We start from the raw sequence: 57,671 nt of genomic DNA, 5'->3' as shown, positions 1-57,671 counted from the left end.
TTCGCTCGTTGGAAAGCTTGTATTGGATGGGGGTAAAGCGATTAGAGGGTGATAAAAATTTTAATATATTGGGGCAGTGGGAGGTCTATACTTTACCCCGGCATTACTCCTTACGGGAGGCTATGGCCTCTTTATTGCAATGGTACAAGGAACAGGATACTGAAATGTTAAAGGCGCAAACAACGATCATCATTGTGCCCGGTTACCGGTTTCGGGTGATATCCTCCATGTTTACTAATTTTCATCAGCCGCAGAGTACGTTATTGCTTTTAGTTGCCGCAGCCATCGGTGAGGATTGGAAAAAAGTATATCGGTATGCCTTGGAGCATGATTTCCGTTTCTTGAGTTACGGAGATAGTAGCTTTTTAAAGATAAAAGAGTAAATTTGTGTGATGTCTCATATATTATCCGATGAAAGAGTTATGCCTGCCTTCGTTCGATTATAAAGTGAAAAAGCAGCAAGGACAAACGCTGATTTTCGATGTCGTTCGCAAACGGTACGTCGTTTTGACTCCCGAAGAATGGGTGAGACAGCATTTTATTCATTTTCTGGTAACTTACCGGGGATTTCCCGTGCGATTGATTGCCGTGGAAAAAGAGGTGGAGGTGTGTGGGTTAAAACAGCGTTTCGATCTGGTTTGCTACGATCGACAAGGAAAACCTTATCTGATCGTGGAGTGTAAGGCCCCGACAGTACCTCTTTCACAAGTGGTTTTCGATCAGGCTTTTCGTTATAATCTTTCTGTTGCGGCTCGTTTTGTGGCTATTACAAACGGGTGTGAGCTTTATTGTGGAGAAATGACCGAGGAGAGAGAGTTTCGGTTATTGACCGATATCCCTTATTTTAATTCTTGATTTTTGTGTTTGCGAATACGTGTTTGAGCTTTTTCGTGTAATATTTTGACCTGCTGTAACATGATTGTAGTAACTTTTTTTTATTTTTACAGAGAAAGTTTATAAGTATTCACTAAATAACAGCGTTATGATTCCAGAATTTGCTTTGAATCCCGATCCGTTGGTGCAGTTTTTAGGAAAAATCCCCAAAGAGTTCACAAAGGCCGATATTATTCGTTACATCATAGAGAATGATATTAAAATGGTTAATCTAAGGTATCCAGGAGCTGATGGTCGTTTAAAAACATTGAATTTTATAATAAATAGTCTGGAACATTTGGACAGTATTTTGAGTTGTGGCGAACGGGTGGACGGTTCCAGTCTTTTCCCCTATATAGAAGCCGGTGCGAGTGATTTGTACGTAGTGCCTCGTTATCGGACCGCTTTCCATAATCCGTTTAGTGAGGTTCCTGCTATCGATATCCTTTGTAGTTTTTACACGAAAGACGGGAAACCGTTGGAGATGTCGCCGGAATATACTTTGAAAAAGGCACATGAGGCTCTTAAGGAGGTTACTGGAATGGAGTTTGAGGTGATGGGTGAATTGGAATATTATGTGGTGAGCAATAAAGAGGAACTTTTTTTGGCTTCGGAGCAGAAAGGATACCATGAATCGACTCCTTTCAATAAGGGGCAGGAGTTGCGAATGCTGGCAATGAAATATATAGCGGAAACCGGAGGTTTGATAAAATATGGACACTCGGAAGTAGGAAACTTCACGAAGGATGATTTGATGTACGAGCAGAACGAAATAGAATTTCTGCCGACGACATTGGAGGATGCTGCGGATCAATTGATGATAGCCAAATGGATATTAAGAACATTGGCTTATCAATATGGCGTGGATTTGACGTTTGCCCCGAAGATTACGGTCGGAAAGGCGGGAAGCGGATTACACGTTCATACTCGTTTGATGAAGAGGGGAAAGAATCAGATGATTGAAGACGGCGTGTTGACCGATAATGCTTTAAAGGCCATTGCCGGCTATTTGGATTTGGCTCCTTCGTTGACGGCATTCGGAAACACGAATCCGACCTCTTATTTCCGGTTGGTGCCTCATCAGGAGGCTCCGACTAATATTTGTTGGGGAGACCGGAATCGTTCCGTGTTGGTTCGCGTGCCGTTGGGATGGACAACCGGGGCGAATGAAATGGTGAAAGATGCCAATCCCCTGGAAAAGGTATCTCACGTGGATCATAGTGTAAAGCAGACGGTTGAATTTCGTTGTCCGGACGGTTCGGCCGATATCTATCTGCTGTTGGCCGGTTTAGCCGTGGCCGCCCGTCATGGTTTTGAAATGGAGAATGGCTTGGCCTATGCAAAAGAGCGTTACGTGGATGTGAATATATTCGATGAGGCGAATAAGGCCGTGGTCGACCGATTGAGTCAATTGCCGGCCTCTTGTGCCGAGTCTGCTGATTTTTTACAACAACAACGGGCTATATTTGAAAAATATGGTGTGTTTGCCCCTCGTTTGATTGATGGAACCATCGAGATGCTGAGAAAATACAATGATCGTACGCTGCGTCGGGATATAGGAGAGCATTCCGAAAAAATAATGGAATTGGTCAATCGTTATTTCTATTGCGGTTAAACAATGGACAATTGTAAATTTTAGATTGAGGAATTGGGATGGATATGCTTTAATCGTTCGTCTCTTCATTTATATTTGATTCTGTGATTCAGAGATTAAACTTGATGCTTTGAATCATGGAATCGTTTCGTTATTTTAATCGTCAATTTGCAATTAAAACTTTATCTTCGCGTAAAGGTTAATATTAAAGTTATGCAGCAAGATATAGAACATCCGGAGAACGATGCCTGTTATGAGGGACTGGCCGTGAACAAGGGGATAGAACAGCCCGATCCGGTGAATCCGGCTATCCTTGAAAGGTTAAAGCAGATCAGAAAAAAAACATTGACTACGGACGATTACGTGTCCGGTATTTTTCGGGGTGATATTAATATTTTAAGTCAGGCTATTACGTTGGTAGAGAGTGCCCGGGTGGACCATCAGGCATTGGCACAGAGTGTGATTAACCGTTGTCTACCGAATACGGGAAAATCCGTACGAATCGGTATTACGGGAGTTCCCGGTGCAGGGAAAAGTACTTTTATCGAGGCTTTCGGTAAGTTTTTGACAGCTCAGGGACATAAGATTGCCGTGTTGGCCATAGACCCGAGTAGCGAACGTTCCAAGGGGAGTATTTTAGGAGATAAGACCCGGATGGAAGAGCTCGCGTGTGATCCTCATGCCTATATCCGTCCTTCTCCTTCCGCGGGTTCGTTGGGAGGAGTTGCCCGGAAAACAAGGGAAGCCATGCTGCTTTGTGAGGCTGCCGGTTTTGATATCATTCTGATCGAGACGGTAGGAGTGGGGCAAAGTGAAACGGCGGTACACTCCATGGTCGATTTTTTCCTTCTGGTACAGATTGCCGGAGCCGGAGATGAATTGCAAGGAATCAAACGGGGAATAATGGAGATGGCGGATACCATCATTATTAATAAAGCCGACGGAAATAATATAACCCGGGCCGAGTTGGCAAAAGTACAATTACAAAATGCTCTTCATCTTTTTCCGCCTCACGAATCGGGAGTGGAGCCTCAGGTCATGACTTGTTCTGCTTACGAGAAAACGGGTATCGATAAAATATGGGAAAATATTCTGCATTATTGTAGTGAAACCCAACAGAACGGTTATTTTGAGCATCATCGGAGTGAACAAGCAAAATATTGGATGTATGAAACTATCGATGAACAGTTACGTAATCGGTTCTATCAAAGTCAGAAAGAGGCTATTAAAGACGCTGAACGAAGAGTACAGGATAACGAACTCAGCTCTTTTGCAGCGGCATTTCAATTGTTGGATAATTATTTTTCGGCCAATCATTAAGTAGTGGTCGTTATAAAAAAAGAGCCTGATTTAGCAGGCTCTTTTTTTATTTATAAATCTCGAAAATTTACTTCTCGGCATGCATGATAGCAGCTTGTGCGGCGGCTAAGCGTGCGATGGGCACACGGAAGGGAGAACAGGAAACATAGTTCATACCTACCTTGTCACAGAAAATGACAGAAGAAGGCTCTCCTCCGTGTTCGCCACAGATACCGACTTTCAGTTTTTTATTGGTAGAACGACCTAAGCGTGTTCCCATTTCAACCAAACGTCCCACTCCGTTTTGATCCAAGATCTGGAACGGATCGTTTTTCAGAATTCCTTTGTTGATGTATATCGGTAAGAATTTACCGGCATCGTCCCGGGAGAACCCAAATGTCATCTGTGTCAAATCGTTGGTTCCGAACGAGAAGAAATCAGCTTCTTCCGCGATCAAATCTGCCGTAATGGCTGCACGCGGGATTTCGATCATTGTACCGATCATGTATTCTACTTTTACGCCTTTTTCGATAAATACCAAGTCGGCTATTTTGCGAATAATGTCAGCCTGTAATTTTAGCTCTTTAACGTCACCTACGAGAGGAACCATGATTTCGGGACGGGGATCCAATCCTTTTAATTTCAGGTTGCATGCTGCTTCGATGATAGCACGAGCCTGCATTTCGGTAATTTCAGGATAGGTGTTTCCTAAACGGCAGCCGCGATGACCCAACATCGGGTTGAATTCGTGCAAGGCATCTACTTTTTGTTTTACCTCTTCAGCCGTAATACCCATTTCCCGGGCCATTTCGATCTGGGCCTCCAATTCGTTCGGGGTAAATTCATGCAAAGGAGGATCCAGCAAACGAACGGTTACTCCTAACCCGTCCATGGCTTCGAATATACCTTCGAAATCTCCTCTTTGCATCGGGAGTAATTTTTCCAAGGCGGCACGACGACCGTTTTCGTCATCAGCCAGGATCATTTCGCGAACGGCTTTGATACGATCTCCTTCGAAGAACATATGCTCCGTACGGCACAGTCCGATTCCTTTTGCTCCGAATGCACGGGCTACTTTGGCGTCATGCGGAGTGTCGGCATTGGTACGCACATGCATACGGGTATATTTTTCAGCGATCTGCATGATCGTACGGAAATCTTCCGAAAGTTCGGCCTCAACGGTCTCCACCCGTCCGAGATAAACTTCTCCGGTAGAACCGTTTAATGAGATCCAGTCTCCTTCATAAATGATCGTATCTTTTATAGAGAAACAACGTTTTTCGTAATCTACCACGATAGCTCCGGCTCCGGAAACGCAACATTTACCCATACCGCGGGCCACTACAGCCGCATGAGAGGTCATACCTCCGCGAGCTGTCAGAATACCCTCTGAAACATGCATACCTCTTAAGTCTTCGGGAGAGGTCTCTAAGCGAACCAGGATAACCTGTTCTCCTCTGTCTTTCCAGATTTCAGCCTCGTCTGCAAAGAATACGACCCGGCCGCAAGCTGCTCCCGGAGAAGCCGGAAGACCTTTTGTCAGAACTTTCGCTTTTGCTTTTGCTTCTTTATCGAATACCGGATGAAGTAATTCATCCAGTTTGTTCGGTTCCATACGGAGAAGAGCCGTTTTTTCATCGATTAGCCCTTCGTTCAACATGTCGACAGCCATTTTTACCATAGCCGTTCCCGTGCGTTTTCCGTTACGGGTTTGAAGCATCCATAATTTACCGTCCTGAATGGTAAATTCCAAGTCTTGCATATCGTGGAAATAATCCTCCAACTTTTGTTGAGTGGCATTGAGGTCGGCAAAAGCTTGCGGCATGGTTTCCTCTAAGGAAGGATAGAAACTGGCCCGAACTTCTTCGGTTATATTTTGTTGTTTAGCCCAACGACGCGAACCTTCAACGGTAATTTCTTGGGGGGTACGGATTCCCGCTACCACATCTTCTCCCTGGGCGTTGATCAAATATTCGCCGTTGAAAATATTTTCTCCGGTTGAAGCATCGCGAGTGAAAGCGACTCCGGTAGCGGAGCTATTTCCCATGTTCCCGTATACCATGGCCTGAACGTTTACGGCAGTTCCCCATTCTTCAGGGATTTGGTTTAGTTGGCGATACAGAATGGCACGCTCGGTCATCCATGAATCGAATACGGCGCAAATAGCTCCCCATAATTGCTCCCACGGGCAAGTAGGGAAATCTTTACCGGTTTTATTTTTAACGACCTCTTTGAAATTTTTTACTAAGACCTGTAAATCTTCTGTCGTGAAATCGGTATCGCTCGCGATGTTTTTTTCTAACTTTAATTTATCGATTTCGGCTTCGAACGGATCGTGCTCACCTTTGGCTGCAGCAACTCCCATGACCACACCGCCGTACATTTGTACAAAACGACGGTAAGAGTCCCATGCAAAACGAGCGTTACCGGATTTCTCGGCAACGATCTTAACCGCATCGTCATTCATACCCAAATTAAGAACCGTATCCATCATTCCCGGCATGGAAACCCGGGCACCGGAACGAACGGAAACCAAAAGAGGGAAGGCTTCGCCTTTTGAACCGAATTTGGCATTCATTAACTTTTCAGTTGCAACAATACCTGCTTTTACATCGGACTCGATTAGTTTTACAACAGCATCACGTCCTTCCTGATTGTAGAGCGTGCAAACTTCTGTCGTGATAGTGAACCCTGCTGGTACAGGAACTCCGATAAGATTCATTTCGGCAAGATTGGCGCCCTTACCTCCGAGCAAATTTTTCATGTCTGCCCGTCCTTCTGCTTTTCCGTCGCCAAAAGTGTAAACGTACTTCGTACTCATAATTCTGTTAGATTTTTCATTTGTCTCCTGCCTATCAGGAGACGATTATTTATATAGATCATTCTTCTGTTTCAAAACATTAACTCCGGAAAACGTCTGGCGCAACGGCAACCGGATTAGGGGTGCAAATATAATTTTTTTTATTTAATTCTGAAATAGCGTTTTATATTAAAAATTATGCAAACGTATGAGAATAAAAAAACTTCCACTTCTTTCCCATTTTTGGATGTAAATTTAGCTTTTTATTTTTAATTATTTTATGGAACTCGGAAAGCAAAATAATTCTAAGATGGAATGACTAAAAATAGAATTAATGTAGTATTATGATGAGTAAACATACTTTTTTTGATAAAAAATCACAAAAAAAGGAGTAGCTGTTAAATATTTAACAGAAAAAGTGTATTTTCGTCATTCGTAATAAATAGAATGAGATTGTTGTTAAATGGATGTGAAACAGAGAAGATACAGGGATTATCCGACATTCTTTAAAGCGTTATTTCGGGAACGGGTGCAAAAGCTCTCTCTTGATGGAGGGTTTACTTGCCCAAATCGGGACGGAACTAAAGGAACAGGAGGATGTACTTTCTGTAATAACGAGAGTTTTACGCCTGAATATTGCCGGTGTGCAGGGAGCATAGCCCGGCAGTTGGAAGAGGGGATCCGCTTTTTTGATGCGAAATACAAGGGGCAGAAATATTTGGCCTATTTTCAGTCTTACTCGAATACGTATGCACCGATAGATGTTCTGCGGAAGCGCTATGCGGAGGCTTTATCGCATCCGAAGGTAGTCGGTTTGGTAATCGGTACTCGTCCGGATACGGTTACCCCGGATATTTTAGATTATTTGGGAGAATTGTCTCGTGAAAGATATGTTTGCGTGGAATACGGTGTCGAATCGGTTCACGATGAGGTTTTAGGTCGGATCAATAGAGGACATGGTTTTGCCGAATCGGAATGGGCTATTCGGGAGACAGCTAAGCGAGGGATTGCGGTCGGTGCTCATTTGATATTCGGATTGCCCGGAGAGGGCCGGGAAGAGATGCTGACCGGAGCTATCCGGTTGAGCGAATTGCCGATACAGGTATTGAAATTGCATCAGCTACAAATAATAAAGGGAACTCGTATGGCTGAGCAATATGCAATGGATCCGAAAGCATTTCGACTCTATTCGTTGGAAGATTACCTGGAGTTCGTGGCGGATGTGATAGAGCGTGTACGACCGGATCTTTATTTAGAGCGTTTCGTGAATCAGGCTCCTTCGGATTACCTGGTTGCTCCTAAATGGGGCGTGAAGAATTTTGAGTTTGCGGCCATGCTGGAGAAACGCTTGGAAGAGAGAGATACGTGGCAAGGGAAATGGAGAGATTAGATGATTAAGAGATTAGATGATTATGTGATTTAGTGATTAAGAGATAAGGTGATTTTTTGAAATTTGTAATATAATGGTAGGACAAGAGAAAGTATATGAAACGTTGGCAGCGTTGGGGATTACATTTGATTATGTGGAGCATCCGGCGGCCCCGACCATAGAGCTTGCCAGACAATATTGGAAGAATCTGGACAGTACCCATTGTAAAAATTTATTTTTTCGGAATCATAAAGGAGACCGTCATTATTTAGTCATATTCGATTGTGACCACGATTTGGCCATTCATGATTTGGAGAAAAAGCTGCAACAGGGTAAATTGAGTTTCGCTTCGGAGAAAAGAATGGAGAAATACTTAGGTTTGCGTCCCGGTTCCGTGAGTCCTTTCGGGTTAATCAATGACGCTGAACATCATGTACATGTTTTTTTGGATAAGAATTTACAAAAGGCCCAAAAACTCTCTTTTCATCCGAATGATAATCGAGCCTCTTTGGCTGTAAAAGTAGGGGATTTTATCCGGTATATGGATCAAACCGGGAACGGTTACGAGTGGATAGAACTATATTAATTGTAGATTGACGATTGTGGATTAAAGGATTCTGAGATTAAGCGATTTAGAGATTGTGAGATTCAAATTGAATCACTGAATTCGATTGATCTAAAATCTACAATGAATATGTGGATTTTGTGATTAAGATTTAAACCTTATTGATATGACGAACCTTATGAATTTTATAAACTTTTTAGACTAATAAATATGTTAAGTGTAGCACAGGTTGTAGAAGATATCGTAAAGCATAAACCCTATCTGTCGGAGTCTTTAGCCATGGGGTTGATTAATATTTCGGCTTTGGCCCGGCAGATCAAATCAGAGGTGGAGGCGGCGTTGAAAAAGGAGGTTAATCCGGGAGCGATAGTTATGGCCTTGAATCGTTTGGCTCCCTATTTTCAAGTTCGGGAGCAGGTGCAGTTGAATAAATTGCTTAATAATATGGGAGATATCATATTGCGAAGTAATTTATGCGATTACACGTTTAAAAATTCCAATACATTGTTGGAGTGTCATATTCGGGTATTAAAAAATATTTCCCAAAAAGAGGAGGTTTTTTACACGATGGTACAGGGCGTGTTTGAGACGAATTTAGTTGTGAGCGATACGATGGAGACGGCTATCGATAACTATTTTAAAGGAGAGCAATGTATATTTAAACAAAGCGGTTTATCTTCCGTGACGCTAAAATTGCCTAAGGGAAATATCCTGCAACCCGGTTTCTATTATAGCATAATGAAAGAGTTGTCTTGGGAGGGAATTAACCTGACCGAGGTTATTTCTTCCACGAATGAATTTACGGTAGTTGTGGATAATTCTTTAATAGATAAGACGTTTGTAGTTTTAAAGAATATAAGCCGGAAATAAATAGAGAGATAAGAGTGTATAAAATGTATTTGTTTTATGTGGAAATAGATGATGTCGTGTTGTATTTTTAGTTTTTAACATTTAGTTTTTAGATTGACGGTTAAAATTACTAATTTTGCAAAGAATGAATAAGTAAAGAATTTAATAGAGAAAGACAGATGCAATCATGGCATTTTTCAATTTCCAAATTTCAATTAATAGCATATGTTTGAGAATCTATCCGAAAGATTAGAAAAGTCGTTTCAGATTTTAAAAGGACAGGGGAGAATAACAGAAATTAATGTGGCTGAGACCCTGAAAGAGGTGAGACGTTCGTTGTTGGATGCCGATGTAAACTATAAAATTGCGAAGGAATTTACCAATACGGTAAAAGAGAAGGCTTTGGGCATGAACGTGCTCACGGCTGTGAAACCGGGGCAGATGATGGTAAAGATCGTGCATGACGAGTTGATTCAGTTAATGGGAGGGACCCATGTTGATATCGATATAAAAGGAAATCCGGCTATTATCCTGATGTCCGGGTTGCAGGGTTCCGGTAAAACCACTTTTTCCGGGAAGCTGGCCAATTTATTGAAAACCAAAAAGGGGAAGAATCCCCTGTTAGTTGCCTGCGATGTCTATCGTCCGGCTGCTATCGAGCAGTTAAAGGTGTTGGGCGAACAGATCGGTGTTCCAGTATATAGTGAAGAAGGAAATAATAATCCCGTGCAGATTGCTTTAAATGCCATAAAACAGGCAAAAGCGACAGGGCGGGACGTGGTTATCGTCGATACGGCGGGACGTTTGGCTATCGATGAGCAGATGATGAATGAGATTTCTGCTATTAAAAAAGCGATAGAACCTAATGAAACTTTGTTCGTGGTGGACGCTATGACCGGTCAGGATGCCGTGAATACGGCTAAGGAATTTAACGATCGGTTGAATTTTAACGGTGTTGTCCTGACGAAGTTGGATGGCGATACGCGTGGTGGTGCTGCTCTGTCAATCCGTACGGTGGTGAATAAACCGATTAAATTTGTCGGAACGGGAGAGAAGTTGGAAGCTTTGGATGTTTTCCATCCGGAACGTATGGCCGACCGTATTTTGGGTATGGGAGATATCGTTTCGTTGGTAGAGAAAGCCCAAGAACAGTTTGATGCGGAAGAAGCCAAGAAATTACAGAAAAAGATTGCTAAGAATCAATTTAATTTTAATGATTTCCTGAGTCAGATTCAGCAAATCAAAAAAATGGGTAATATAAAGGATTTGGCATCTATGATTCCCGGCGTGGGGCGTGCTCTGAAGGATGTAGATATTGATGATGACGCTTTTAAAGGAGTGGAAGCGATTATTTTTTCCATGACACCTCAGGAACGGGAGAACCCGGAACTGCTCAATGGTTCTCGCCGGAAACGTATAGCCATGGGAAGTGGAACGACCATTCAGGATGTAAATCGTTTGTTGAAACAATTCGATGAGTCTAAAAAAATGATGCGGATGTTATCTAAAGGTGGAAAGATGATGGGAAATGCCGCCATGAGAAAAAGATAATATTGATTGACAAAAGATTGAACAATTAATAATTTGCAATTTGCAATCTACAATTTACAATTAAAAGATGGAGATTATTGACGGAAAAAAAGTTTCGACGCAGATCAAAGAGGAGATTGCCGAAGAGGTAGCTCGTTTGGTTGCAGAGGGAAAGAAGATTCCCCATTTGGCTGCTGTTCTGGTAGGCAATGACGGGGCGAGTGAAACCTATGTGGCTAATAAGGTAAAAGCTTGTCAGGCCGTGGGAATTAAAAGTACCGAATTAAGATACGGCAGCGATATTACCGAAGAACAATTATTGGAGGTGATCCGGCAATTGAATGAAGATTCGGATATTGACGGTTTTATCGTGCAACTCCCTTTACCGAAACATATTTCCGAAGAGAAGGTGTTAAATACGATTCATCCCGATAAAGATGTGGATGGATTTCACCCGTGTAACGTGGGTAAGATGGTATTAGGGTTACCGACTTACCTTCCGGCAACTCCGGCCGGGATCATGGAACTGCTGGCCCGTTATGACATCGATACGGAAGGAAAGCATTGTGTCGTCGTGGGACGGAGTAACATCGTTGGAACCCCGATGGCCGTGTTGATGTCCCGTAAAGCAAAACACGCGAATTGTACGGTAACCATGTGTCACAGCAGAACATCTAATCTGAAAGAGATTACCCGGCAAGCCGATATTCTGATTGTTGCCATAGGTGTTCCTCATTTTATCACGAAAGATATGGTACGAGAGGGATGCGTTGTGGTAGACGTGGGGATCCATCGTATTCCTTCTGAAACGACTAAAAGCGGCTGGAAGTTAGTCGGAGACGTCGATTTTGAGCAGGTTTCCCCCTTGTGCTCGTATATCACTCCGGTTCCGGGAGGCGTGGGACCTATGACTATCGTTTCTCTTTTGCAGAATACGATCAAGGCTTGTAAGGCAAAACATTAATAATACGGATAAAGAGATTTTGTGATTAGGATATGAAAGGATGTTGTGATTCAACCCGATCGCTCAATCACCTAATCTCCAATCACCTAATCACTCAATCATCCAATCGCCTATGGTTCTCAACTATATTTGGATTTTTTTCTTTGGGGTAGCTTTTGTCGTGGCTCTTTTCAAATTGTTGTTTGATGGGGATACGGAAGTGTTTGCATCCATTGTTAAAGCTACCTTTGATATGTCCAAAACCGGTTTTGAGATATCGTTGGGATTGACAGGGGTGCTGACTTTGTGGATGGGGATTATGAAAATCGGAGAACGGGGCGGGGCGGTAAAGGTTATGTCGTGGATCATCAATCCTTTTTTTCGGCGTTTATTCCCGGAATTGCCTCCGGATAGTCCGGCTTACGGTTCGATTATGATGAATATTGCCGCTAATATGTTGGGATTGGATAATGCGGCAACTCCGGTCGGGTTGAGGGCGATGCAGCAGATGCAGGAAGCGAATCCTCGTAAAGACCGGGCCTCCAATGCTCAGATTATGTTTCTGGTGTTAAATACCTCCGGGTTAACCATTATTCCGGTCTCTATCATGGTCTACCGGGCCCAGTTGGGAGCCGCCAATCCGGCGGATATTTTTATTCCGATTCTTCTGGCGACTTATGTTTCGACTTTGGTAGGACTTGTTGCCGTTGCCTTGTATCAGCGTATTAATTTGTTCGATCGGGTGATCATGGCTTACCTGATCGGGGGAACTGCTTTGGTAGCCGGTATTATCTGGTATTTTTCAGGATTGGATAAAGAGACGCTGACTGAAGTTTCTTCCTTGGCAAGTAATGTGATCTTGTTTTCTATTATTGTCGCTTTTATCGCCATGGGAGCCTGGAAGCGGATTAATGTTTACGATGCTTTTATTGACGGTGCGAAAGAGGGCTTCTCTATTGCCGTTAAAATAATTCCTTATTTGATTGCGATTTTAGTCGCTATTGGCGTTTTTCGTGCTTCGGGAGCGATGGATGCCATTATGGATGCCTTGAAATGGGGGTGTGAGGCTTGCGGGTTCAATTCTGATTTTGTCCCGGCTTTACCTACCGCTTTGATGAAACCGTTGAGCGGGAGCGGGGCAAGGGGATTGATGATCGATACTATGAATACCTTTGGGGCAGATTCGTTTGCCGGACGATTGGCTTGTGCCTTTCAGGGGGCTACGGATACTACTTTTTATATTATTGCCGTTTATTTCGGGGCCGTCGGTATAAAAAATACCCGTTACGCCATTCCCTGCGGTTTAATTGCTGATCTGGCAGGAGTTATTGCGGCTATTGTCATGGCTTATATTTTCTTTGTCTGATTATTAGAGGATAATTCCCTACTTGCACTCTGTTCCCTTTTTTTCAGCGGGTAAATATTCCCCGTATAGCTGATCGGGTAACGTTTCTGATCGTTATAATAGAGATAACAGGTTCCGTTATAACGAATGTCCAGGTGTAAAAACAAGATATTGTCTTTGGTTAAAATACTGATTTGATAGGCGATACTCTTTTTGTTTCCGTGTGGAAGTATTTTTACTGTTCTCGAGAAAAGAATGTAGTTAAATCGAAGAGAGTCTTGTCCCGGTCTCGGAACCCAATGGCTGCCGTTGCCGAAATAGGGTAATCGTCCGCTAATCAATGAATCCTGAATCTCTAAATAGCATTGTTCTGGATCAATGGCAACATTAGGGCCTTCCAATGGAGTGGCAACGAAGGTTTGTCCTGTCGGGGTGGCCATAAAAAAACGTATCATAAACCGGTCGCTGTTGACTAATTGAAATGTTTTCTGAAATTCCGCTTCGAACCGATCGCTCCTTTTCTGACCCGAGGAAAAAGAGGGGTAGAGATAGAGTAGTATGGTAATATAAATAAACGGTAGATAATTTTTCATGTGTTTTGTTTTTGTAGAATATGTTGTCTCTTTCATGGTTATGACTATTTTGAATGAATTTACGTTTGTAGGAATAAAAAGTTTGATCGAGGATGATTTTTTCATTGTTAACTCAGGAGGCTCTATTTTTAATCTTTTGGGGGAGGCAAGTGTCGGAGCGATTATTTTAATGCTCTTCCGAATATCTCTCTGTTTGTTTTTTATTCTACCGTATTACAGTAAGATATGTGATTTTTGTTTACGAGATATCGCCTATGGTGTCTCTTATTTTTACGTGTGTTTCTTATTTTAATTTAAGAAAAAGTTAAAATAATTTGGATAATTACGAATATTTCATAGGTTTGCGGATAAATCATAATAAAAAGGTATGGAAAAACATACCGGTATCATTGGCTTCGTCTTTCTTGCCCGTCTGGTGTGAATCAGATAGTTGATAATTTTAATGTTGCATCTTAAAAAAGCGAATTATGATGATGAATAAAAAAAGAACTTCCAGGGTGGGAATGTTCGGGTATCTATTGTTACTTCCGATAATTTTTTTGTTGATTTCGTCTGTCGACGTACAGGCTACGTTACGTTTAAACAGTAGTCTCGTAAGCGGTTCCGTAAACGATACAACGGGGCAAATCGTGACAGGTAAAGTAATGGACGAGAGAGGGAAACCTTTGGAGGGTGCCGTCGTATTGATCAAAGACAGGAGTATCGGGTGCCGGACGGATTGTAAGGGTAGGTTTTCTATCAAAGCGAATTCGAATGATATCTTGTTATTTTCTTATGTCGGAAAAGAAATACGGAGTATACCTGTTACTCAACGGAAGATCATGAAAGTTCGTTTGCATAACTCCGTTTTAGTCTTGGAAGATTCTCATCCGATCTCTTGTTTGAAAGAGAATTCGGAAGAGGTATTCGAACCGGTTGAGGTAATGCCGGAATTTCCCGGAGATTTGTTTCAATGGGTTGCCGAACATATAAAATATCCTGAGAAGGCGTATGAAGAAAGGATAGCAGGAGAAGTGCAGGTCTCTTTCGTTGTGGATCAAAAGGGAAAGGTAAAAAGAGTTAAAGTGGTTCAACCCGTAAATGCCCTATTGGATCGGGAGGCCGTTCGAGTTGTAAAATCAATGCCCGTGTGGAAACCGGCGAAACAAAGTGGAAAAGAGGTGGAGATCGAGTGCCTGATTCCCATAAACTTTTTGTTGAAATAAGACGAGAATCTATTTGAAATGAAATATTCGGTTAAAACGTTGCCTATTCGGACAACGTTTTTTTATTACCTGTAGGGTAATTAACATAATATAAATATTATTATAACAACTCTTGTCGTGTGATTGAGGGAGTTTGGGGTCTTGTAAGTAAAAAAATCATTTTGAGGTGTAACATTCGAAGAGGGCTGTGCGTCTTATAATAAAGTGTATAAGAAAAAGTTGTATGAATTTTCATCCTGTTGAAGGTGTCGTTTTTTGCGAGGTAAAAATGCTGTTATATGGCTGGATTTTTGGAATGTTGTTTTTCTTGTTCCTTTTTGATCGCTTCTTGGCAATGGTTTGTGTAATGTAAAAAACGACCCATGCGGAGAGATGGGGGAGGTTTGGTTGATTTTTTCAGTTTTCTACATTATCGGATGTTGGAAAAAGATAAGGAGGTAGGTTAGAAATCCGTATGACTATTCGGTTTGAAATGGATAAACAAACTTATGAAATTAATAAATATAGTACTATGAACCTGCATGATATTAAAACGGTGGCTTGCTACGAGGCAAAGACATTACAACGTTCTTGGATTTTTAGGATTTTATTTTTTTTAACCTTGGTTTTAATTACCTATTTACAATGGCTCGTACAATGTAAACAACCTCTATTTAACCAATGGAACTGGAATTTATTGGCATTAGCCTCTTCAATGCCGCTGGTGAATGCCTATCTTTATAATATAGTTCAATCTTTACTGGTGATATTCGTGGCTGCCGAATTATTCACGCGGGAGAGGCAGGTAGGTCCCCTGGAAGTGATTCATGCCCGTCCGGTCAGTAACGAGGATTACTTTTGGGGAAAGGTGGTGGGAATTGCAGCGGTTTTTGTTTCGTTGAATCTACTATCCGTATTCATTTGTTTCGGTTTAAATGTATGGGGAAGTATAGCCCCGTTTAACCCCTGGTATTCCTTTTTTTACATCCTGACTTTGACATTTCCCTCTTTGATATTTATGCTGGGAGTTACTTTATGGCTGACGACCCTTACGCGCTCACGCATACTCTCGATATTCCTTTCTCTCTGCCTATTGTATGTTTCGGTAACGGTGTTGGATAAGGTTTTTCACGGGAACCTGAATTTTTTAGGTTCCTCTTTGTCTAACCTGTTTTCGAGTGTAACGGGTCATGTGGATTTAGGTTATTATTTGCTTCAACGTTTGGCTTTTTTCCTTTTGGGATGTGGGTTTATCGTTTGGAGCTTGATACGAATAAAACGTTTGCCGAACGAACTGAAGTCGATTCCCCGACTTCGGTTGGCGGGAATTTTGTTCGTATTGACAGTTCTATTATTAGAAGGAGCCTGTTTTTATCGTTTTATACGGGAAGATGCAGTCCGGGAGCAATACAGGGCGAGCTTCGAACGTTACTGGAAAGGTTGTTCGACTCGGGTTTCCACTCACGCGATAACTCTTCGGCAAAAAGGAGAACATTTGGAACTGACCAGCGAGATGGTGTTGCGTAATTCCAGCGGAGAAAAAATACCTCGATTGGTATTGTTTCTGAACCCGGGGTTGCGTGTAACAAGCGTGAAAGAGGGAGATAAAACGCTGACTTACGAGCGGGATCATCAGGTGTTATTGATAGACCGTCCTCTTGAAGCGGACGATAGCGTACGTTTGGATTTGATATACAAGGGAACAATAGACGAGCGGGTATGTTATCTGGAGGTTCCCGATCCTCTCTATTATGATACCGGTCGTAATGATCCTTTTTTTCATTTCGGTCGTCGTTATGCTTTCGTGAGCAATACCTTCCTCTTGCTCGTTCCGGAAAATATCTGGTATCCCGTTGCTATTCCTCCGGTGAATCCGAAAGCTCCCTGGTTGTCAATAAAAGATTTTACGCGTTATAGTTTAGCTGTAGTGAATCCGGTTCAATCCACCTTATTGTCGCAAGGTCCTTCTCGCGAGGAGGGGGACACGCTTTGGTTTCAACCTCCTTTTCCGTTGGGAGGACTTTCGATTAGCGGGGGAGATTATGAACGTTACACGTTAAAATTAAAAAGTTGTGATCTCGATCTCTATTATTTTAAGGGAAGCGATGTGCTTAGTAGTCTGTTGAAGGATTATAAGCCGGAAGAAATGGGTAATTACATCGAAAAAAAGATAGCCGACTTGGAATGGCATACAAAGGTGATGAGTTCCAGATCCTTGTTTGACAGTATTTCTGAAATGGTGATGCGTCGGGATTGGTGCGGTTATCCTTCCAGTCGTCTGATCGTTGCGGAGACTCCGCTTCCTTTTATTTCTCATTTCCGGGAGTGGACAGGAAAAAGCGAATTCGTTCAATCGGGTATGGCTTTGTTTTCTGAAAGGGGAGTGGGAATGAAGGTTCCGGATTACAGACGGATATTAAAACAAAATGCGGATAACGCTGTAAAAATGGCTTCGTATAATCTTAGCCCGGAGTTTTTGAAATTATCTGAAATGAATAGCCTGCTATCTCCTTTTATCTCTTGTTTTTTAGATAAAACCGGGTATTCTAATCGTCAAAATTTGTTTCTTAGCAGGCTTCGAAAGAGCTCTTCGTATGCGGTTGATAGATCCAAAAATTTGTTTGACAGTTATACTCTGTTTCGGGAACCGCAGTCTTACATTTACTCTGTCGATTATCCGACTGTCGATTTGTTATTGAAAAATATCTTGCGGGACCGGTCGCAAATCGAGAATATATATCAACAAATGAGTTCTGCCGAATATATGGCACAGGCTTATTTGTTAAGTCATAGTTTGGAGGATGCTATGCAAGATGAGACATTGGATCCCGATGTATTACGTATGGCTCTTCAGCTGGAGACCCGTTCTTTGTTGAACCATTTTACCGTAGATATTTCTATGCCGGTTTTTTGTGATTTCCTGAATGATTTTTGTAAAAAGAATCAAGGAATAATTCCTTTGGAGAAGTTTACCTCGGAGTTGAATGAGCGGTTTGGTGTTGATTTTACGGAGGTTTTAGAACAATGGAGCTCAAAATCACCCACTCACTTCTTGGTAAGGGATATGGAAGTGAATAAAATAGAGGAAGGAGCGGGAATGCATATTCGTTTTAAAATAAAGAATAGTGGGAAATCTAAAGGACTTGTTTCCGTTTTATATGGAGCTACGAGAAGTACGGACTCTTATAATTTTTATTTGAATCCGGATGAATGTAAGGAAGTAAGCATTCAAGGTTTTTTCACCGGAAATTTTCAGATAAATACCGGAGTGTCTTATAATATCCCCGGAAGGATAGCTATGATCAAAAAAATGGATCAGGTGAGTGTCAGTGCGAGGGTTGGCCAAATTCCCAAGACGATATGTAGTTTATCGGATATTCATCCGGATGAGTTTTTGCCTAAATCCGGAGAGATTATCGTGGATAATGAAGATCCCGGCTTTCGTCTGATTGAGCCCGATAAAACATTTTTCCGACGTCTCTTTGAAAACAAAGATGAGAACACGATAGAAACCTCTCTCGGGTTGGGATTTTCCCGGTGGCAAAAAGTAGTCTCTCCTCAATATTTGGGAGATAGCGTGCGTTCTGCTTACTGTAAGGAGTGTAAAAACGGAAAATATAAAGCCGAATGGAAAGCGCTTATCCCGGAAGCCGGAAGCTATGAGGTATTCGTTTTCTTACCTGAATTGCCGAGTAATTATCATTATACGGTTTATTGCGGACAAGAAGAGCAGGAGGTATGGGCGAAAGCCATAGGGTGGTTCTCGTTGGGAACCTATGATTTTCCAAAAGGAGAGGCAAAGGTCGTTTTGGATGACCGGCGTATGGAAGATTACGACTTTTATGTCATTGCGGATGCCGTGAAATGGGTAAAGGTAGATTGACCTTTTCAGGTGGAATGTGTTGTCCGTGTCGTAATTTAATTTGTGCTTTAGGACGTCGGGCTATGGAGATGTTATAAATCACAGGGGAACAGAAGCGTTTAGTTGAATCATGGTTTATTACGATAAAAAGAAGGGCAGGGAAATTATTGTCGAGTGAAAGAGGAAAGAGCCGATCGGAATTTTTACTTTTCGATCGGCTCTTTTTTAGCTGTATACCGGAAGAGTTTTTTGGCCGTTTTTTTAGTCTTTACGGTTGCATTTCTTGTTGAGAATTATTCTAAATATAAGGAAAATCTTCACATTTTTCTTTTGTCTTATTCCGCCTAATGCAGAATCTTTAGTTTTATGATTCATTGGAATGCATCTGTTTTGTTATTAGATTATTGTAGTGGTATTGTGATGGCTGTATGCTATATTATTGTGCATTTGATTAAAGTATATAAAATAGATAAGTTTGTTGTTAAAAATGCCGGGTGGAGACCAATAAAATTGTTTTATAAAACAAATAAACATATATGATAAATAATTGATTTATATATAGTTATATGTTAGTATAAAACCTTCGTTTAATGACATTTCCAACAAAAGAAAATCGCAATTAGCTCACAAAAGACAACATATTGAGTACAAGAAATGAACATTTCTCAAAAAATATTTATTTTATTTGTATTTGTAATTTTTTTACTATATTTGCAGTAATCAAAAAACGAAGGTTTTTTGATACGTGTATTAAAAATAGTTATGAGTACAGTCAGATGTGAGGTACGATAATGGATGTATTTGTGGTTTGTTTGTCTTCTAAAATTGGATATCTGAATACTCCGGACCTTTAAGGGATGATAGGTTCAGTTTGATGAAAAGATAACTGGAGACTCCCGGAATAAAAATCGATTATTCCGAAAAGTAATAATTTCTTTTAAGTACGCTACTTGTTAACACGAGCTATCAATGGTATTTGCCGTGGAGAAGAGTTTTTTCTTTTAGGTTCGAAAATCTTTTTCGCCATTTCTTTCATGTAATAAGGTAGTGTGGAATTATTGATTTGTACCGGTAAATAAGATTGGTTTGTTATTGTGTTGATTTTCAATGCAATATTTATTGTTAACTACAAATGATGTCTAACTAAAAACATGACTATGAAAAAGACGATTCAGTTGATTGTTTTCCTGTTGTTAGCGGGAGTACAATTGTGTTTTGCTCAAAAGCGTGAGGTCTCGGGTACGGTGACTGATGCTGTTGATGGATCTCCGTTACCGGGGGTTACCGTTGTTATAAAAGGAACGAATGTCGGGACATCAACCGATGTGAAAGGGCATTATGTTTTAAAAAACGTTGAGGCGGATGCCGTTCTTGTTTTTTCTTTTGTGGGGATGAAAAAACAGGAGATTAATTCCGGTACACGTAAGGTGATTGACGTGAAAATGGAACAGGAGACGGAACGCCTGGAACAGGTGGTGGTAACTGCTTTAGGTATTAAGCGTCAAAAACGCGATTTGGGGTATTCGACCGTAAACGTGAGTAACCGGGAACTGGTTAAGGCTCGTGCTCTGAACGTGGCTGTCGGGTTACAGGGAAAAGTACCCGGGTTAAATATCACGGGCTTGAACAGTAGCGTGTTCGAGGATGTGAAGATCAATTTGCGAGGAATACGTTCGCTGACCGGAGACAATAACCCGATGTTGTTGTTGGATGGGGTCCCGGTAGCTTTAAGTTTCCTTTCGTCTTTAAATCCAAACGATATAGAGAGTGTAAATGTATTGAAGGGAACCTCTGCTGCTGCTATTTACGGTCCTGATGCCCGTAACGGGGTAATCGTTGTGACGACAAAAGTAGGTGCCGAAGGTGCTAAGCCGGAGATTACGATCAGTAACTCGACCCAATTTAGCCAAGTCTCTATGTTTCCCAAATTTCAAACGGAGTTCGGAAGCGGAGGATACGGTGATTATATTCCTTACGAGAATTGGTCTTACGGACCGGCTTACGACGGCTCGGAAGTCGTGTTAGGAGAGACATTGCCGGATGGTAGTGTGCAGAAGGTGAAGTATTCCCCAATAAAGAATAATCGACGGAAGTTTTTTAAAACAGGAATGACCATGCAAAACGATGTTTCTTACCTGGCTAAAGATTTTTTCCTGAGTGTACAGGATGCGCTCATTAAGGGGGTGGTTCCGAACGACCGCAACCGGAGAACGGGTATTCGTCTCAATGCTTCCAAAACCTATAAAATTTTTACGGTTAATTTTAATTCGAATTACATCCAGTCTAATTATGACGTGTTTGATGATACGGCTATGAGTGATTATTACTCTGCCAATAACGTGGGGTTGAATGACGGTTTGATGAACCTGATTTTTTCCACGCAGGCTCATGTGCCGTTGACCTCTTACAAAGATTACAAGAACAACGCGTTCGCCACTTACGATAATTACTACAATCGGTACGGGATAAATCCTTATATTGCGTTAGATACTTGGAGAAGAAAAGGAAAAAAGCAGGATCTGATTACCAGTATAGACTTTAAATTGTCACCTACCGGTTGGTGGGACATCAATTACCGGGCTGCCATGACTTACCGGACGGAACAATATAAAGTCAAGACCCTGCTCCGAACGGTGACGGAATATGGAGAACATCGGGGAATATCGACTATCCCCCAGCGGGTGGAGGATTACTCTTATGTACAGAATAGGCTCTCTTCCGAATTGTATATGAATTTTCATAAAACTCTCGGGGATTTTAAGGGAAACCTATTGGTGGGAACTTACGTTCGCGATGTGGATACGAAGAGTATGAACATGATCGGAGACAGGTTAATTGTTGAAGATCTGTTTAATGTTTCCGCGAGGCCGGGAGAATTGACGGGAGGATCCGACAAATACAGGGTGCGGATGCTTTCGTTTTACGGAAGTTTGACGTTGAATTATAAAAACTTCGTCAACTTGGAAGTTACAGGGCGTAACGATAAGACCTCGGTGCTCGATCCGAAACACAACAGTTTCTTTTATCCGGGTGTGAGTGCCTCGGTTGTTTTGACCGATGCTATTCCCGTTATAAAGTCTGATGTATTCAACTTCTTTAAATTGCGGGCTTCGTGGAATAAAACCGGTAATGCCGACATCGATCCCTATTTGTTAAGTGCTACCTCGGCTCAAATCTTGGGGTTCCCCTATGCCGGACTTCCCGGATACTCGATTAATTCGACCTCTTATGATCCTTTGTTGAAGCCGGAGTTTGTAAAGAGTATAGAATTCGGTTTTGAAGCGAGTCTTTTGGATAACCGGGTTACGCTGGATATGACCTACTATAACCAGAAGAACACGAACCAAATCGTACGGGTAAGAGTTCCCCGTTCTACCGGTTATAGTTTTGCCTATTTGAATGCTGCTTCTTTTAAAAATTTCGGTTTTGAGGCGCAATTAAAATTAACGCCGCTCGTCCGGTTTCGGGAATGGGACTTTAACTTAGGTACGAGCTTTACTTATAACGATAGTAAGGTTCTTTCCATTTTCGGGGATTTGGAGGAGTTGTCCGTCGGTGGATTCTACGCGGCCAGTAATCAAGCTGTCGTGGGTAAACCTGCTTTCGTGTTCAGTGCGAAAGATTATCAGCGAGATCCCGAAGGGAGGGTGATTGTGGATGCCGGGACCGGATTGCCGAAAGTTGACGAAACCAATAAAATATTCGGCAGAACGATGCCGAAATACATTATGGGGCTGAATCCGACGATCACCTGGAGAGGATTGACGATCTCCGCTACTTTTGAGTATAAAGGCGGATATTATGCCTTTAATATGATTGGTGCCGATATGGCATGGACGGGAGTCTCCGAAAGGACAGGGGCCAATCACAGGGAACGCTTCGTTTTCCCGAACTCGGTCTACGAGGATCCCAAAAATCCGGGGAAATATATACCGAATGAGAATGTGACAATCACGGATGTGAATGATTTTTGGACGGGAGATAACTACCGGACGGTAGGAACGAACTTCCTGACGAGTGCCGATTCCTGGCGTTTTCGGGAATTTTCGATCTCTTACGATCTTCCACAGTCACTTATCGGAAAACAAAACGTGATCAAAGGCGTCACGATTGCTTTCACCGGACGGAATTTGGCCCTTTGGTTACCGAAGTCCAATGTGTATGGAGATCCTGATTTTCAAGGAAGTTATTTTAGTGATCAGAGAAATGTTTCCGGAGTGGGAGATGCTACTGTGAATCCCCCGACCCGGAGTTTTGGAGGAACAATTACGGTTAAATTTTAAATTAAACGGATATGAAGAAGATACAAATACATATGATTATTCCTTTTGTTATGCTCTTAATAGTAGGGTGTGGCGAGAGTTATTTCGATATCAATCAGAATCCGAACAGTGCTGCGGAAGCAAATATGACGCCAAACCTGATACTACCCAGTGCCATGAATCGGGTTGGGGTTTTGACAGCCGCTACCCAGCCGAGTACGGATTATACCCAATTGAACGGAGCGAACGGAAATTATCAACAATGGATGGGATATTATGCCCGTTGTGCCGGGACTTACGGTCCGAATACGGATCTTGAGGCATTCCAGCTTTCGGCAACTTTTAACCAGGGGGTTTGGCACGATTGGATGGATGTGCTGAAAGATTTCGACGTGATGGAGAAAAGTGCTGTTGCCAGGGGGGAAAAGGCTTACGAAGCGATTGCCAAGATCATGAAAGCCATAGGTTTTATGACGCTTGTGGATCAGTACAATAATATTCCTTATACTCATTGTTTCGACATCACAAATTACATGTTAACTCCTTACGACAAAGCGGAGGATATCTATAAGGATTTATTGGAACAATTAGCGAAAGCAGACGAACTGTTGAAGACAGCCGAACAGGGAGAGAATTACGATATCGGGCGTGCGGATGTCGTTTTCAAGGGCGATTTAAAAATGTGGCGGAAGTTAGGGAACACGCAACGTTTGCGGATGCTTATGCATGAGGCTGATTTTCTTGGGGCTGCCGCTTTGAAAACGGAAGCGGACAAAATCGTGGCCAACGGGGCTGGCTTCCTTGGAGAGGGAGAGACTGCTGCCGTTCATTTGACCTATTCGGCGGATAAGGGAAAACAAAATCCTTTCTGGAATACTTATAGAGAAAATGATCAAGGGGTTGCGGATGCTTTCTTCCGGGCCAATAATTTCTTTCTGAATCTTTTACGGGATAATGGGGACATCCGGTATACCTATTTTTACTCGAAAGCTAAAACTCCCACGGGAGGAGAGTATTACATCGGTTTCGATTTCGGGGTGGTGGACAATAGCCTGCCCGATGGAGCCCACTCGTCTATGGTTTCCGGTCCGGGTATCGCTAAATCGGTCGATATGCCGCAATGGTTTTTACCCTCTTTCGAGAGCCTTTTCTTGCAGGCGGAAGCTATCCAACGGGGAGCCCTCGCCGGGGATGCTCAAAAAGTTTACGAGAAGGCCGTAACCGAATCTTTCGTGTGGTTAGGGGTGGAAGATGCCACAGATGTAGCCGACAAATACCTGCATCCCACGGGGGCGACCGATACTAAGTTTGCGGAGTGGGACAGCCATCCGGATAAATTGCGATTGATCTATCTGCAAAAGTACATTGCCATGTACGGAATCAACGGGGCGGAATCCTGGACGGATTACCGGAGGACCGGGGTACCTGAAATTCCTCGTTCCAAGCATCCGAGTGTTGGAAATAACCATATCCCCTATCGTTTGATTTACCCGACCACCGAATACCAGTTCAATAACAAGAACGCAACGGCTCAGGGAACGATTAATCCTCAGGCAAACAAGATATTCTGGGATAAAAATTAACGCTTAAAGTATTAGATTATGAAAAAGATACATGTATTGATATGGATGATGTCAGTAATTTCATTGGGATTGACTTCCTGTTTGAAAGATGACAAGATCGATGACTTGGAGTATGGTATCAGACCGGAAGACCTTGCTACGAAAAAGATCATCGAAATACCAGCAAATGCGGACCACGTAAAATCTATAGCTGTTTTGGCATTAGGAGCCGAACAGGAGATTGCGATCGGGGAAGTGCGGTTAGCAGCTAAGGATCCGGCAAGGGAGGATATTGAAGTCGTATTGAAAAAGTCTGCACAAGGAAATTTGATACCTGAAGGAGGCGAGCTGTTTCCGTTGGATAAGATCACTCTTCCGACGTCTGTGGTGATCCCGAAAGGAGAACGAGCCGTACCTTTAACAGCAAAGATAAAGACAGAAGCTCTGCAGGCTAATGGCAGTTATCTGGTGATAGAAATAGAGTCCGTGAAGCAGCCGGGTTATACGATAAGCGGAAATTTTGGAAATCTGTTATTGGCTCTGAAAGTACGTAGTCCGTACGAGGGTAAATACAAGTATGAAATGGAGGGGGATTTTGCTCCTCCGGCAAGTACGGAAGTTTACCTGGAAACGGTTAGTCCTACCCGGTTGTCGGCCGGTGGATTATTTGGTGGTAAGTTCTCGAATAAAGTATATTACGAGATCGATCCGACAACGAACAAGGTAACTCTTGACGTCGACGGACAGGCCACTTCCGTTATCTCGGGAACTTATGATCCGAACAAAAAATCGTTCACGATCGAGTGGAATATTTTAGGAGGAAGGTACGTGAAGGAGACTTACACGTTGATACAATAGTAGCAACTTAACCCCTGTTTGTTAGCAAGAGGCCGTTCCCGTTTGTAGACGGGGCGGCCTCTTCGTTGTTTTCTCTTTACTATTTTATCGTGATTATTAACCTTTGCCCGCTTCGACGAAATACATCTCTTCTATATTCAGGTGCTTCCGGGCTGCTTGAAGAAGGTCCTCCGAGGTGCATTTTTTCATACGGTCGATCATTCTCAAGTAAAAAGTATTGTCCGTATCGTAATTCAATTTGTGTTTCAGGGCATCGGATTGGGCGAAAACACCGTCTAATTCCCGAAGCAGCTCCCCGTGAAAATAACTTTTAACAAGATCCAATTCTTCGGCCGGAATGGGTTCTTGCTGTAAACGGAGTATCTCTTTACGGATTTCAGTAATTGTTGCTTCTGCATAATCGGCATTGACATCGGTGGCGATGTTCCAATAAGAAGCGTTTTTCATACTGACATTAAATGAACTGATGCCGTAGGTAAAGCCTTTCTCTTCCCGGATATTGGACATCAGGCGGGAACCGAAATAACCGCCTAAAACCATGTTGAGCAGTTGGAAATCGGTATAATCCTCTTCCAGAAGTCGGACGCCCTTTTTACCGATACGAATACTGGTTTGCACGGCATCCGGTTTACGGATGCGGTATTGTCCGGTAGGCTGGCTCTGGATGTCGAATGTCGGTTCTACGTCCGGAACGGGAGATTGTAGTATGGAAAATTGTTTTTCGACCTCTTGTAAGACGGACGTACTCACGTTGCCGGAAAGAAAAATACGGCAATTCCGGGCTCCTACCCGTTTTTGATAGAATTCCAAAAGCCGGGTACGGGTTACTTTGTCGAAATCTTCCCGGGTAAAGTGATTGGCGTAAGGGTGTTGTTCTCCGAAAAGCAAGCGGAGAAATTCCATACGGGCCAGATAGGACGTTTTTTCCAGGTTGACCAGGTATTGTTGCTTTTTGTTACGGAGGTAGATTTCCAGTTCATGTTCCGGAAAGATACTGTCCGAAATCATCTCTGCAACCATTTCTATCGTTTTATTGGCGTATTTGTTTAAGGAGATCAGGCTGACTTCCGATCTATGTAATCCGCAGTTGTAATCCACGTAAGCCCCGTGATAGTCGAAAAATTCGGCTATCTCTTCGGAAGAATGGGAATGAGTCCCTTCGTTTAACAAATGGAGCATAGTGGAAGCAATGATCGGTTGAGGTTGATAATAAGCCCCGACGGAAAGAACGACATCCATTTTAAATACCTCTTGCTGCGGGTCATTTATGTAAATGATTTCTACTCCGTTGGAGAGTACTCTTTTTTGGTAATTCAGGATGGAAGGCTTGGTCAGGGCTTCCAGTTGAGGGGGTATATTGCGATTCATACGAATTAAATTGTCTGGATGATTATTCTGTGTTTTATTTCAGGTACCATAGGGTGGAACTGTTTTCCGGCGTAAAAAGTTGTTGTGCCGTATTTTTTATCATATCCCGGGTTATTTTTATATACCGGTCACGCTCCGTATTGATCAGGTCGATATCTCCGAGGTACTCGAAAAATGCGAGGTTGGCAGACTTTCCCTGGTAATTGATTTCGCTGTAGGAGATACGGGCATCGGTCTTGTTGATTACTTTCTGAAGCTCTCTTTCAGATATGTTTTCCTGGATAAAACGATCGATTTCATTCTGAATGGCCTGTTCTCCCTCTTCGATTTTTACTCCTTCCGATAGCTTTCCTGAAAAAATAAAGAGACCGGGATCCATATCACCTGTTACGTATGCATCTATTTCCGAAAATAGTTTACTGTTTTTTATCAGATTGACATATAGACGGGAAGATTGACCGTTGGACAAAATATCCGAAATGATATCACAGGTATAAAAATTGTCCGAATAACGGTCACCCATATGGAATACTTTATATAGAGCATCCGCGGGAACTTTGTTGTGTTCGCAAATCAATTGCCGGGCTTCCGTCTGTATAGGTTCTTGAGGCAATTTGTTTTTTACGGTATGAGCAGGAGGGATATCTCCGAACCATTTCTTTACCAACTCCAAGACCTGAGTCTCTTTAATATTTCCGCTAATACTGATAATGGCGTTATCCGGGGCGTAGAACCGATGGAAAAAATCTTTAACGTCTTCTAATGTCGCCTCTTCGATGTGTTCGATTTTTTTTCCTATGGTAGGCCATTGGTAGGGATGGACTCTGTAAGCTAACGGTCGCAACTTTAACCAAATGTCACCATACGGATTATTCAGGTAACGTTGTTTGAACTCTTCAATTACCACGTTTCGTTGTACATCGAGGGATTTTTGAGAAAAGTTAAGGCTAAGCATCCGATCCGATTCCAACCAGAGGGCTGTTTCGATATTGGCAGCAGGGATAGTAATGTAGTAATTGGTGTAATCATTGTTGGTGAAAGCGTTACTGTCTCCGCCTGCTTTTTGTACATGATAGTCGTAATCGGGGATGTGAATGGAGCCACCGAACATCAGGTGTTCGAAAAGATGGGCGAATCCGGTTCTATTCGGATCTTCGTCCTTTGCACCTACTTTATAAAGAATGTTTACGGAAACGAAAGGGGTTCCGGTATCCGTGTTACAGATAACCGTTAATCCATTGTCCAGTATATGTCGGGAATAATTAATCATTGTATTTCTATCGTGTATTAAATAAGTAATTTTTCTATGTTCTTCAACGCTTGCTCGTAGGTGGTAACGATATCGGTAATAATGGTTTCGACGCTTTCTTCCTGTTGTAGCATGGAAGAAATTTGTCCTATTTCCAATTCTCCTTCTTCCATGTCTCCTTCGAAAATACCTTTTTTAGCCCGGCCTTTGCCCAATACAGCCTTCAATGTTTCGGCGTCGGCTCCTTTGTCTTCCAGTTCTTTGATGTGTTCGTAAAAAGTATTTTTTATCAACCGGGTCGGTGCTAATTTCTTTAGTGCCAGCATGGTGTCACCCTCTTCGAGTTCATAAACTTTTTGTTTGAAATTCGGATGAGCCGAAGATTCTGCGGCCACGGCAAAACGGCTGCCGATTTGCACCCCGTCTGCACCCAAAACCATGGCGGCCAGCATCGACTCTCCGGAGGAGATGCCGCCTGCGGCAATGACCGGAAGAGAACAATGTTTAACCACGTTTGGTAGTAGGGTTAGTGTGGTGGTCTCTTCCCGTCCGTTATGTCCTCCTGCTTCGAAGCCTTCCGCCACGACGGCGTCTACTCCTGCCTCTTCGCTTTTCCGGGCGAAAACGGCACTACTGACGACATGAACAACCGTGATCCCGTGAGATTTCAGTAAGGGAGTCCACTTTTTAGGACTTCCGGCAGAAGTAAAGACAATCTTCACCTCTTCCTTGATGATGAGATCTATAAGTTTCTCCATTTCCGGATAGAGTAGAGGGATATTGATGCCCCAGGGTTTCTCCGTGGCCTGTTTCATTTTGCGGATATGTTCCGAAAGGGTTTCCGGATGCATGGAACCTGCCCCGAGTAGACCTAATCCGCCGTTGTTACTCACGGAAGAAGCCAGTTTCCATCCGCTACACCATACCATCCCGCCCTGTATGATCGGATATTTTATGTTGAAAAGTGTCGTTATCCTGTTTGCCATGTTCTATTCTTTATTTTCAGTTTGATCTATTCATATCGTATGCATGCAAAAATAGTTTTTATTTTGGTATAATACTATCGTATAATAAAAACGGGTGTTTCGTTTTTCGAAACACCCGTTTGGCAATAATTTGATAAACTATTTTATTTTTCGATATTCGGTAATTCCAGACCGTATCCTTTCTTTTTGTCTTCGGCTTTTAACCATAAACCTAAAAGGAAAGCCAGAACGCCAAGACTGGCGAAAATCAACATCGGAACGGTATAGTTATAACTTACACCTTCAACTCCGGCTTTGATTTGTTCGGAAACACCCGGATTACTTGCCTTTAAGGACCATCCGATAAGGATAGGGAAAGACAATAAACCGATATTCTGAATCCAGAAAATAACGGAATAAGCTGATCCTAAGTATCTGTTCTCTACTAATTTGGGAACGGAAGGCCATAAGGCTGCCGGAACCAAAGAGAAAGAGATTCCCAAAATAACGATAGCTACGTAAGCGATAAAGTGATTCAAAGGTGCTAATGCGAAGATCAGGTGACAACCGCACATTAGGAGAGCTCCTATGATTAGCATGGTTGCCCCTTTACCTTTATGATCCAAGTAGGCTCCCAATAAAGGAGTTAATACCATTGCACCGATAGGGAACCAGGAGAACACGGCTGCCGCATCGGTTGCGCTAAGTCCTAAACGGCTTTCCAACATACCCGTTGCGAACTTCTGGAACGGGAAGATGGCCGAATAATATAGTACGCATAAGAAAGCTACAATGAGGAATGTTTTACTGGTAAATAACTTCCCGATATCACTGATATGGAAAGGATCTTCCGGTTCCGTGTTCATCTCTCCGATTTGTTTATCCAATTTCTTATCCATGAATACATATACCAGGAAGGTCAACAGACCGATACAAAGTAAGGTACAACATACTGCTACCGGGGTAACGATGTCCGGATTAATGCTTCCTGCCAATAGCGGAGAAATACGGAATACGGCAAATACTCCCAAACGAGCTATGGCCATTTCCAATCCCATTGCCAAAGCCAATTCTTTTCCGCTAAACCATTTCACGATCGCTTTTGACACGGTGATACCGGCCATTTCCGTACCACAACCGAATATGGCGAATCCGATGGAAGCAACTTTGGCGCTGGCCGGAACACTTGTCCAGAAGGAGTTGAAAAATTCATACCCGACACCACCATTGTTGAAATATTCGGTAATAGCATATAGTTTGATAGAACCTCCGATAACCATCAGAGAAGCCGAGAGAAGTCCTGTAAAACGGACCCCCATCTTATCGAGGATGATACCCGCAAAAATAAGGAAGAAGAAAAAAACGTTTAAGAAAAATTCGGAACCTTCTTCCATTCCGAATACGTCCGGACTCCATCCGCGTTCCGTCTCTAATAAGGTTTGTAATGGGGATAAAACATCTACAAACATGTACGCGAAAAACATGGTCGATGCAATAAGGATCAAGGCTGTCCACCTGGCAGCTTTTGAGTCCCTAAGGGTTTGTTGAATCTTTTCAGTCATGATATTTTATTTATAAATTAAAATTTGCACATACACCGTTCAAAAGTAGGATAAAATTTGGAATTTCTTTATATTTTTTTCTCTATTCTGTATACATTTCTGTCATTGGCACTTCTGGAGATCAATTCTGCTAAAAATCCGGCTAAAAACAGCTGGGTTCCGAGAATCATACAGGTTAGCGCAATATAAAAATACGGATTGTTGGCAATTAGGGGAGCTTTTATATCTCTGCTTAATGCTATTAACTTCTCTACACCCAACCATCCGGCCGCAAAAAAACCGATAATAAACAAAACTGTTCCTAATGCACCGAAAAGGTGCATTGGCTTTTTGGCAAATCGGGTGATAAAGGTGACGGATAATAAATCCAGAAAACCGTTGATAAAGCGATTGAGTCCGAATTTGGTGACTCCGTATTTTCGCGCCTGGTGGTGGACGACTTTCTCTCCGATACGGGTAAAACCGGCTTGTTTCGCTAAAATAGGGATATAACGGTGCATCTCACCGTATACCTCTATGTTTTTTACCACATTATTCTTGTATGCTTTTAATCCGCAATTAAAGTCATGTAGATATATTCCTGAAAATTTCCGGGCTGTTGCATTGTATAGCTTTGTCGGTATGGTTTTCGTGATCGGATCGTATCTTTTCTTTTTCCAACCGGAGACCAAATCGAAATCTTCTTCTGTGATCATGCGATAGAGTTCGGGAATTTCATCCGGACTATCCTGAAGATCGGCATCCATGGTAATGACCACGTCTCCCCGGGCATCTTCGAAACCACAATGCAAGGCGGCGGATTTTCCGTAATTCCTTCTGAATTTTATTCCATGTATACGGGAATCTTTTCGGGATAACTCTTCAATCACCTTCCATGAACCGTCATTACTGCCATCGTCTACTAAAATGATTTCGTAGCTAAAATGGTTCTCTTCCATAATCCGGTTAATCCATGTCGTAAGTTCGGGCAATGATTCTTCTTCGTTATATAAGGGAATGACAACAGATAAATCCATGGTTATTGTATTAAGATTTAAAATGGGGAAATGCGTTTTCGTAAGATTCCGGCTAAAAACAGGGTAAGGATAGTACCGAAAAATAGTTTATTTAGAAACTCTCCGACAGCAATACTGGCAGGATACAAAAAAGATTGAACGCTTTTTTCAAACGTTTCGTAAAAAGGAGTATTGCCGTATATCTGTTTTAGGGTCGAAAGCATTACTTTTTTAAATTGCATCATCTGGCCGGGATCGCTTGCGTAAAGAATAAAAATATAGAAGGCATAAAGCAAAGAAGCGATGCTCAGGATGTATATCCCGGTCGTAAACGATTTCCCGTAAGAGATGATCCCTTCCAAGTGGTCGTCCCGGAATTTTTTTACCCCCAAAAAAATGCCGGCAATCGTTAACATCAAAATGATGTTGTTTAGTTGGGGGTTCAAGGCAATATTTTTTCCGCCCCAGATGAAAAGCAGAGAAGTTATAATATAACTTCCGCCGACAAATAGGCCGAAAATACTATTGTATTGTAAAAAATCACTTGTTGTTTTTTTCATTATAATATTAATAAAGTTGAGAATAACCTCTTAAAGAGATCATTTCGCCGATTTGAGGTTGATCGCCGTTTTCCATAAAATTATACCGGAGTAATCGAGTCAGTTTGATGCCGTATATTTGAGAGATCATATACATGGTATCTCCTTTTTTGACTTTATAGAAGGTATAGCCTTTAGGCGCTTTATTTCTCTTGTTTTTTAAGAATACGTGCATACCCGTTCGGATAGAAGTCTCCTTCTTGTCGTTGTAAGCTAACAATTGCTTTAACGGGAGTCCGAAATATCGGGCAATGGCTTCAAACGTGTCGCCTTCCTTGATTTTGATACAGGGTCTGTTGTTGATATAAACGACACGTCGTTGGTAGTCTGGCCCACTATTCAACGTGTAGTTAACTTCGTAAGGGATCGGTTTAACCCGCTTCCCGGGACGATCGTAAACGAATAGTTTTTCTTCCTCGATGATTCGGATCAGCTTTTGAGCGTAATCCGGAGCCGTTGCGTATCCTGCTTTTTTTAATCCTTTTGCCCATCCTTTATAGTCTGTTCTGGGAAGCTCAAAAAGAAAGGAGTATCTTGAGCGTGAAGTCAGAAAGTTACTGTGGTCCACCCATGATTGTTCTGGATTTTTATATTTGCGAAAGCATTCGTTTCTCCGGTCGTCGTCTTTTTTAAAACTGGGCCCGTTCCAGTCATGGCACTTAATGCCAAAGTGATTGTTGGCGTTGATAGATAATTCGGATCTACCACAACCCGATTCCAATATTCCTTGTGCTAATTTGATGCTGGCAGGGATACCGGTGCGATCCATTTCCTGAATAGCGAGGTCTTTGTATTTTTTGATATAGTGTTTTCGACTATCCGGGGTGGCTGCCTCCAGTTGGGAACAAACCAAACAAAAAAAGAAAAAAACGTAAAATTTGTTCATCATCGGATATATTGTTTTATATTAGGCGGTAAAAATAATAAAAAAAACAGAATGGAAAAAGCAGAATTAAAGATAGAGTACGAGGTATATAAAGAATCTTGCCCGGGAGAGTATAAGGAGTTGTGTCGTGCGGCATCTGAGATCACACGTAATGCCTATTGTCGATATTCTGATTTTGCGGTAGGAGCGGCTGTTTTACTAAATAACGGAGAGATCGTATGCGGCTCGAATCAGGAAAATGTGGCTTTCCCTTCCGGAACCTGTGCGGAGCGCACGGCTTTGTTCTATGCTTGTTCTACCTATCCCGAGGTGGGAGTGAAGGCTATGGCTGTTGCGGCTCGTAATAAAGGGATTCCTCTGGAAGAATTTATAACTCCCTGCGGAGCCTGCCGACAGGTGATCTCCGAGGTGATCAAACGATACAAGTCTGATTTTGACGTGATTTTAATAGGACGGGAAACGACTATTAGGGTGAAGGCCAGTCAGTTGTTGCCTTTTGCTTTCGATATGTAGTAGTGTATTATCCCTCTTGTTCGTTTTATGTGGATTGACTTATATCGGTATGTAGGGAGTTACTCCCTTTTTACCCATTTTACCGCATCTACCACTAAAATCTGATCGGCAGATAATCCTTTATCGTGTAAGATTAATTTTATTTTGCCGGGTGATAAAGCATATTCTCCTAAAGAAATCCAGCCGAACGGGAAGTCCACTTTTTTCTCTTCCTCATTTTTGTCGGTGTAATAGATATGAACTTTACTTTTGCCTGTAGTGGGATCAAAAAGAATTCGTTCTTCTTTATCATCGTGGTGGAACGTGTAGTTGTACGGGGGACGTTTTAGGTTACTGCAATTTTCCAATTGATAAGAATATATAAAGAGTTCATAGGTGCCGCCTTTTTTTATTTCTGCACTCCACTCCACTTTAGACCTTCCTCCCTCGGTTTTACAAAAGCAAGTGGGCATGATATCTCCGTAGGCCCCGGTTTCAACGGCACGTGTCCATCGATGGGGAATATTAAATTGGATGTAATTGTATTTCTTCGGTTGTTTTCTTAGTTTCTGGAAAAAAGGCAATTCGTCTTGAATAATGCGGAAGCCCGGGTCGGTGTCGTCCACGATGATCTCGTTCGTCGGGGCAAGAAACGTCAGGGTGTCTACGGGTCGGATGTTTTGTATATCCAATGGTTTAACTTCCGGAACGATGTCACCAAAACTTGTTATTCCGAAATTTTCCGGCAGATTTCTGGAGTAATTGGTATTTAGGCAAAAAGAATAACTTAAAATGCGTTCCATTTTATCCGGGGGAATAGAATCTTTCAAAAGATAATATATTTCAATTGATTCATTCGGATGAATCAATTGACCTTGTGTATGCCTGAATCCCCTCCTCAGGTTCTCTTCTACAGAAACGACACCGGCAACTCGACTTCGATTCCATATTTTGAAATTCAAATATATTTTGCCTTGCTGATTTACTTGTGCCTGAACAGGTTTTATGTCTTTGATATAAAAAGTGGGAACTCCCTGCTCGATGAACCATTTTTCTACGAGTGGCAGAATGTTTATTCCGAGATTTGTATTTAATTCTCTGGTAAATTGATCAAAAGATACTTCCCTGAATTGATATTTATGAAAAAAATAGTCTAAGAAATTTTTAAAATCGGGCCATGAAGTTTGCAAAAGGATGTGATCTTGTAATTGATAACTTTTTAGACGGATAATATCTTGTAAAAATTCTTGTGTTCCAGAATCTTCCAAAGCTTCTTTTAAACTTTTGTGCGTTAGGTACTCTATAGCATCCATATCGTTTTTTATTTTTAGGAATAAAGCGTGAGAAGGATGCGTTGTTCTTCGTTTTAGTCCGGTGTTTAACCATGAAATAACACGGTTCATGACGGGAAACTCCAAAGAATTGACGAATATATTTTGATTTTGCATGATAGATTGAAATAATTTTTCGCCTTTTGGAAAAAAGAGAGTACCGTTTCTGGTGATTTGATCTGATTCTAATATTTCGATTGTAAAAGGTAGTTTGTATTTCTCTACATAGATTTTGAGAAGTTTTGGGTAGTCTATCGGTTTTTTGTCTTCCCGCTCCGGCATGAGTATGATCTCCGGATGTATATAGTCCAAAAGGGGTGTCCATGAACGAGGGAAAGAGTAGAAGGAGCGAGGAGTCTCTATACAGGCCAGTTTATGAAAAGGACAAGTTGACTGTTCTAAGTAAACATGTATGAATCCTTCACATCCCTTTATTCTACCCGAATCGGATGCGTTTAGTGCTCCCCGTAGCGGGTAGTGTCCTTTTTTATTGTAGAATTCCCAACGGGTTATCGAGGTTTTTACCGTGTCCCGGGTCATATCTCCCTCGGAAAGGATAATACCTGTCAGGGGGTATTTGTTGTTGAAACACGCGGTATCTCCCGATAAAGTCATTTCACCCTGCGATATTATGGTTCTTTGCGGGGCAGAGATGACTTTTAATTTGAATAACGTGAAATCCTGTTGGTTGTTGAAAGGTTGGTCGAAGTTTACAGTGGGAATGGTAGTGGGATACCACAAGCATTCCGGTGTAAGTAGTGTAAATTTATCTCCTAAAAAGGCAAAGTGACGTCCGAGAGAGAGAAAATATTCCATTTTCTCCGTGCGGAAAAATTCCTCGTTTGAAATATCCGGGTAACAAACGAGGGGATCGATTTTACCTTTATAGTTTATGACGATTAGGGAGGTATCTCGTGGTTCCATGGCGGCATCCACCAGGATAAGTTGTTCTTTTCGCTGGAAGGGGATGTTTTCCCCGTTAAGAGTCAACTCCGTCACCTCTAATGCCGGGTTTAGGTAAAGCAATAGTGTGTCTGTTTTTCGGGGTGTCCGGTTGACGATAGTCATCAGGCTGGTGGCCTCGTATCTGTTTTTTTCTCTTTGGAAGATAATCTCGTGTTCGACGGTATTTATTTTTGGCAGGGGGGCGGCTTGGCGATAGACACGAGAGTACTCTGTTCTTTTGTCCTTGCTATGCTTGAAGTGCAGGCTGTAGATACTCGCGGCGATCAATACCCCTCCTGCGAAGAGCAGGAGCACCCGGACCGGTCCTTTGGAAAGTCCTTTATGCTCCGAGAAGTGGGGGAGTTTCGTTATCGCCACGGAAATCAAAACCCCTGAAAGCAATATAAAGATAGAACGTTGTAAAAGGTACACGTTGATTCCGGGGTGTCCGGTGACGGAAGAGAAAACATTGGGAATCTCGGAGGCGATGAAATCGAGAATCCCGTGCCCGACTGGAGGTAGAACAGAGATGGATGCGCCCCAGAATATAAACAGGACGAGAGAGGCAATCCAGACGTTTTTTATCAAAATTTTTAACATCATGGATAATCCCGTCATAAACAGTATTGCCGGGAGAGTGAGGGTAAGGAGGTAAAACAGGTAGAGAGAAAAATCAAAGGAGAAATTACTGGCGAAAAGATGAATCGTCATCGCGAGTATGATGACGAGTAAATCGATGAGTAAAATCATTTCAATTATCGCCAGGGTTTTCCCGATCACGTATTCCCCGGCGCTTGCCGGACGGGTAAGAAACACGTCGTTCGTGCTTTTCTTTTTATGCTGGTTTATAAAATCTCCGGCCAGAAAAATGACGGCCAGGGCCTGTAGAATACTGAAAAGGTACGCGTTCGTGAACGGGATGACCGATGGGATATTAACCCGGGGTTGTGATACTTTCCAATCGCTATGAAAATAAATATGAAAACACAGAATACCCCCCGTGATAAACAGGGTAAAGATTATGAAAATTAAATTTCTCCGGAGAAGAATTCTCTCGTAACGGGCAACGAGTTTAATGTAATTTAAATTCATGGTATCCAGGTTAGTCGTGATCGTTTTGACGATTTATGTTTACGATTAAAGGATTTAATTTTATTCTTTAACCAAACTCAATTTTTACAAATTTAATTAAATAACATGATAGTTGTTATTGTAATAGAATATAATATAAAATAAAGTTAGTTGTTTTGTATTTATTAATGTGTATTGATAATAACAACTAATTATTTGATAATGGAATATTGAGACGGATGGAGGTGGCGGGTTCAAATTTTGAATTCCACCCGGTTGATGATGGAGCGGCCGAGGGTGAGTTCGTCGGTGTACTCGAGATCGTTTCCCACGGCAATACCTTTGGCAAGGGTGCTGATGATCAGTTCTTCCCGGCGGGGGAGTTTTTTGTAGATATAGTAACCGGTCGTATCTCCTTCTATGGTGGCTCGTAAGGCAAAGATGATCTCTTTTACCGGGGAGGCCGATACCCGGGAGATCAGCGTATCAATATGCAAATCGGCTGGCCCGATGCCGTCCATGGGTGAGATGATTCCTCCCAATACATGGTAAATGCCATGATATTGTCCTGTGGCTTCGATGGACATCAGGTCCTTAATGTCTTCCACGACACAGATCGTGCTGTTGTCCCGTTGCGGATCGGCACAGATCTCGCATGTTTCTTGATCCGTGATATTATGGCATTGCCTGCATTCCCGGATAGATTCTTTTAGCTGTAAAATACTGTTCGTGAATAGGTCGACCTCTTCCTTGTTCTGGTGTAATATATGAAGGGCAAACCGGAGGGCGGTTTTGCGTCCGATACCCGGTAGTGTGGCAAATTGCTCTACCGCTTTTTCGAGTAATTTGGAAGAGAGCGATTGCATTTATCTATTGTCTTCTTTGAATTTAATATCTCGAACCATCATCTGTATATCGATTTTTCCCATGAAAACATTTTCCTGCAAGGTATAACAGATATCGAAGTACTCACCTTTACTGATACGATTGAAATAATCTCCCATGCTGAAGGCAATGCCGCTCCGGTCGTTACAGATACGAGTATCGTCCACTACCACTAATTTGAGGTGTTCGTTATTACGTCCGACCTGCTTCGATCCGATAAAATTGGTTACATTTTCCGTCATGAAAACGGGGATGTTGTTATTCGGCCCGAAGGGGGCGAATTTTTGAATCATATTGTAAAGTTCGGGGGTAATATCTCCCAATTTTATTTTAGCGTCGATATTGATTTGCGGGATTAGCATTTCGTCGGTAATCGTTTCGCTTACGATTTGTTGGAATCTTTTACGGAAGGGCTCTATATTTTCGAGTTTTAATGTTAACCCGGCAGCGTATTTATGTCCCCCGTAGTTTTCTAAATATTCGCTGCATTGAGAAATGGCATAATAGAGGTCAAATCCTTCTACCGAACGCGCAGAACCTGTCGCCAAACCGTTGGATTCGGTCAGAATGACGGTCGGCCTGTAGTAGTATTCCGTTAAACGGGAAGCTACAATTCCGATAACTCCTTTATGCCAGTTGGGGTTATACAAAACTGTTGCTTTCTGGGATTGATCGTATTGGGCTTGGCCTATGTATTCCAAGGCTTCCTCCGTGATATTGTGATCCAGCTTTTTACGTTGGTCGTTAAAATTGTTGATGCTTTCGGCAACCTCCATCGCCTTTTTGGCATCGTCGGCAATGAGTAGTTCAACCGATTTGTTGCCTGATTCGACCCGTCCGGCGGCATTGATCCTGGGGCCGATGCGGAAAACGATATCGTTGATCGTTAGCGGCTTGTTGATGCCGGAAAATTTTAATATGGTGTTGAGCCCCAAACTGGGACGCTCGTTAAGTTGCTGTAGACCGTAGTGGGCCAAGATTCGATTTTCACCCGTGATAGGAACAATATCACTGGCAATGCTGACACATATCAGATCCAGTAAGTTGTAAAGTTCCGACATCGGAAGATTGTGTTTTAGGCTATAAGCTTGGGCCAATTTAAAACTTACACCACAACCGCTGAGCCAACGATAGGGGTAGTTGCAATCGCTTCGTTGCGGATCCAGTACCGCAACGGCTTCCGGTAATTGCTCCCCGGGTGTGTGGTGATCACAAATGATTACATCCACCCCTTTGGTTTGAGCATATCGGACTTTTTCTACGGCTTTTACCCCACAATCGGTGACAATCATGAGCGAAATTCCGTGTTGGGCGGCGTAGTCGATGGCCCGAATGGAGACCCCGTAACCTTCCGTATACCGATCCGGTATGTAATATTCCGGTTTCTCGCATTTGTTTTTAAGGTATTTATACAGTAAAGCTACGGCTGTCGTTCCATCCACGTCATAATCTCCGTAGATCATAATTTTCTCTTCCGTTTGAATGGCTTTTTCAAGTCGGATAACCGCTTTATCCATATCTTTCATCAGGAAGGGGTCGTGTAACATATTTAAAGTGGGATTGAAGAAAGAGTGGGCCTCCTCTGCAGTTTCTACCCCTCTTTGTATTAAGAGGTTTGCAATGACATGACTGCAGTTAAGTTGTTTTGATAAAGTTTCTATTTTTTCCCACTTTGGTGGGGTATTGACTACCCATCTTTTTTTCATTATACACTTTCTCCTATTCAGCTACAAAGTAGTAGAATTTCCCTGTGATTTCAAAAGATTCGTAGTTATATTTTTTTAACCGACGGACTATTTTATGCTATTGAATTGTAAATCAGAGTAGGCTAAAAGTTAAAAGATAGAGGATAAATTTAAAAGTTTGAAAAAAGAAATGGAACTGGAATAATGGGTGCATACACTTTTTTTACTTTTCATTTTTCAATGATGGAATCGGCTTGTTATGAATTAGTAAATCTAAAATTATTACTATCTTTGCACTTTATTAAAGCTTTCGTTTACGCGAAATATGTTTTAAAACGCTAAAAGTTGATTGAAAATGAGCCTAGAATTAAGTGAACAGGAAATGATTCGTCGAAACTCTTTAAATGAGTTGAATAAAATGGGGATAAATGCTTATCCGGCGCCGGAATTTAAGGTTACTCATCTCTCTAAAGAAATTCGGGATAAATTTGAAACATCTCCCGAAGAGTTACAGGAGGTAGTGATTGCCGGACGGATGATGAGTCGGCGAATCATGGGTAAGGCTTCGTTTTTTGAAATACAGGATGCTGCCGGACGGATACAGGTATACGTGAGCCGTGACGATATTTCGGAAGGAGAGGATAGTACGATGTATAATGTGGTATTTAAAAAACTGATGGATATCGGAGATATTGTCGGCGTGAAGGGGCATGTGTTTCGAACCAATATGGGTGAAATTTCCGTGCATGCCAAGGAATTGACCATGCTATCCAAATCTTTGCGTCCGCTTCCGGTCGTGAAAGAAAAAGACGGAAAGGTCTTCGATGCATTTACGGATCCTGAAATGCGTTATCGTCAACGTTATTTGGATTTGATTGTGAATCCGCAAGTGAAAGATGTGTTTGTGAAGCGTACCAAGATGATCAATGCCATTCGTCAATTCTATAATGAGATGGGATGTGTGGAAGTAGAGACGCCTGTTTTACAATCCATACCGGGAGGAGCTTCGGCCCGTCCTTTCATCACACATCACAACGCTCTGGATATTCCTCTTTATTTGAGGATTGCTAATGAGTTGTACCTAAAACGATTAATTGTCGGCGGTTTTAATGGTGTTTACGAATTTTCCCGGAATTTCAGGAATGAGGGAATGGACCGTACCCATAATCCGGAGTTCACTTGTATGGAGGTATACGTGGCTTACAAGGATTATAAATGGATGATGGATTGCACGGAGCGTATGATAGAGGCTGCTGCATTGGCTGTAAATGGGACTACAAAGGCCCCGTTTGGTGAGAATGAAGTGGACTTTAAGCGTCCTTTTAAAAGAATAAGGATGGCGGATGCCATTAAAGAATATACCGGTTTTGATATTACTGGAAAAAGTGAAGAGGAAATTCGGGCATTTTGTTTATCTGTGGGTTTGAAGGTAGACGAAACAATGGGCAAGGGAAAACTGATAGATGAACTGTTTGGCGAGAAGTGTGAAGGCCATTATATTCAACCGACGTTTATTTACGATTATCCGGTCGAAATGTCCCCGTTAACTAAAATGCATCGGACGGACCCCGGTGTGACGGAACGCTTTGAATTGTTCGTGAACGGAAAAGAGGTGGCAAACGCCTATTCCGAGTTGAACGATCCGATAGACCAGTTGAATCGATTTAAGGATCAATTGGCCTTACAGGAGAGGGGGGACGATGAGGCGATGTTCATTGACTATGATTTCGTACGGGCGTTGGAGTACGGTATGCCTCCTACTTCAGGAATGGGGATAGGGATTGATCGTTTGTGTATGTTTTTGACGAATAGCGTTTCGATCCAGGACGTTTTACTTTTCCCTCAAATGAAACCGGAAAAGAAAATGCCGATAGATGGTGATGAAAAATTTATAGAGTTGGGGATTATTGAGGAGTGGATTCCCGTGATTCGAAAAATCGGTTATCAAACCGTGGAATCATTAAAGGACATAGAAAATCCGAATAAGTTTCACCAGGAATTGTGCGGGATCAACAAAAAAGAGAAATTGGGCTTGACCAATCCGACACAGGATGAGGTAAAGGCGTGGCTGAATAAATAATTTGAAATTTTATATTGCGATTTGCGATTCACAAATGATATTCGTGAATCGTAAATCGTTCATTATTAATAGAAGTATCATGCAAATAAGTGATAAACCCAGGATCGGGGTTGTCGGCGGAGGTAGTTGGGCTACTGCCATATCTAAGATGCTGACAGAAAATAATGGTCGCATTAATTGGTTTATGCGTAATATCGAGACCATAAAGGCTTTTAAAGGTTTGAATCACAATCCGCGGTATTTGTGTGAAGTTGAATTCGATTTGGAGAAAATTAATTTTACCGATGATTTGGATAAATTAGTTACTCAATCGGACGTTATTGTCTTTGCTATTCCGAGTGCCTTTTTGAAAAATGTGGTTTCTCGTTTGCGGGTTCCGTTGAAAGATAAGGTCGTCGTATCCGCCATTAAAGGATTGATCCCGGATGATAATCTGATTATCGGAGAGTTTTTTCATAAATATTATGATGTACCTTTCGAGCAGATTGTGATTATTTCCGGACCTTGTCATGCCGAGGAGATTGCTTTGGAGCGTCTCTCCTATCTGACTTTTTCGTGTGAAGATTTGAAACAGGCCCGGGCGATAGCACAACTGTTTGAATGTCATTACGTGAAAACGGCGATATCGGATGATATTTACGGGACGGAATATGGAGCCGTGTTGAAAAATGTTTTCGCTATTGCGGCCGGAATCTGTCACGGATTGAGGTATGGAGACAATTTCCAGGCTGTTCTGATCTCCAATGCTATACAAGAGATGAAGCGCTTTGTGGATGTCGTACACCCGATTGAGCGGGATATTAAAAATTCAGCTTACCTGGGAGACCTTCTGGTAACAGCTTATTCTCAATTTAGTCGTAACCGGGCTTTTGGAACAATGATCGGTAAAGGATACTCCGTGAAATCGGCTCAATTGGAAATGTTAATGATTGCGGAAGGGTATTTCGGTGTAAAGGGTATTCACGAGATCAATGAGCATTATAACGTACATATGCCTATTACTAATGCCGTTTATAATATTTTATACGAGCGGATAAGTCCTACGATGGAGATCCGGCTTTTAACGGATGAATTAAGGTAAAAATGTTTAGGGGATGGTATCATTCCGGAAAGTGATTTTAATTTGAAATTGTAAATTTAAAGAAAGTAGTGAAAAAGATAGGGGAAAGAATGGGGCGGTGTGTAAGTAAGGCGTTACCGGTTGCCTTGCGGACATCGTTATGGTTCTTGAAAATTATGTTACCGGTCTCCTTGTTTGTCACTTTGCTCTCTTATTTCGATATTTTGCCTTACATCTCCTCTTTTGCCGCTCCTTTATTTAAATGGGTCGGATTGCCGGGAGATGCGGCTTTGGTTTTTGTCACGAGTATTTTCACAAACATATACACGGTGATCGCTTTGCTCTCTACTCTCGATTTTACCGTACGGGAGTGCGTGATTATGGCAACCATGTGTCTGATTTCTCATAATTTTATCGTGGAGACCTTGGTGTTGCAGAAAACGGGTTCTTCTTTTATAGGAATGATCGTTTTGAGAGTGGTTATGAGTTTTATCGCTGCTTTCGGACTGAATATTTTGTTGCCGGAGATGGGAGAAAAGATGATGAAGGAGACCCTGACTGTTTTGCCGTTTTGGGCAACGATGCAGCATTGGTTGGTTAACGCCTTGTTCCTCTCCTTGAAGATCGTACTGGTGATTTCGGGGTTAATGATTTTGCAGCGTGTTTTGGAGGAGTTCGGTGTGTTAAAAGTGTTATCCGGCTTGTTGTCGCCTTTGATGCGTATCTTCGGATTATCTCCTGACGTTGCTTTTCTTTGGTTGGTAGGTAATACCGTGGGGTTAGCGTACGGGTCGGCCATCATGTTGGATTGTGCGAAATCGGGTAAGTTGAGTCGTCGGAAAGCGAATTTGCTAAACCATCATTTAGCGATCTCTCATTCTCAGTTAGAAGATCCTCTTCTATTTTGGGTTATGGGTTTACCTTTCTGGTGGTTGATGTTACCGAGAATGGTATTGGCCTTGATAGTAGTGTGGATAAAAAGAGGAGAATATTTTTTACGTTCTCATCATTATCATGAAAAATGGCTTGAGAAATCTCAGGTATCCAACTCTTTAAATTAGTACTATGGAATATACGATAGAAGAAGTTAAGAATGAACGACAGGCAAAAGAGTTTTTATTGTTGCCGGTGACCCTCTATAAGAATGATAAAAATTGGGTACGTCCTTTAGATAATGACATCAATAACGTATTTGATCCCGATAAGAATCCTTATTTCAAACACGGAGAGTGTACCCGTTGGCTATTGAGGGATGAGAAGGGCGTCTGCGTGGGAAGGGTTGCTTCTTTTATCGATGAGCATACCTGTCGAATGGATTCTTATGCCGTGGGAGGCATGGGATTCTTTGAATGTATAGATGACCGGAAGGCGGCTTTTATACTTTTTGATACTTGCCGGGAATGGTTAGAGGCCAGGGGCATGGAGGCAATGGAGGGACCTGTAAATTTTGGAGAGAGAAATGAATGGTGGGGGCTTCTGGTGGATGGTTTTGTACAACCGAACTACGGGATGCCCTATACGCATAAATATTATATAAAATTTTTCGAAGAATACGGTTTTCTGGATTATTTCAAACAATATACTTACCGGACTCGGTTGGTTATGGAGAGTCTTTCGAAAATCGTGGTGTGGAAATCGGATCGTTTATTGAAAAATCCGGATTACTCGATTTTATGTTATTCCCAAATAGATGCCGGGGAAGCAAAAAAAGCTTTTCTGGAAGTGTATAATCATGCCTGGAACGAGGATGTACACGGTGTAGGAAAAATGCAAATGGAGCAGGTGGAAGCTTTGTTTAAGACGATTAAACCAATCCTGGACCCGAATTTATTGTATTTTGCCTATTACAAGGGACGACCGATCGGTTTTTTCATCATGTTTCCGGAATTGAATTATATTATCAAACACCTTAATGGAAAACTGAACGGAATAGGACTCTTGAAGTTTTTATACTATCGGCATATAAAGAAGGGGAATGTAGCTTTGGGGCAGATTTTTGGAGTGGTATCCGAGTTTCAGGGAAAAGGAGTAGAGGCTGCTTTGATTCGGGTGTTTTGCGGTAATATAATTGAAAAACGTAAAGGATATGACTGGTTGGAGATGAACTGGATAGGTGATTTCAATCCGAAGATGCTTCATTTGATGGAGTATATCGGGGCGAAAGTGTCTAAGATGCATATTACTTATCGTAAATTGTTTCGGGAGGATATCCGTTTTTACCGTTCGATAGATAAGATGAAGGAGCATACGGAAACGAATTCTTAATTATTATTAAATTGATATAGTATGACTTGGTTAGACGCCTTATTTTTTGGGCAAGGTATAGCGCATTCCGTCTTGGTATTTGCAATCGTTATCGCTATCGGTATTGTATTGGGTAAGGTAAAGATAAAAGGGATTTCGTTGGGTATTACCTGGATCCTGTTTGTGGGTATTATCTGTAGTCATTTTGGGATGAGAGTGGATGAACAGACATTGCACTTTGTAAAAGAGTTCGGGTTGATTCTTTTTGTGTATTCCGTGGGAATGCAGGTCGGACCGGGTTTCTTTTCCTCTTTTAAAAAAGGCGGATTGACATTAAATATATTGGCTACAATGATTGTTTTCCTGGGTGTGGTCACTGCTTATGTAATTCATTTGATAACCGGATTACCGATAACTACTATGGTGGGAATTCTTTCGGGCGCAGTAACCAATACTCCGGGATTGGGAGCCGCTCAGCAAGCCTATACCGATATGACCGGGATAAGTGATCCTACTATTGCTTTAGGATATGCGGTCGCCTATCCTTTGGGCGTGATTGGCATCATTGGGTCTATCTTATTGGTGCGGGTTATTTTCAGGATTAAATTTGAGCAAGAAAACGAAGTATTGGAAAAACAGGACGAGGATAAGGCAACGGGTGCACAGCAATTTTCCGTGAAAGTCACTAATCCGGCTCTATTTGGTAAAGATGTGATGGAGGTAACCCGTCTTATCAATCGCAAGTTTGTTTTTTCCAGGGTTTGCCACGAAGACGACCGGATTGAGATCGGTTCTTCCGATACCCGGTTGAAAGCAGGGGATAAACTATTAGTTGTGGCCGCATCGAAAGATATAGAGGCCATTACTGCTTTTTTGGGAGAACGGGTGGATGTTGCTTGGGAACAATTGGATAAACAATTGGTTTCAAGACGAGTTGTGATTACCAAATCCGATATAAACGGGAAATTGTTGGGAGAGATGAGATTGCGGAATTGTTTTGGTGTAAATGTGACGCGGGTAAATCGCGCCGGTTTTGATCTGGTTGCCAAGCCGAATTTACAGTTGCAGATGGGCGATCGTTTGACCGTGGTAGGACCGGAAGCTGCAGTCAACAATGTAGCAAAGGTGTTGGGCAATTCGTTACGCAGGCTGAGAGAGCCCAATTTAGTCCCTATATTTTTAGGTATATTTTTGGGTGTTTTTTTAGGAAGTATTCCTTTTGCATTTCCGGGTATCCCTCAGCCGGTGAAATTAGGATTGGCAGGCGGACCTTTAATCGTTTCCATATTGATCAGTCGTTTCGGTCCTCATTATAAATTGGTGACCTATACTACGATGAGTGCGAATCTCATGTTGCGGGAGGTGGGAATATCCCTGTTTTTGGCCGGTGTCGGTTTGGGAGCTGGTGAAGGATTTGTAGAGACTGTAATTGAGGGAGGAGGGTTTAACTGGATCGGGTATGGTGTTATAATTACTGTTTTGCCCTTATTGATTGTGGGGATCGTTGCCCGACTCTTCTATAAGATTAATTATTTTACTTTGATGGGATTGATTGCCGGCAGTACGACGGATCCGCCTGCTTTAGCCTATTCGAATGGAGTAGTCGGAAACGATATGCCTTCAGTAAGTTATGCAACGGTTTATCCGTTAACCATGTTCCTGCGCGTATTGACTGCACAGCTTTTAATTTTGGTTGTGGCATGAGGAAAAGATGATTTTTATATTAATTATATCTGATTCGGAGAATGCAAAAGATAGTCGTCGGTCTTAGCGGAGGGGTGGATAGTTTTGTAACGGCCTTGTTGTTACAACAACAGGGGTACGAAGTTATAGGTGTAAATCTGGAGTTATGGCCGATGGGTGCGCGGGAATCCGATTCTGATTTAGAGGAGCTTTGTAAACGGATAGAAATTCCCCTGTATCGTGTTGAGGGAGGAGAACGATTTGTACGTGATGTGGTTCATCCTTTTCTCCAGGGGTATCTGGCCGGTATAACACCGAACCCGTGTGCCGTGTGTAACCGGCTTGTCAAATGGATGCTGTTGAAAGAATTTGCGGATCGACAAGGAATCCGACCTATAGCAACAGGACATTATGTACGTATAGGCCTGGAGAACGGGCATTATTACGTGTACAAGGGAGTGGATTCCAATAAAGATCAATCCTATTTTTTGTGGGGAGTGGACGAGATGGTATTGAGCAGGGCTGTAACTCCATTAGGCGTATACAGGAAAGAGGAGGTAAAGGAGATCGCTCGAATGAATGGCTTTCCGGTACTTGCCAAGCAGAGAGAGAGCTCCGGTATTTGTTTTTTACAGGGGACGGATTATCGTACATTTATTGATCAACATACAGGCCAGTCTTTTGTCTCTTCAGCCGGTGAAATATGGGATGAAAAGGGCAATTTGTTGGGAAACCATAACGGAATTTTGAATTACACAATCGGGCAAAAGCGGGATATCCCTTTGAGAGACGGGAATCCTCAGTACGTTTCACGAATGGATGTGGATAATAACCGGATTATAGTGAGTGATAAATCTGCATTGTTTCAGAAGTGCATAGAGATAGAATCGGTTCACTTTATCGATCCCGAAGAGATAGATGCCGAAGATATTGAAATAAAAGTCAGAGGATTGGGATTGAATCCGTTAGGGTATGTCCGGGTGGAGAGATTATCCGGGAATCGATTTATGTTGTATTTGTCTCATCCGGCTTGGGCGGTAGCTCCCGGACAACCGGTAGCTCTTTATCGGGGAGAGCGGTTGATCGGAGGTGGAATCGTTCGAAAAGCCGATGATTGACGAATTACGAAATCTTAAGAGCAGAATTTTTCAGGAATGAGGTAAAAAAATTAGAGTATTAAGTGGCTTAGACTCTGGAAACTCCAATCGGGACCGGGGAAATTACCGGAGGAGGCTACGACCTCTACTTGTTTTTTTCATGAAAAATCCGTTATTTTGCGACGCTAAACACGGGAGTGGCTCAGTTGGTAGAGCATCGGTCTCCAAAACCGAGGGTCGGGAGTTCGAACCTCTCCTCCCGTGCAGAAAACCACCTCGGAAGGTGGTTTTTTTGATATGCGGATTAATTTTTAATAGAGATTCCTATGGTTAAATTAGTCATATTTGATTTGGACGGTACTCTGTTGAATTCGTTGGATGATTTGGCTGCCAGTACGAATTATGCTTTGCAGAAACATGGTTATCCCACGCATGAGCTGATCAAATACCGGGAGTTCGTGGGAAACGGAATCAATAAGTTGTTGGAACGTGCTTTACCGGAAGGGCCGAGGACCGAGGAAAATATTTTAAAAATACGGGAAGATTTTATGGCTTATTATGCCGTGCATAAGGCTGACTACACGGCTCCTTATCCGGGAATTACGGACTTACTGGAAGCATTGAAAAAGAGAACTATTTTCTTGGCGGTAGCTTCTAATAAATACCATTCGGCAACTATAGCTCTGATTCCTCATTATTTCGGCAAAGATACCTTCGATTTTGTTTATGGTCAACGGGAAGGCATTCCGGTGAAACCTGATCCGACAATTGTTTTTGATATTTTAAAGGAAGCCGGGATAAAACGGGAAGACACCCTGTATGTCGGCGATTCCGGCGTAGATATGCAAACGGCATTAAATAGCGGGATCGTCTCTGTCGGAGTGACCTGGGGATTCCGCTCTGCTGAAGAGTTGAAGGAAAACGGGGCAATACATATCGTTGATCATCCTTCTGAAATATTAAAATTGTTGTAACGGTAAAAAAGCCGTAAAACCGAAATAAATTCGGTGATTCAGAGATTAAATTCAATCGCTCAATCACCGAATCTCTTAATTTATAATTTGTTAATATTTGAAAGAGCTGCCTCCGAGGAATTCACGAATAATAGACGTCGGTGGAATTTCTCTGGTAGGAACGGATTGTACGTAAGAGAAGAACTTTAAAAGGCGAAGTGCCTTGGAATGTTCCGGGTATTTGGTCAGAACCTCTTCCAGTAAAGGGACTGCTTGTTGCTTAAGAGCTCCTAATTCGTACACCAGAGCCGAATTAAAGATAACATCTGCTTCTTCTTGGTAGGGTTCAATGTGTTTTTGTTCTCCGGACAATACGCTTTCCCATCGCTTAAGGGTATCCAATGCCGAGTACCCCCGGTATTTGTGATCGCGAACCATCCGTCGAATTAAACGATTGTCTTTAGGATTTATGATATTGTGGTCGTCAATGGATATTGAAGTTAATGCCGAAATAAATATTTTGAAAAGACTTTCTTGGGGCAGGAACTCTGTCAAGCGAGGGTTTAGACCGTGTATGCCTTCCACGATAATCACGTTATTCTTTGAGATCCTGAGTTTTTCTCCATCGTAAAAACGTTGTCCTGTTTCAAAGGAAAATTTTGGGATTTCGACCTCATTTCCTTGTAGTAACTGTAAAATATTGTCGTTAAATGTGTCTATATCGAGTGCGTCAATGGTTTCGAAATCGTATTCTCCTTTTTCGTCTCTGGGTGTATTTTCCCGGTTAACAAAGTAGTTATCCAAGGATAAATTTACAGGCTTGATTCCATTGACCATAAGTTGTACGGCCAATCGCTTGCCAAATGTTGTTTTACCGGAGGATGAAGGACCGGCGATCAGGATGACCTTGACTTTTTTGTGTTTCTTTTTGACTAAATCCGCTATTTGAGAGATTTTTTTCTCGTGTAGTGCTTCACTTATTTTAATCATGGCCCCTACCTGTTTTTTTTCTATGATTTGGTTCAGATCTCCGATTTGAGAAACTTCCAGGATTTTTCCCCAGCGTTTATACTCGCTGAAAATATTGAATAATTTTTCCTGGGGAATAAGAGGTGAAATTTCCGTCGGATTGTTTCGATCGGGTAACATCAACAACATTCCGTCTTTATAGGAGATTAAGTCGAATACTTTCAGGCAACCTGTGGTCGGAGCAAGGGTACCGTAAAAATAATCCGAGGTGCCGTTAATGGAATATACCGAAGTATACATTTTACCGCGAGTGGAGAGTAGAAGTTTTTTGTCTTTTAGACCTTCCCGTTGAAAAATTTTTATGGCTTCTTCCGTGGGTGTTTCCCGGCGTATTATCTCCGTGTTTTGTTCGATGATTCTGGTCATTTCTTCCTTCAGGCTCATGATCGTTTCAGGCGTGAGAATCAAATCCTTATTCGCGATCCGGCAGAACAGACCGTTGGAGATGGAGTATTCGATAATCAATGTTTTTTTTGGGAAAAGCGTTTTTATGGCTTTATAGAGAACAAAAATAAGAGAACGGATATAAATGCTATAGCCGTCGAGAGACGTAACATCTATAAAGTTGATCCATTTGGGATTGTATATCTCGTAATGTAAATCCTGTAATTCGTTATTGACTAATGCTCCAAGTATATTTTGGTGATTCTGGGGAAATACGATTTGCTTGAGCTCTTTTAAGCTACATCCTGTTGGAATCGTATATTCTTGTTTGTTGTTTTCACAATAGATCGTTATTTTATTCTTTTCCATAGTATTTATGTTTTATTGTTTAGAGGTAATCATTCACGCCAACGAGAGTAATTATGCAAATTGCGTGCCGCTTTGATTATCTGTATTTTTCAGGGTGACAGGGAATTGCGATGTAATAGCTTTTCTTCTCGGAGGCATGTAATGTATTTGCCCTGAGCCAAGGATTGAAGCGTTTTAAAGTTTTGTAAGATATTCCGTGGGTGTTGGCAAAGTGAGCCAGGTCTTTGATGTTTTTATCGACTTTGATATCGTCACATTTTTCCGGTTCGTATTTTTCCGATACGTGAAAATCGTATAGGTGAGGATACTCGATAATTTGCTTCATTGCCATGATCCGGAATACATATCTTCCTGTCTCTTCCCCTAAAAGAAGATCGTAATAGTTGTTCTCTTTTTGAATATTGATTTGTCTTGTTAGCATATTCATCCCTGCGTTATAGGAAGCTGCGGCCATTACCCAGGAACCGAATTTTTCTTTTGCTTTTTTAAGGTATGCACAAGCTGCTCTGGTCGATTTTTCAATATGATATCGTTCATCTACGATTTTATTTACTTCCATACCCAGTTCTTTTGCCGTACCACTCATGAATTGCCATAAGCCGACAGCTCCGGCAGGAGATACGGCCAAGGGATTCAGGCTACTTTCGATGACGGCGAGGTACTTGAAATCATCGGGAATCCCCTCTTCTTCCAGTATCGGTTCTATGATAGGAAAATACCGGGAAACATTCTTTAATATCTGGATCGTGTGAGAGTGTAAATAAGTATTGACAATGAGCTCTTTGCGAAATGATTCAGCAATATCGGTTCTTTTTAAAGGTACATACTCGCCTGCTAAATTGAACGTTTCCGGGCAGTAAATATCCGATGGTTTTAACATGGGAACGACCTTCGATACATGTTGAACCTCTAATGTGGCGGGACGATAAATAAGATAGATGATTGCGGCCGTATCGAGTAGTACAATAAAGAACAGGATTTTTATAATGGTTTCTTTCTTCACGTTTTTTTCTATTTTAATTTTCGAATATAATACATTTATACCTATTTTCCTTGCATGTATAGCTATCGTCATGCGTTTTTTAGGTTAATATAAATTCCCTTAATTATAATTTGTGTTTTTGCCACCGGAAATATTTCATATAAAGTAAGGAGATAAAGCCGATACACAAGCCATAGGTAATTTCTACCGTCCACACGAATTCGACTGACGTTTGCAACACGCTTGCCAAAAACCAAATTTGGGCTGTATATAGGATAAGTACGAGGGTTTCCAAGATAAGAGCGTGAGTGGTGTTTCCCGTTCCGGAGATAGCCTCGAAAAAAGTGATTCCGAAACAGAGAGCGAGTGCGGCCAAGCCGACAACATACAGGGAGTTAACGGATGCTTGAATCAGTTCGCTGCTATCCGAATAGATGGATAGTACTTGTTGTGGGAATAGATAACAGATGGCTAATACGGGGAGAACACTTAAGATGGAAAGGCGAATGACTTTTGTAAGCATAGGCATAACCTCTTTTTGCCTTTGTTCTCCGATTAGTCTGCTTGTCAATGTATTGGCTGTAGCTCCGAAGCCAAATACCGGAATGACGATAAGCATATAAACACTTCGAACCACTATGGTGATGGCGATAGGCCGTTCACCCATGTGTTCTACCAAGATGAAAAAAATAAACCAGGTTCCGAAAGAGAGCAGTTTTTGTAACATGGTAGGGAAGGCTGTTTTTAAAATAGTTCCCATAAGCCATCCTTCTATTTTGTGGAAACTAAATAGAGCGTATTGTTTGAGGGGAAGTTTAAGTAAGGTATACAGGGTGAAAAAAAGGAAGGCGGAAATTTCAGCCATAACGGAAGCAAGGGCAGCTCCACCGACTCCCAGGTTGGGAAAACCGAATTTTCCAAAAATCAAAAGGTAATTGAAAATTACGTTTACGACGGCCATAACAGCTGTCGAATATCCGATGATCTTGGTATTTGATAATCCGATATAAAGAGCCCGGTACAGAAAGTTAAAACAAACGAAGATAATACCGTAATGCCGGAATGACATATATTCCATGGCGGCAGCATATATATTGGGAGAGTGGATTGCCTTTTCCAACAGATCTTTTGTAAAATAATGCTGTATAAGAAAAAGGGAGAGACCTAAAAAAGTGACGAAAAAAAGTCCATGTTCGAATACAATTCCGATCCGGTTAAGCTTGCCCTCTCCGAGACGTCTCGCCACAATAATTTGGATACCGATGGAAAATCCCCATGCCAGAGTCGAAAAGACGTAATAGTAGATTCCGGCCATGGCTGAAGCCCCGAGAGCAATTTCGCTGACTCTCCCCAGAAAGGCGGTATCGGTAAGTGTAATTAAAGTTTGTGCCAAACTTCCCAGAATAATAGGATAGGCGATGTTCCATATGATTTTGTTGCTTATGCTTGTCTTCATCTATGCTTATTTAAGATACAAAATTACACCTTGTTTATGAAAATTGAAAGCGGGAGATTGAAAATGCGAGAATTTAATAGTAACTTCGTATGTTCAAAATAAAAAAAATATCAGATGACAATAGAAGAAAGAGTTAGCAAGGGCATCATGGAAGCCATGAAAGCTAAGGATACGGTACGTCTTGAAGTATTGAGAAATATAAAGAAAGTGTTTATTGAAGCTAAATCCGTTCCGGGGGCGGGAGATTCGATTTCCGATAATGAGAGTGTTAAGATCATACAGAAGTTGGCTAAGCAGGGACGGGATGCTGCAGATATTTATAAGCAGCAAGGCCGGGAAGATCTGTTTTCCCATGAAATGGCACAGGTCGAGGTACTGAATGAGTTTTTACCCAAACCATTGACGGAGGAAGAGCTGGTTGCAGCACTGAAAGGGATTATAGAGAAGGTAGGAGCAACATCGGCTAAAGATATGGGGAAAGTAATGGGGATTGCATCAAAAGAGCTGGCTGGTGTTGCCGAGGGAAAAGTTATTTCGGCAAAGGTTAAAGAGTTGTTGGGTTGATCGTTTACGAGTAAGAAGGCATTGATTTTCTCTATATTCCCATCGAAAATAAGAATAGGATAATACTGTAATAATATAAAATTAATGCTGATCTTTGTCAATAAGAAAAGAATCTGCGATTTATACTCGTGTAGATCGTGATATAAAAATATAGAGATGGACGTAAAAGATTGGACAAAAAATGTGATTAAACAGGCTGAAATTGATAAATACCTGGTTAATGGAAAGGATTTTATCAATGAAGTCGAGATATTTCAGGAACTGGAACGCCAGAAAAATCCCGATAGGCAAAAAGTACGTGATATTATAAAAAAGTCGTTGGAGATTAAAATTTTGACTCCTGCCGAAACGGCTACTTTATTGAACGTGGAGGATCCGGAGTTATTGCAGGAGATGCAGGAAGCGGCGTTAGAAGTAAAAAGACGGGTATACGATAATCGTATCGTCTTTTTTGCTCCCCTATATCTGTCGAATCTATGTGTAAATAGTTGTGTGTATTGTGGCTTCCGCGCCGAGAATAAAGAGGAGAAACGTCATGTTTTGACAATGGATGAGGTACGTGAGGAGACGGCAGCCGTTATCGACGAGGGGCATAAGAGGATGATTGCCGTTTACGGAGAACATCCGAAGAATAGTGCCGATTATATGGCTGATTCCATTTCAACGATATATGCAACTAAACGGACGACTCCCACCGGAAGCGGATTTAATAATATTCGTCGGGTGAACGTGAATGCGGCTCCCATGGAGATCGCGGATCTGAAGAAATTGTGGCGTGCCGGTATCGGTACTTACCAGGTATTCCAAGAGACGTATCACCGGGGACGTTATGCCGAATTACATCCGGCCCATACGATTAAGGGAAATTACGGATGGCGGCTTTACGCGATGCACCGGGCTATGGATGCCGGTATCGATGATGTCGCCATTGGGGCTTTGTTCGGTCTATACGATTGGCGTTTTGAAGTGATGGGGCTATTACATCATGCTTTGGATTTGGAGCGACAATTCGGTATAGGGCCTCATACGGTTTCTTTCCCCCGTATGCAGCCTGCTCCGGGATCTTTTATTAGCGAGCATTCGCCTTACCTGGTGACGGATGAGGCCACCAGGCGATTGGTAACTGTTATACGTTTGGCTATTCCTTACACGGGATTAATAGTGACAGCCAGAGAGAATCCCGAGTTTAGAAGGGAATTGATTCATCTGGGATGTACACAGACAGATGCTTCTTCTAAAATAGGTATCGGGGCTTATTCAAAGAAATTGCGTCAAGAGGAAAATTCGGATAAAGTTCAGTTTATGTTGGGAGACCAACGAAGTTTGGACGAAGTGATTCGGGAATTGGCTCAGGATGGAATGATTACTTCGTTCTGTACAGCCGGCTATCGTTGTGGTCGTACGGGAGACAAGATTATGAATTTATTGGAAAAAGGTGTAGAGGGAAAATTCTGTAAGCTGAATGCCGTTTTAACGTTCCGGGAATATTTGAATGACTACGCTTCTCCTGAGACCAAGGCGGTAGGAGAGCAATTGATCGAAAGAGAGTTACGAGAGATAGAACGTACCTCTTTCTTTAAGGATAAGAAGTTATTACCTACTTTTAAATCCTATTACGATCGTATCGCTAAAGGAGAGCGTGATTTGTACATGTAATAAGGACTTTGTAATATTAAAATTGCCTTTTTGTTTATTCAAAAAGGCAATTTTAATGTAATGCGTTCAGCTTCTTTCTGTCTTTTAATCTTCTCTTTTTCTCCTCGTCGAAAGACATATATTAAACCGTAGTATTCACATTTTTTACGGCGCTCTTCCTCGTCTTCTATTTCCATGTAATAATCTTCTATCTCATTCCATAAAGTCAGAATGTATTCGTCCGCTTCGCTACGGAATTGAGCTACTTCTGCGCAACAACGTGCCGAGTTCTGTTGAAATTGTTTTTGAGAAGCATATCCCTGCTTAAAGTTTTCATAATTGACTTTTACTAAAGCGATAGAGGGGCTATAGACGGGATTACCTCCTCCGTTGCGAGTCCGTTCCTGTTCTCCGTTGATTATCTTGGCTCCCCATTCCAATAAATCTTGTTCGCTAATCAAAGGAGGGAGTTTTGAATTGTTCTCGTCTAACCCGTAAAAAGTTCGGGACGAGGGTTTTAATTCTCCGCGGGCAATGGTAAAATTCAATACTTGTAAAAAATGGGATATGTATAACTTTGCCTTTCTGGTGTATTCCGCGTATTTTCGGCTATTGACGTTTTGTTTGTCTCTTGCCACTTGTGAATTGGTAATAGCCGTTTTGAATTTGGGTAAAAAGAACTCTATTTTTTGTTTCAACGAAGGAGAAAAAGGCAAATCGTTAAAATCCGAAGATGCTTCGTTCTTCAATGCTGTTTCCAAAGCACGTATCCTGGCTGCATCCGTATTGGGTAATCTTCTGTAAGGCATATTATTCCTATAATTATAAAAATATGACAAGTTCTAAATGCGAAGGTATGAAAAAAAGATATGCAAATCAATAATTCGTACAACGAGTTTTGTTAAATTTGGCTGAGTTTCAATTTTATTCCGGAATCGTGTTCTTGTAATGAGAATAATTTTCGAGGATATTATTTACAAAATCATAGGCTTGTCTGCCGTCACAATACCCATGCTGGATTAATGTATCCCGATAAAATTCGGGATTGGACTTATGGAGTAGAAAATAATCGACATTATTATTCCAGATGTATGGATCTTTATTATATGCCTCGGCTAATTTCATAGCATCTATGACATGTCCGGGGCCTGCATTATAGGCTGCTAACGTAAATTTAATCTGATCTTCTTTTGTCAACGGGTATTTAGAAAATATTTTTTCCAAGCGTTTAAGGTAAGTTGTTCCTGCTCGAATATTATCTTTCGGATCGGTATAATCTTCAATGCCGAGAGAGAGCGCTGTTTCCGGCATGACCTGCATTAACCCTACGGCTCCCAGCCATGAGACCGCTTCCGGATCAAATTTGGACTCCTGGAAAATGATGGCAGCCAGTAATCGCCAATCCCAGCCCATTGTCCGGGCCGCTTTTTTTATGATGGGATCAAAACTGGATATCTTTCCGTTTTTTAATTTGTAGTATTTGGAGTTATGCAGGGATGTCACATAGCTACTATTGAAATATCGGTTGTATAGAACATTGAATTTGCCGCTTTTTTTAATGTTGTTTAACCACGCGTTTAGTTCTTCGGTAAGGAGAATACCGTTTAATGCCGTCCCCCAAGCAATGGGAAATTCGTCGGATAAGTGCAGGCTGTAATCCAGATAGGGCATGTAATGCGCAGCTATTTTGGCTATATTGTGGTCTGTGACGGTAAATTCCACTTCGTTATTTTCTACCATGACCAGAATGTCTTCGTATGTTGCTTCCGTTAAGGGAGAAATGTTGAATTCCAAGTGTAATGAGTCCTTTAGCTGTTGTAAGAATTCTTCATAGAAAGTACCTTTTTGGATATAAATATCTTTGCCCGACAGTTGCGATAGCGAATCGATATGTTCCTTTCGTTTTTTATTTTGCACGAGTACGCTATGGGTTTTGAAGAAAGGGTTCGTGAAGAGGATTTTTTTCTTTCGGTTTTCAGAGACAGAGAGACTCATGGCGATCAGGTCGTATTTCCCTTCGTTTAATTCCTGAATGCACTCTTCCATATCCGAGTTTACCTCAACATGTAGCTTTACTCCGAGGTAATCGGCAAAATCTTTGACGAGTTCGTAATGAAAACCTTTTGTGACGCCTTTGTAAACATAGTAATCGGTCGTGTTATAGTAAGTACAGACATTTAATACGCCTCGTTTCGTGATTTCTTCCAATAAACCCGGTTTGGGAAATACAAAAGGTTCCTCTTGTTTTGCTTTGCAGGCATTTAAGCAGCATAAGAAAAACAGTATGTATGTAATCTTTTTTATAACGTACATACAACAAATATAGGAAATGATCTGTAAATTATCAAATTAGTCAAAGAAATTCCACCTCAAACCGAATTTTACTGTAGCCGGACCGATTGCGTAATTGGCAGCTGAAAGGTAGTTCCGGTTGCCGAAGAATTCATTGAAATGATCGTATTTGACAAAGATATCCGCCCGCTTTATATTTAACGTGAGGAATACGTCCATCTTGGGGTAATTACCGATTTTCTCTTTCCTTTGGTTGTAAAATTGCATGATGGAGGGCATATAGGCATCTGCATAGAATTTGGTCGTGTAAAAAATATCAATA

At 41.9% G+C, this 57,671-nt stretch carries 43 protein-coding genes and 1 tRNA gene (2 of these 44 cut by a window edge); 26 read left to right on the top strand and 18 right to left on the bottom strand.

Annotation, left to right across the window (positions count from 1 at the left end; translation table 11 throughout):
• The 4 genes from QZR76_RS04325 to meaB form a co-directional block, all read left to right on the top strand.
• Positions 1–383 carry the final stretch of an S-adenosylmethionine:tRNA ribosyltransferase-isomerase gene (locus QZR76_RS04325; RefSeq protein WP_294140725.1) on the top strand. Its footprint begins 832 nt before the window's first position, so the window shows 383 of its 1,215 coding nt (coding positions 833–1,215); its start codon lies beyond the left edge, outside the window; the stop codon is at positions 381–383.
• 28 nt (positions 384–411) lie between these two features.
• A complete protein-coding gene (locus tag QZR76_RS04320; RefSeq protein WP_294140723.1) occupies positions 412–855 on the top strand; it encodes a type I restriction enzyme HsdR N-terminal domain-containing protein in 444 nt (147 codons plus the stop codon).
• Between the two features lie 127 nt (positions 856–982).
• Positions 983–2,488, top strand: a complete 1,506-nt coding sequence (locus QZR76_RS04315) for a glutamine synthetase family protein (protein WP_294140721.1) — start codon at positions 983–985, stop codon at positions 2,486–2,488.
• 192 nt (positions 2,489–2,680) lie between these two features.
• Positions 2,681–3,787 (top strand): methylmalonyl Co-A mutase-associated GTPase MeaB, encoded by a 1,107-nt coding sequence (meaB, locus tag QZR76_RS04310; RefSeq protein ID WP_294140720.1) that lies wholly within the window; start codon positions 2,681–2,683, stop codon positions 3,785–3,787.
• 67 nt (positions 3,788–3,854) lie between these two features.
• Here the strand turns inward: meaB and ppdK are convergent, their stop codons facing one another.
• Positions 3,855–6,587 carry a pyruvate, phosphate dikinase gene (ppdK, locus tag QZR76_RS04305; protein ID WP_294140718.1) on the bottom strand — a complete coding sequence of 911 codons (2,733 nt, stop codon included), beginning with the start codon at positions 6,585–6,587 and terminating at the stop codon, positions 3,855–3,857.
• Between the two features lie 442 nt (positions 6,588–7,029).
• On the opposite strand from ppdK, the gene QZR76_RS04300 reads away from it, so the two are divergent.
• The 6 genes from QZR76_RS04300 to QZR76_RS04275 all read left to right on the top strand — a co-directional run bounded on the left by QZR76_RS04300 (position 7,030) and on the right by QZR76_RS04275 (position 13,188).
• Positions 7,030–7,956, top strand: a complete 927-nt coding sequence (locus QZR76_RS04300) for a TIGR01212 family radical SAM protein (RefSeq protein WP_294140716.1) — start codon at positions 7,030–7,032, stop codon at positions 7,954–7,956.
• Between the two features lie 73 nt (positions 7,957–8,029).
• Positions 8,030–8,521 (top strand): prolyl-tRNA synthetase associated domain-containing protein, encoded by a 492-nt coding sequence (locus QZR76_RS04295; RefSeq protein WP_294140715.1) that lies wholly within the window; start codon positions 8,030–8,032, stop codon positions 8,519–8,521.
• 189 nt (positions 8,522–8,710) lie between these two features.
• Positions 8,711–9,370, top strand: coding sequence for an aspartate kinase (locus QZR76_RS04290; RefSeq protein ID WP_294140714.1), 660 nt, complete (start codon positions 8,711–8,713; stop codon positions 9,368–9,370).
• Positions 9,371–9,574: 204 nt separating this feature from the next.
• On the top strand, positions 9,575–10,900 hold the full coding sequence (gene ffh / locus QZR76_RS04285) for a signal recognition particle protein (RefSeq protein WP_294140713.1): 1,326 nt from the start codon (positions 9,575–9,577) through the stop codon (positions 10,898–10,900).
• 67 nt (positions 10,901–10,967) lie between these two features.
• The gene (folD, locus tag QZR76_RS04280) at positions 10,968–11,843 is read left to right on the top strand and encodes a bifunctional methylenetetrahydrofolate dehydrogenase/methenyltetrahydrofolate cyclohydrolase FolD (RefSeq protein ID WP_294140712.1); all 876 of its coding nucleotides are present in this window, start codon (positions 10,968–10,970) and stop codon (positions 11,841–11,843) included.
• Between the two features lie 112 nt (positions 11,844–11,955).
• On the top strand, positions 11,956–13,188 hold the full coding sequence (locus tag QZR76_RS04275) for a spore maturation protein (protein ID WP_294140710.1): 1,233 nt from the start codon (positions 11,956–11,958) through the stop codon (positions 13,186–13,188).
• Here QZR76_RS04275 and QZR76_RS04270 read toward each other — a convergent pair.
• Positions 13,170–13,760, bottom strand: a complete 591-nt coding sequence (locus tag QZR76_RS04270) for a DUF4251 domain-containing protein (protein WP_294140708.1) — start codon at positions 13,758–13,760, stop codon at positions 13,170–13,172. The genes QZR76_RS04275 and QZR76_RS04270 overlap by 19 nt on opposite strands.
• Before the next feature lie 467 nt (positions 13,761–14,227).
• On the opposite strand from QZR76_RS04270, the gene QZR76_RS04265 reads away from it, so the two are divergent.
• From QZR76_RS04265 to QZR76_RS04245, 5 genes are all read left to right on the top strand, one after another.
• The gene (locus QZR76_RS04265) at positions 14,228–14,965 is read left to right on the top strand and encodes a TonB family protein (RefSeq protein ID WP_294140707.1); all 738 of its coding nucleotides are present in this window, start codon (positions 14,228–14,230) and stop codon (positions 14,963–14,965) included.
• A gap of 511 nt (positions 14,966–15,476) precedes the next feature.
• Positions 15,477–18,827 (top strand): ABC transporter permease subunit, encoded by a 3,351-nt coding sequence (locus QZR76_RS04260; RefSeq protein ID WP_294140705.1) that lies wholly within the window; start codon positions 15,477–15,479, stop codon positions 18,825–18,827.
• A gap of 1,136 nt (positions 18,828–19,963) precedes the next feature.
• Positions 19,964–23,089, top strand: a complete 3,126-nt coding sequence (locus QZR76_RS04255) for a SusC/RagA family TonB-linked outer membrane protein (protein ID WP_294140703.1) — start codon at positions 19,964–19,966, stop codon at positions 23,087–23,089.
• Between the two features lie 11 nt (positions 23,090–23,100).
• A complete protein-coding gene (locus QZR76_RS04250) occupies positions 23,101–24,651 on the top strand; it encodes a SusD/RagB family nutrient-binding outer membrane lipoprotein (protein WP_294140701.1) in 1,551 nt (516 codons plus the stop codon).
• Positions 24,652–24,669: 18 nt separating this feature from the next.
• Positions 24,670–25,488, top strand: coding sequence for a hypothetical protein (locus tag QZR76_RS04245; protein WP_294140700.1), 819 nt, complete (start codon positions 24,670–24,672; stop codon positions 25,486–25,488).
• Between the two features lie 96 nt (positions 25,489–25,584).
• Here the strand turns inward: QZR76_RS04245 and QZR76_RS04240 are convergent, their stop codons facing one another.
• The 7 genes from QZR76_RS04240 to QZR76_RS04210 all read right to left on the bottom strand — a co-directional run bounded on the left by QZR76_RS04240 (position 25,585) and on the right by QZR76_RS04210 (position 33,115).
• Positions 25,585–26,856 carry a pitrilysin family protein gene (locus tag QZR76_RS04240; protein WP_294140699.1) on the bottom strand — a complete coding sequence of 424 codons (1,272 nt, stop codon included), beginning with the start codon at positions 26,854–26,856 and terminating at the stop codon, positions 25,585–25,587.
• 34 nt (positions 26,857–26,890) lie between these two features.
• A complete protein-coding gene (locus tag QZR76_RS04235) occupies positions 26,891–28,126 on the bottom strand; it encodes a pitrilysin family protein (RefSeq protein WP_294140698.1) in 1,236 nt (411 codons plus the stop codon).
• Between the two features lie 17 nt (positions 28,127–28,143).
• Positions 28,144–29,091, bottom strand: coding sequence for a DUF561 domain-containing protein (locus QZR76_RS04230; RefSeq protein WP_294140696.1), 948 nt, complete (start codon positions 29,089–29,091; stop codon positions 28,144–28,146).
• A 143-nt stretch (positions 29,092–29,234) separates the two neighbouring features.
• Complete coding sequence (locus tag QZR76_RS04225) at positions 29,235–30,632, bottom strand: MFS transporter (RefSeq protein ID WP_294140695.1); 1,398 nt, start codon at positions 30,630–30,632, stop codon at positions 29,235–29,237.
• 68 nt (positions 30,633–30,700) lie between these two features.
• Positions 30,701–31,648: a glycosyltransferase family 2 protein gene (locus tag QZR76_RS04220; RefSeq protein ID WP_294140694.1), complete on the bottom strand. Its 948-nt coding sequence runs from the start codon at positions 31,646–31,648 to the stop codon at positions 30,701–30,703.
• A gap of 17 nt (positions 31,649–31,665) precedes the next feature.
• Positions 31,666–32,187: a DUF4199 domain-containing protein gene (locus QZR76_RS04215; protein WP_294140693.1), complete on the bottom strand. Its 522-nt coding sequence runs from the start codon at positions 32,185–32,187 to the stop codon at positions 31,666–31,668.
• Between the two features lie 7 nt (positions 32,188–32,194).
• Positions 32,195–33,115 (bottom strand): glucosaminidase domain-containing protein, encoded by a 921-nt coding sequence (locus tag QZR76_RS04210; RefSeq protein WP_294140692.1) that lies wholly within the window; start codon positions 33,113–33,115, stop codon positions 32,195–32,197.
• A gap of 48 nt (positions 33,116–33,163) precedes the next feature.
• Here QZR76_RS04210 and QZR76_RS04205 point away from each other — a divergent pair, with 48 nt between their 5' ends.
• Positions 33,164–33,625, top strand: coding sequence for a cytidine deaminase (locus QZR76_RS04205; RefSeq protein ID WP_294140691.1), 462 nt, complete (start codon positions 33,164–33,166; stop codon positions 33,623–33,625).
• 59 nt (positions 33,626–33,684) lie between these two features.
• Here QZR76_RS04205 and QZR76_RS04200 read toward each other — a convergent pair whose 3' ends face one another.
• The 3 genes from QZR76_RS04200 to recJ form a co-directional block, all read right to left on the bottom strand.
• Positions 33,685–36,972: an ABC transporter permease gene (locus QZR76_RS04200; protein ID WP_294140690.1), complete on the bottom strand. Its 3,288-nt coding sequence runs from the start codon at positions 36,970–36,972 to the stop codon at positions 33,685–33,687.
• Between the two features lie 233 nt (positions 36,973–37,205).
• Entirely contained in the window at positions 37,206–37,817 is a 612-nt protein-coding gene (recR, locus tag QZR76_RS04195; RefSeq protein ID WP_294140689.1) for a recombination mediator RecR, read from the bottom strand.
• Positions 37,818–39,542 carry a single-stranded-DNA-specific exonuclease RecJ gene (gene recJ / locus QZR76_RS04190; RefSeq protein WP_294140688.1) on the bottom strand — a complete coding sequence of 575 codons (1,725 nt, stop codon included), beginning with the start codon at positions 39,540–39,542 and terminating at the stop codon, positions 37,818–37,820. It lies immediately after the preceding gene.
• 334 nt (positions 39,543–39,876) lie between these two features.
• On the opposite strand from recJ, the gene lysS reads away from it, so the two are divergent.
• The 8 genes from lysS to QZR76_RS04150 all read left to right on the top strand — a co-directional run bounded on the left by lysS (position 39,877) and on the right by QZR76_RS04150 (position 48,659).
• The gene (gene lysS / locus QZR76_RS04185; protein ID WP_294140687.1) at positions 39,877–41,601 is read left to right on the top strand and encodes a lysine--tRNA ligase; all 1,725 of its coding nucleotides are present in this window, start codon (positions 39,877–39,879) and stop codon (positions 41,599–41,601) included.
• A gap of 79 nt (positions 41,602–41,680) precedes the next feature.
• Complete coding sequence (locus QZR76_RS04180) at positions 41,681–42,682, top strand: NAD(P)H-dependent glycerol-3-phosphate dehydrogenase (RefSeq protein WP_294140686.1); 1,002 nt, start codon at positions 41,681–41,683, stop codon at positions 42,680–42,682.
• A gap of 68 nt (positions 42,683–42,750) precedes the next feature.
• Positions 42,751–43,722 carry a nucleoside recognition domain-containing protein gene (locus tag QZR76_RS04175; RefSeq protein ID WP_294140685.1) on the top strand — a complete coding sequence of 324 codons (972 nt, stop codon included), beginning with the start codon at positions 42,751–42,753 and terminating at the stop codon, positions 43,720–43,722.
• 4 nt (positions 43,723–43,726) lie between these two features.
• Positions 43,727–44,926, top strand: coding sequence for a hypothetical protein (locus tag QZR76_RS04170; RefSeq protein WP_294140684.1), 1,200 nt, complete (start codon positions 43,727–43,729; stop codon positions 44,924–44,926).
• A 21-nt stretch (positions 44,927–44,947) separates the two neighbouring features.
• On the top strand, positions 44,948–46,609 hold the full coding sequence (locus QZR76_RS04165; RefSeq protein ID WP_294140682.1) for a putative transporter: 1,662 nt from the start codon (positions 44,948–44,950) through the stop codon (positions 46,607–46,609).
• A gap of 41 nt (positions 46,610–46,650) precedes the next feature.
• On the top strand, positions 46,651–47,706 hold the full coding sequence (gene mnmA, locus QZR76_RS04160; protein ID WP_294140680.1) for a tRNA 2-thiouridine(34) synthase MnmA: 1,056 nt from the start codon (positions 46,651–46,653) through the stop codon (positions 47,704–47,706).
• A gap of 170 nt (positions 47,707–47,876) precedes the next feature.
• Positions 47,877–47,949 (top strand) — tRNA-Trp (locus QZR76_RS04155).
• A 62-nt stretch (positions 47,950–48,011) separates the two neighbouring features.
• Positions 48,012–48,659 carry an HAD family hydrolase gene (locus tag QZR76_RS04150; protein WP_294140678.1) on the top strand — a complete coding sequence of 216 codons (648 nt, stop codon included), beginning with the start codon at positions 48,012–48,014 and terminating at the stop codon, positions 48,657–48,659.
• A gap of 90 nt (positions 48,660–48,749) precedes the next feature.
• On the opposite strand, the gene QZR76_RS04145 is transcribed toward QZR76_RS04150, so the two are convergent.
• The 3 genes from QZR76_RS04145 to QZR76_RS04135 form a co-directional block, all read right to left on the bottom strand.
• On the bottom strand, positions 48,750–50,420 hold the full coding sequence (locus tag QZR76_RS04145; RefSeq protein WP_294140676.1) for a nucleoside kinase: 1,671 nt from the start codon (positions 50,418–50,420) through the stop codon (positions 48,750–48,752).
• 76 nt (positions 50,421–50,496) lie between these two features.
• Positions 50,497–51,423 (bottom strand): transglycosylase SLT domain-containing protein, encoded by a 927-nt coding sequence (locus QZR76_RS04140; RefSeq protein ID WP_294140674.1) that lies wholly within the window; start codon positions 51,421–51,423, stop codon positions 50,497–50,499.
• 103 nt (positions 51,424–51,526) lie between these two features.
• On the bottom strand, positions 51,527–52,858 hold the full coding sequence (locus tag QZR76_RS04135) for an MATE family efflux transporter (protein ID WP_294140672.1): 1,332 nt from the start codon (positions 52,856–52,858) through the stop codon (positions 51,527–51,529).
• Positions 52,859–52,972: 114 nt separating this feature from the next.
• Between QZR76_RS04135 and QZR76_RS04130 the strand changes: the two genes are divergently transcribed.
• Together QZR76_RS04130 and hydG are read left to right on the top strand one after the other, a co-directional pair.
• Positions 52,973–53,422, top strand: a complete 450-nt coding sequence (locus tag QZR76_RS04130; protein ID WP_294140670.1) for a GatB/YqeY domain-containing protein — start codon at positions 52,973–52,975, stop codon at positions 53,420–53,422.
• 156 nt (positions 53,423–53,578) lie between these two features.
• On the top strand, positions 53,579–55,078 hold the full coding sequence (hydG, locus tag QZR76_RS04125; RefSeq protein ID WP_294140668.1) for a [FeFe] hydrogenase H-cluster radical SAM maturase HydG: 1,500 nt from the start codon (positions 53,579–53,581) through the stop codon (positions 55,076–55,078).
• 38 nt (positions 55,079–55,116) lie between these two features.
• Here the strand turns inward: hydG and QZR76_RS04120 are convergent, their stop codons facing one another.
• From QZR76_RS04120 to QZR76_RS04110, 3 genes are all read right to left on the bottom strand, one after another.
• Complete coding sequence (locus tag QZR76_RS04120) at positions 55,117–55,866, bottom strand: hypothetical protein (protein WP_294140664.1); 750 nt, start codon at positions 55,864–55,866, stop codon at positions 55,117–55,119.
• 115 nt (positions 55,867–55,981) lie between these two features.
• Positions 55,982–57,370 (bottom strand): transporter substrate-binding domain-containing protein, encoded by a 1,389-nt coding sequence (locus QZR76_RS04115; RefSeq protein WP_294140662.1) that lies wholly within the window; start codon positions 57,368–57,370, stop codon positions 55,982–55,984.
• 36 nt (positions 57,371–57,406) lie between these two features.
• Positions 57,407–57,671 carry the end of a putative porin gene (locus tag QZR76_RS04110; protein ID WP_294140661.1) on the bottom strand. 1,715 nt of this gene lie beyond the right edge of the window, so only the last 265 of its 1,980 coding nucleotides appear in the window; the start codon falls outside the window, past its right edge; its stop codon occupies positions 57,407–57,409.

The organism is uncultured Sanguibacteroides sp. (assembly GCF_900543425.1).
Lineage (GTDB): Bacteria > Bacteroidota > Bacteroidia > Bacteroidales > Marinifilaceae > Gabonibacter.
The sequence above is the reverse complement of the archived record's forward strand: the minus strand, read 5'-3'. Positions and strand labels throughout refer to the sequence as shown.

Bases quoted from the DNA above. Each gene is read 5' to 3' on its own strand.
- QZR76_RS04205 (WP_294140691.1), top strand. From the start codon at position 33,164: ATGGAAAAAGCAGAATTAAAGATAGAGTACGAGGTATATAAAGAATCT.
- QZR76_RS04270 (WP_294140708.1), bottom strand. From the start codon at position 13,760: ATGAAAAATTATCTACCGTTTATTTATATTACCATACTACTCTATCTC.
- QZR76_RS04230 (WP_294140696.1), bottom strand. From the start codon at position 29,091: ATGGCAAACAGGATAACGACACTTTTCAACATAAAATATCCGATCATA.
- QZR76_RS04220 (WP_294140694.1), bottom strand. From the start codon at position 31,648: ATGGATTTATCTGTTGTCATTCCCTTATATAACGAAGAAGAATCATTG.
- hydG (WP_294140668.1), top strand. From the start codon at position 53,579: ATGGACGTAAAAGATTGGACAAAAAATGTGATTAAACAGGCTGAAATT.
- QZR76_RS04215 (WP_294140693.1), bottom strand. From the start codon at position 32,187: ATGAAAAAAACAACAAGTGATTTTTTACAATACAATAGTATTTTCGGC.
- QZR76_RS04320 (WP_294140723.1), top strand. From the start codon at position 412: ATGAAAGAGTTATGCCTGCCTTCGTTCGATTATAAAGTGAAAAAGCAG.
- QZR76_RS04135 (WP_294140672.1), bottom strand. From the start codon at position 52,858: ATGAAGACAAGCATAAGCAACAAAATCATATGGAACATCGCCTATCCT.
- QZR76_RS04225 (WP_294140695.1), bottom strand. From the start codon at position 30,632: ATGACTGAAAAGATTCAACAAACCCTTAGGGACTCAAAAGCTGCCAGG.
- recJ (WP_294140688.1), bottom strand. From the start codon at position 39,542: ATGAAAAAAAGATGGGTAGTCAATACCCCACCAAAGTGGGAAAAAATA.
- QZR76_RS04265 (WP_294140707.1), top strand. From the start codon at position 14,228: ATGATGATGAATAAAAAAAGAACTTCCAGGGTGGGAATGTTCGGGTAT.
- meaB (WP_294140720.1), top strand. From the start codon at position 2,681: ATGCAGCAAGATATAGAACATCCGGAGAACGATGCCTGTTATGAGGGA.
- mnmA (WP_294140680.1), top strand. From the start codon at position 46,651: ATGCAAAAGATAGTCGTCGGTCTTAGCGGAGGGGTGGATAGTTTTGTA.
- QZR76_RS04145 (WP_294140676.1), bottom strand. From the start codon at position 50,420: ATGGAAAAGAATAAAATAACGATCTATTGTGAAAACAACAAACAAGAA.
- QZR76_RS04180 (WP_294140686.1), top strand. From the start codon at position 41,681: ATGCAAATAAGTGATAAACCCAGGATCGGGGTTGTCGGCGGAGGTAGT.
- recR (WP_294140689.1), bottom strand. From the start codon at position 37,817: ATGCAATCGCTCTCTTCCAAATTACTCGAAAAAGCGGTAGAGCAATTT.
- folD (WP_294140712.1), top strand. From the start codon at position 10,968: ATGGAGATTATTGACGGAAAAAAAGTTTCGACGCAGATCAAAGAGGAG.
- ffh (WP_294140713.1), top strand. From the start codon at position 9,575: ATGTTTGAGAATCTATCCGAAAGATTAGAAAAGTCGTTTCAGATTTTA.
- QZR76_RS04120 (WP_294140664.1), bottom strand. From the start codon at position 55,866: ATGCCTTACAGAAGATTACCCAATACGGATGCAGCCAGGATACGTGCT.
- QZR76_RS04255 (WP_294140703.1), top strand. From the start codon at position 19,964: ATGAAAAAGACGATTCAGTTGATTGTTTTCCTGTTGTTAGCGGGAGTA.
- QZR76_RS04170 (WP_294140684.1), top strand. From the start codon at position 43,727: ATGGAATATACGATAGAAGAAGTTAAGAATGAACGACAGGCAAAAGAG.
- QZR76_RS04150 (WP_294140678.1), top strand. From the start codon at position 48,012: ATGGTTAAATTAGTCATATTTGATTTGGACGGTACTCTGTTGAATTCG.
- QZR76_RS04250 (WP_294140701.1), top strand. From the start codon at position 23,101: ATGAAGAAGATACAAATACATATGATTATTCCTTTTGTTATGCTCTTA.
- QZR76_RS04165 (WP_294140682.1), top strand. From the start codon at position 44,948: ATGACTTGGTTAGACGCCTTATTTTTTGGGCAAGGTATAGCGCATTCC.
- QZR76_RS04290 (WP_294140714.1), top strand. From the start codon at position 8,711: ATGTTAAGTGTAGCACAGGTTGTAGAAGATATCGTAAAGCATAAACCC.
- QZR76_RS04200 (WP_294140690.1), bottom strand. From the start codon at position 36,972: ATGAATTTAAATTACATTAAACTCGTTGCCCGTTACGAGAGAATTCTT.
- ppdK (WP_294140718.1), bottom strand. From the start codon at position 6,587: ATGAGTACGAAGTACGTTTACACTTTTGGCGACGGAAAAGCAGAAGGA.
- QZR76_RS04275 (WP_294140710.1), top strand. From the start codon at position 11,956: ATGGTTCTCAACTATATTTGGATTTTTTTCTTTGGGGTAGCTTTTGTC.
- QZR76_RS04240 (WP_294140699.1), bottom strand. From the start codon at position 26,856: ATGAATCGCAATATACCCCCTCAACTGGAAGCCCTGACCAAGCCTTCC.
- QZR76_RS04260 (WP_294140705.1), top strand. From the start codon at position 15,477: ATGAACCTGCATGATATTAAAACGGTGGCTTGCTACGAGGCAAAGACA.
- QZR76_RS04315 (WP_294140721.1), top strand. From the start codon at position 983: ATGATTCCAGAATTTGCTTTGAATCCCGATCCGTTGGTGCAGTTTTTA.
- QZR76_RS04295 (WP_294140715.1), top strand. From the start codon at position 8,030: ATGGTAGGACAAGAGAAAGTATATGAAACGTTGGCAGCGTTGGGGATT.
- QZR76_RS04130 (WP_294140670.1), top strand. From the start codon at position 52,973: ATGACAATAGAAGAAAGAGTTAGCAAGGGCATCATGGAAGCCATGAAA.
- lysS (WP_294140687.1), top strand. From the start codon at position 39,877: ATGAGCCTAGAATTAAGTGAACAGGAAATGATTCGTCGAAACTCTTTA.
- QZR76_RS04300 (WP_294140716.1), top strand. From the start codon at position 7,030: ATGGATGTGAAACAGAGAAGATACAGGGATTATCCGACATTCTTTAAA.
- QZR76_RS04115 (WP_294140662.1), bottom strand. From the start codon at position 57,370: ATGTACGTTATAAAAAAGATTACATACATACTGTTTTTCTTATGCTGC.
- QZR76_RS04210 (WP_294140692.1), bottom strand. From the start codon at position 33,115: ATGATGAACAAATTTTACGTTTTTTTCTTTTTTTGTTTGGTTTGTTCC.
- QZR76_RS04235 (WP_294140698.1), bottom strand. From the start codon at position 28,126: ATGATTAATTATTCCCGACATATACTGGACAATGGATTAACGGTTATC.
- QZR76_RS04245 (WP_294140700.1), top strand. From the start codon at position 24,670: ATGAAAAAGATACATGTATTGATATGGATGATGTCAGTAATTTCATTG.